Consider the following 57,671-nt stretch of genomic DNA (forward strand, 5'->3'; position numbering starts at 1 on the left):
GTATCTGGGCTAGGCTTTAATCGCTGCTTGTTGGGATGATTGCACTTGGCACCGATGTGGTGTATCCCGCGGGTGACGGCTATAATGTTCCTGTGATCGAAAAGATGAAAAAAGAAGACCGGTAATTGCCCAATGAACAAAATTGATGATATGATCTAAATGATATAGTCAGCGATAAAGGAGCGGATGATATGGAACAGGATAAAAAAATGGAATTCATGGCAATTGCAATGAAATATTTCCCCGAGGCAAAAGCTAAATTGGATGCTTCAGGCGTACCGTTCTCGATGGAGCTTGCAGAACCATTCATGGATCTATTCCAGAAAGTAATGTATGAAGCCTACGAGCTCGGGAAAAAAGATGCTCACGCGAACCAATAAAACAGGAAAAAGGCTGATTTAACATGATTTCCTGATAAATCAGCCTTTTCGCAGCTAACTTTTATTCTTTTTAATCAGTTTTGAAAGCATTGGATTGATTTTGGAAAGTCCAGGTTTGACTTGATTATAGGCATTCATCAGTTTATCGAAATTTCCCATCAACTGTTGATAATCAACGTTTGCTGCAATGCTTTTCCAGTCGGTTTTCTCCTCTTTAGGAGGAGGAGCTGCCTTTCTGCCAAACATGAATTGCGTAAAGTGATCTTCACTTTCTGTTTGCTTGTTCCCCTTGAAAATCCCCATGTACAACACCACCTCAAAGCTTTTAATTTTTTCCTTATTTATTATATGATTGTACAATCATTGGTGAATGGGCGCTTGTCCTTCCTATATTTCTGAAATACAGAAAACTTTCCTTTTTGGATTCATACCTATTGCAACATCATGAAGAATTCTATAGAATTAGTACCAGGTAATAATAATTGATGATAATTAATTAAAGAAAAATATAGATAAAGGGGTTGTCTCTATGAATGCAGGCATTTTAGGAATCGGCCGCTATTTACCCGAAAAAATTCTAACTAACTTCGATTTAGAGAAAATGGTCGATACTTCTGATGAATGGATCCGGACGAGAACGGGAATTGAAGAAAGAAGAATAGCTGCTGATGATATCAATTCTTCTGATATGGCTTATGAAGCGGCATTGCATGCAATCCAAGATTCAGGGGTTTCAGCAGAGGAAATTGACTTGATTTTAGTTGCAACCGTTACGCCTGATTATCCTTTTCCATCTGTTTCATGTATGATTCAGGAAAAGTTGGGTGCCAAAAAGGCTGCAGCGATGGATCTTAGTGCCGCGTGTGCCGGATATATGTACGCGATGGTAACGGCCGCACAATTTATCCAAACAGGTGCCTACAAGCATGTTCTAATCGTAGGAGTCGAAAAACTTTCTAAGATTACGAACTGGGAAGACCGTAATACTGCGGTGCTGTTTGGGGATGGTGCCGGAGCTGCAGTAATTGGCCCTGTTTCCGATGGACGTGGGATTCTCTCTTTCGAATTAGGGGCGGACGGAACAGGCGCGAAACATTTATATCAAGACGAGCACCTTATTATGAACGGCCGAGAAGTGTATAAATTTGCTGTTCGACAAATGGGTGAATCCTCTGTGAATGTCCTGGAAAAGGCTGGTCTTACAAAGGAAGATGTCGATCTGCTCATTCCTCACCAGGCTAACATTCGTATCATGGAAGCGGCGCGTGAAAGATTAAACCTTCCAATTGAAAAAATGACAAAAACAGTTCATAAATACGGGAACACCTCTTCATCCTCGATCCCGATCGCAATGGTCGAGGAATTTGAAGCAGGAAGGATTAAGGACGATGACATAATCGTTATGGTCGGATTTGGCGGCGGCCTCACATGGGGTGCGATCGCGCTGCGCTGGGGACGGTAATATAAATCACAAAGGACGAAGGGCAGCGACGTTCTTTCGTATAGAGGTTTAGAATTGGGAAAGTTATGTGAAGCAAAATGGTAATATCCTGAAAGGAGATGGATTATTAAATGAGTAGTAAACGCCGAGTAGTTGTTACAGGAATCGGAGCAGTAACACCAGTAGGAAATGACGCGGAAACGTCATGGACAAATATCCTCGCAGGAAAATCCGGTATTGGGCCTTTAACACGCTTGAATGCTGATGATTACCCTGCCAAGGTTGCGGCTGAGTTAAAGGATTTTAACATAGAAGAATATGTTGACCGTAAAGATGCCAGAAAGATGGACCGCTTTACCCATTATGCGATTGCGGCATCGATGATGGCGGTCAAGGATGCGAAGCTTGAAATCACGGAGGAAATCGCACCACGGGTAGGGGTGTGGATCGGTTCCGGAATTGGTGGAATGGAAACATTAGAAAACCAGCACGAAATATTTTTGAACAGAGGCTATAAGCGAGTCAGCCCTTTCTTTGTTCCGATGATGATCCCTGATATGGCGGCCGGCCAGGTTTCAATCATGCTTGGGGCAAGAGGTGTGAACTCCTGTACCGTAACAGCCTGTGCTTCCGGGACGAATTCCATTGGAGACGCGTTTAAGGTCATTCAACGTGGCGATGCAGATGTAATGGTAACCGGCGGCACCGAGGCTCCTATCACGAAAATGGCGGTAGCCGGGTTTTGCACCAACACCGCATTATCGACAAATGCCGATCCGCAAACAGCAAGCCGTCCATTCGATATTAGCAGGGATGGTTTTGTAATTGGTGAAGGAGCAGGCATCCTCGTGCTTGAGGACCTTGAATACGCGTTAAACCGCGGTGCAAATATTTATGCGGAAATCATCGGCTATGGAGCAACCGGTGATGCATACCACATCACTGCCCCTGCACCTGGCGGGGAAGGCGGGGCGCGTGCCATGAAAATGGCGATTAACGATGCCGGCCTGAAACCTGAGGATATTCAGTATGTGAACGCGCACGGAACCAGCACTCCTTATAATGACAAATATGAAACAATGGCTGTGAAAGAAGTATTCGGCGAGCATGCATATAAGCTTGCGATGAGTTCGACTAAATCGATGACAGGACATTTGCTTGGGGCAGCCGGAGGGATAGAAGCAGTCTTCACGATACAATCAATCCGCGATGGCATTATGCCGCCAACGATGAATTTGGAAACACCTGATCCGGACTGTGATTTGGATTATGTGGCGAATGAAGCACGCAAAGCTGAAATAAACGCTGCCATGAGCAATTCACTTGGCTTCGGCGGTCACAATGCAACGATTGTGTTTAAAAAATACGAATGAAATCAAATTAAACAACCACCTGCTAAAGCAGGTGGTTGTTTAATTAACAGCAAGTGTTTACAGAATGAAAATTCTATAATCCATTTTTCTTGATACATGATCGAATATAACATCAGGTTCATGCTCACCTCTTTTAGCCGTCTCGCACATGTTTTAGCTGCATACAATATGATAGCTGAAATAATTGGAGTGATTAGATGGCAGTTATCAATACAAAGGAATGGCTGGAGAACGATTTTGCCGAGCCGTTAAAAATAGTAGCGAAATGCAAAGAATTATTTTCCGAATCAAACCCTAAACCACTTTATAAGTATTTGCAGAGCCATGGTATGTACAGCCCGTCATCAAGGGCAAAAAAGGGCCTTGAAAACTTAATCGAAAGAGATATATGGGGAGCAACAGAGGGAATTTATCATAAATACAAAGAATTATGGGCTGGGTCTGAAATTCCGGTTTATATTTTTCCCTTTAGAGAATCGAACGGATTGTCCAGGACCAAGAGTAATAAATCTGGTCTGGCTTTTAAAGATAAATTGTTTCTTTTTGTTCATTCCAGTATAAGCGATAAGGAGCTTGAAGCCGTTTTTGTCCATGAATATCACCATGTTTGCCGCCTGAACAGGCTGAAAAAAAACCCGGAGCAATATACCTTGCTTGATTCAATGATCATGGAAGGCCTTGCTGAGTATGCTGTTTTGAAGCATGTAGGAAAGCAGTATCTGGCAAAGTGGACTTCTTTATACGATGAAAAGGAACTGCTTAAATACTATGATCGCTATCTAAAGACACAGCTTCAGACAAAACGCACAGAGGAGCTTCATGATGAGTTGCTGCTTGGAGCAAAACCTTTTCCATCAATGCTTGGCTATTGTACAGGTTATTATCTGGTAAGCAAGGCTGGGCTGGTTCCCGTTAAAAAGTCTTTTACCATTTTTTCAGAGGAAATTTTGAAAAAAGCGGATTTCAAGGAGTAAGCCTTATCGTTGAAACGATAAGGCTTGTTTTCAGGGTAGCTGAAATTCAATGCTTTACATATTTCGCAATAGCCGTCCATATATTGTAGTAAAAAAGATTAGGACAGGAGCTTTCCAGGATGTCTACCGAAAAAAAACCACCCACCTCATTAATAACTGATACGCTGTTTAGGTTCCTGGCATTGATAATCGGGTTTTCTTTGACTGTTTCGGGCGGTTTAAGCGTGATTGCCTATCTGAATCTTTTGGCAACAGGGCACAGTCTATTGGAGTATACTCTTTTCCTGCTGAAGAGAGTGGAATTTTATCTGCTCCCTATTGGGTTGCTAATGATATACGCAAGCCTTTATGTAAACCGTTCTAGACACAGATGAATTTATATACATTTTTATACCATTCATAGGAAAGACAGGAATAAATTTTCGCCGCTCTGCCTATACTGATGGACAAACAGTATTATGTTAGCGAGGGGTTAAATGATGCTATATCTTCACGATGTATGGGTAAATTGGTTTGAAGGGGAAGAAAACGGTTATAATATTTGCCAGTTCCATGAATGGAGAAAAGATGATGGCATTGAACTTCTGGACCAGGTGCCGCTGTTAAAAGTTTCGGCTCCGCTATTCAGCTACATAGAAAATGATTTATCTGAACTGCCTCAAGCCCTGCTCAATGACGTATATCAAAAAGCATTTTCAAGGAAAAACCATGAACGGGTCCAAATGGATTATTGCTTTGTCGTAACAGATGGTTCCGGGATCCTGGCAATTGATACGATCGGCTATCATATTCCTATCCGCAAAAGCAGGCTCATCCCGCGCCAGGAGACGATTGTATATGATATGTGTGAAAATCACCCGGTGATAGAATATACCTTTTCAGAAGGGGAGTCAACGGCAAAGGAACATCATATTTTATCGCCTGAACCATCTTTCATGAAAGGCTTGACAAGGAAGGAACGCCAGCTTAAACAGCTGCTGTTTATGGCTCTTGACCAGCTCTTTACAGCCGGCAACACGGCTGAAACCCGTTACTGGTACACCGAGTGGGCTCCGGAGAAATATGCATATATCCAGGATTTGAAATTCGAAGATGCCTGGCAAGAACTATATGAAGAAACACAGGAGGGCTGGTCGGACAAGCATTTCCTCCTATGCGAAAATTTAATTAAAGGGCAGCCATTTTTTGAAAAGCTATGGGAAATGGAAGTAGGCGACAGCCAGTCCATGTTATAAGAGAAAAGAAGAAGCGCCCTGTAAAGTGGAACAGGACGCTTCTTCTTTTTTATCGTTTTCTTCCCAGCCCAATGCTGTTATACATTTTGCGCAGCATTTTATTTGCGTCCGCATTCGCTTTTTCGGCTCCGCGGTCCAAGATGTCATCAAGCTCTTTTGATTCTAGTAACTCATAGTATCTTTCCTGGATCGGCTTGATTTCACCTAAGACAACTTCGGCCAAACCAGCTTTAAAATCCCCGTAGCCTTTTCCTTCGTACATCTCCTCGATTTCCTGAACGCTCTTGTTGCTGAAGATGGAATAGATGGATAGGAGGTTGGAGACCCCAGGCTTATTTTCTTTATCATATTTGACAATTCCCTCTGAATCGGTCACGGCGCTTTTGATTTTCTTTTCAATCTGCTTTGGTTCATCAAGCAGGGCGATCGTCGCTTTTTTGTTAGGATCCGATTTGCTCATCTTTTTCTCCGGCTCCTGCAGGGACATAATCCTTGCCCCGACCTTTGGAAGGCTGATTTCAGGGATCGTGAATAGGTCATTATATTTTTTATTGAAACGTTCTGCCAGGTCCCTTGTCAATTCGATATGCTGCTTTTGATCATCGCCGACCGGTACGACATCTGTTCCATAAAGAAGAATATCAGCAGCCATCAGTGGCGGGTATGTAAGAAGCCCTGATGATACTCCTTCTTTTCCTGCCGATTTATCTTTGAACTGGGTCATTCTTTCCAGCTCTCCGATATAAGCATTGCATTGCATGATCCATCCTGCCTGGGCATGGGCCGGGACTTCAGATTGAATGAAAATCGTATTCTTGTCTGGGTCAAGACCGATTGCCAGATACAGTGCGGCAAGGCTCCTGACATTCTTTCGCAGTTCCAGGCGATCCTGGGAAACAGTGATCGCATGCTGGTCGACGATGCAGAAGAAACAATCAAATTCATGCTGCAGGTCGATAAATTGTTTCATGGCCCCGAGATAATTTCCCAATGTAACGGAACCGGTAGGCTGAATGCCTGAAAAAATTCTTTTCACGTACAATGTCACTCCTCTATTAGCATCTTTTAAAAATAGATTCTTTCCATTATTGTAAGGATAAACATGGTGCTATTCCACTGTTTTAGACAAATTAACAAACCTTATAAGCATAAACACTTTTTCTGAAATTCATAAGTAGTAGAAAAATAAGGCAGCTAACATGATAAGCAGCAAAAAAAGGCCGACCATCAGGCAAGAGTTATACCTGAAGGAAATAAGCTCTGACAGCGGAGTTTTTTCCTCTTTTAATTGGCGATCTCTGCTTGACTCAAATACAGTCCGGAAGCTGAAGAAGATTGCGTCAAAAAACCCTTTCTGAATAACCATCGTCAACAAAGAAAGAGTTAACAGTCCTCCGGAAATATAAAATGAAATATCAATAAAATGAAGCAGCGATATCTCCCTGAAAAAAATCAATGAAAACAAAAAAACAAGAATGAGGACAACAGCCATCCAGATAAAGATTCTTTTCAATTAAAAAAACCTCACTCACTTTATTAATATTAGAAGTAGTATACCAAAAATATGAAGCAAAAGTATAATTAGAAAAACAAAGATATTATTTTAATATAATTATTTTTTCTCGACATGCATAATTATAGAAAATATGGCCATTTCAGTCATGATTCCGCAACGTATTTTATTCCTAACTTTCAGGTTTATTTTGCTGGTTTAAAGCGCTAAAATGTAGAAAGATAAAATTTAAACGGGCATTTTCTCTCATTTTCAAAAACTTTATTAAAACTTTGTAAACTTTTTTAAAAAAATATATATACAAAATTCTAAAAACTTGTATAATAATCCTTGTAAGAATTTTTCATAAAAAAAGGGGTGTCACAAATTTGAAAAAGTCAAAATTTTCGTTGCTTTTTATTCTTACACTTGTTTTCAGTTTAATCCTGGCTGCATGTAGCGGCGGTGGAGATGACGAAGCATCAAGTGATAATAATGAAGGCAAAGGCGAGTCTAAATCTGCCGCTAAGCAAGAATTGAAGATCCTGGATTCTTCTGAAATTCCAACAATGGATACTGCACTTGCTGAAGGTTCAACAAGCTTTGATTACATCAACAACGTAGGCGAAGGTCTGTATCGTCTTGACTTGGAAAATAAGCCGGTTCCGGCCATGGCTGAAGGTGAGCCAGAAATCAATGAAGACAAAACTGTCTTTACTTTCAAATTAAGAGACGCAAAGTGGTCTAATGGAGATCCTGTTACTGCCAACGATTTCGTTTTTGCTTGGCGGAGAGCGATCGACCCTAAGACTGCTTCTCCATACGGTCCGTACATGATGGGCGGAAAGATTAAAGGCGCTCAAGAGATTACGGATGCTGCAGCTGCTAAAAAGTCTTACAAACTTGAATCATTAGGCGTAGTAGCTAAAGATGACAAGACATTGGAAGTTACTTTAGATAAGCCTATCCCATATTGGGAAGACTTATTTGCATTTCCAACTTTCTATCCACAACAAGAGAAGTTTGTTACAGAAAAAGGGAAAGATTACGCAAGCAATAAAGACAACATGCTTTACAATGGGCCATTCGTAATGACAAAGTGGGACGGACCTACTGGTACTGAGTGGGTTCTTGAAAAGAACGAAAACTATTGGGATAAAGACAGCGTAAAACTAGATAAACTTACCTTTAACGTAGTTAAAGATTCTAATGCTCAGGCTACTGCTTTTGAAGCTGGTGAAGTAGACAGGACTTGGAAACTTTCTTCCGACCTAGTTCCTCAATATGAAGGCGACGATCGCTTAGTTAACGAGCTTGAGAAAACTACATTCTGGATGAAAATGAACCAACAAAATGAAGCTCTAAAGAATGTAAATATCCGCCGTGCTATTGCACAAGGGTTTAACAAAGAAGATTTTGCTGCTAGCATCCTAAATAACGGTTCCCTTCCTGCTAATGGACAAATGCCTGCAGAATTCGTAACTGATCCGGCATCTGGTAAAGACTGGCGTGAAGTTAACGGTGATTTGATTAAATTTGACGCTGAAGCTGCAAAAGCTTCATGGGAAAAAGGCTTAAAAGAGCTTGGAGAAACAAAACTTACTCTAAGATATCTTGGAGGAGATACTGAAACTGCCAAGAAATCTGCAGAGTACTTCAAAAACCAATTAGAAACCAACCTTCCTGGGTTAGAACTAAAGGTTGAAAGCGTACCGTTTGCCGTACGTTTGGAACGTGATAACAAGCAAGACTATGATTTACAAGAAGCTGGATGGGGCCCGGATTACCGTGACCCAATGTCTTTCTCTGACTTATTCGTGACTGGCGGAGGAAGCAACAGAATGGATTACTCTAACAAAGAATACGATGCATTAATTAAAAAGGCTCGTACTGAGCTTGGTGACAAACCAGAAGAATATTACAAGACTTTAATGGAAGCTGAAAAAATCCTAATTGAAGAAGATGTTGCGGTCGCTCCAATCTATCAACGTAATAGTGCAACCCTAACAGCAACCAAGATTAAGGATATTGCAGTGTATGATTACGGTCCAGACTATTCTTATAAATGGGCTTATGTAGCAGAAGAATAAAAAATATTGGTAGATTTTCTTTTCTAAATATATAATATTTTAGAAGTGAAAAGAGAGTATATTTAACAGATATACTCTCTTTTTCCCTGTAAGAGAATATTTAAACTAAAGGGAATATTTTGATTTATGCAATAGGAGGTGCGCAAAATGGCCAAGTATTTGGTTAAACGGGTTTTTTATATGGTTATTACACTATTTATTATTGCTTCGATGACATTTTTTCTGATGAAGCTTATTCCGGGATCACCATTTGCCAATGCTAATAAATTGGGCCCGGCTCAGTTGGAAATAATGAATGAGAAATACGGTCTAGATCAACCTGTACCAGTTCAATACGTAAAATATCTTGGGAATCTCGTGCAAGGAGATCTCGGTGTTGCCTTTCAATTTGGTAATACTCCGGTGAGTGATTTGCTGGTTAACAGACTTGGGCCATCCTTGCAGCTTGGATTACAAGCGATGATTTTCGGTTCTATTATTGGAATATTATTAGGAGTAATCGCTGCATTAAGGCAGAATACATGGATCGATTACGGATCTACATTTCTTGCTGTAATAGGTAAAGCAATTCCCAACTTTGTTTTTGCAGGTTTATTACAATTCTTTTTCGCTCTGAAATTAGGCTGGTTTCCGGTTCTTTTTTGGAAGGGACCCGAATATACCGTCCTTCCAACTATCGCCCTTTCCATGTTTCCGCTTGCCATAGCAGCCCGTTTTATGAGAACAGAAATGATTGAGATATTGAGTTCTGATTATATTACGTTGGCAAAAGCAAAAGGTGCAAACTTTTTTGAAGTTGCGTTTAAGCATGCTCTAAGAAATGCCTTGATTCCGGTTATAACCGTGCTAGGACCATTAACGGCATCCTTAATGACAGGATCGCTTGTTGTGGAGGAAATTTTTGGTATACCGGGAATCGGGGAACAATTTGTTAAGTCAATTGCGGTTAATGACTATAATGTCATTATGGGAACTAACCTGGTATATGCGGCTTTATTCGTCGTAATTATCTTAATTGTGGATATATTATACGGTGTCATAGATCCACGAATCAGGGTTGCAGGAGGTAAGAAGTAATGGCACAGAACAATGAAAAAATAGCTGCTGAAAAATTTGCTCCGGCCATTATTGATTCTGCAAAAAGCGAAGAAATTAACAAGCCCAGCTTAAGTTTTTGGCAAGATAGTTGGATGCGGGTCCGCAAAAATAAAGCTGCTGTAGCTAGCTTAGTAATAATGATGTTCATGATTATCTTAGCATTCCTTGGCCCTGTGATTAGCGGAAAGGATAGCGAAGCACAAAATGTTACCCAAAATAATCTCCCGCCTAAAGTACAAGGTTTGGAAAACGTCAGCTGGCTTCCTTTTGATGGTACGAAAACTTTGCCAAACGGTAAAGAAGTGGATTACTATAAACAGAAAAATGTTGATGAAGATGAATATTATTGGTTTGGTACAGATGCTCTCGGTCGTGATTTATTTACTCGTGTCTGGGAAGGTACCCAGGTATCGTTGTATATTGCTTTCCTGGCAGCATTAATAGATTTGGTTGTAGGTGTCACATATGGGGCTGTATCGGGTTACTACGGCGGACGTCTTGATAATACTATGCAGCGTATCGCCGAAGTGTTAATGGGAATACCGACCTTGGTGGTCGTAATTTTGATGATTCTCGTTCTTGAGCCAGGGATTGTATCGATTGCTGTTGCTATGAGTGTGACCGGATGGGTAGGAATGTCGCGTGTGATCAGGGCACAAGTACTAAAATTGAAGGAACAAGAATTTATACTGGCCTCCCGGACATTAGGGAATTCCAATACAAAAATTATTTCTAAACATTTATTACCCAACCTGGCAGGGGTTATAATCATAAATACAATGTTTTCAATTCCGAATGCAATCTTTTTTGAAGCATTTTTAAGCTTTATCGGTTTAGGACTTCAGCCGCCAGATGCTTCCCTTGGTACACTTATTGATGATGGGTTCAAAGTATTGCGCCTACATCCACACGAAATGATTATTCCAGCTATAGTTATAAGTATTATCATGGTATCGTTCAATATGCTTGCCGATGGATTAAGGGATGCCCTCGATCCGAAAATGCGAGATTAAGAGGTAGGTGAAGGTAATGGAAAATATATTGGAAGTGAAAGACTTAAATATCTCGTTTCATACTTTTGGCGGGGAGGTGAAAGCGATCCGCGGTGTTGATTTTGAACTAAAAAAAGGCGAAACGCTTGCAATTGTCGGTGAATCTGGTTCTGGCAAGTCAGTAACGACTAAGTCAATCATGAGACTTTTACCACCTGGAAACTCAGAGATTAAGAATGGACAAATATTATTTGGCGGAAAAGATCTGGCAAAGTTATCAGATCGGCAAATGCAAAAAATCCGTGGAAAAGATATTTCGATGATCTTTCAGGATCCGATGACATCCTTAAATCCGACTATTAAAGTTGGGAAACAAATCATGGAACCGATTATCAAGCATCAAGATGCAAGCAGGGCAACTGCAAAGAAAAGAGCTTTGGATTTGCTTCATTTAGTTGGGATTCCACAGCCTGAACAAAGGTTTGAGCAATATCCGCATCAGTTTTCCGGCGGGATGAGACAAAGGGTGGTCATAGCCATCGCACTTGCCTGCAACCCGAAAATTCTGATTGCTGATGAGCCTACGACAGCACTTGATGTAACGATTCAAGCCCAGATTTTGGAATTGATGAAAGAATTGCAGAAAAAGATTGATACATCGATCATCTTCATCACCCATGACCTAGGCGTGGTTGCTAATGTCGCTGATCGTGTCGCGGTTATGTATGGCGGGAAAATTGTTGAAGTCGGAACAGTCGACGAAATTTTCTACAATCCGAAACATCCATATACATGGGGATTAATCAGTTCTATGCCAAGCTTGGATTCCAGGGATGAAGAACTATATGCGATTCCCGGAACTCCTCCTGATCTCCTTAATCCGCCTAAAGGGGATGCGTTTGCACCACGAAATGCTTATGCGATGCAAATTGATTTAGAGGAGCAGCCTCCGATGTTTAAAGTTTCAGACACTCATTATGCAGCTACCTGGCTGTTGCACCCGGATGCTCCGAAGGTAGAGCCTCCCGAAGCTGTTAAGAGACGAATGAAACAGTTTTTTTCAGAGCAGGAGGGTAAATGATGGCACAACGTGAAAAATTGCTGGAAATAAAGAATTTAAAACAATATTTTAATGTTGGCAAGCCAAGCATGGTAAAAGCGGTCGACGATGTCTCTTTTGATATTTATAAAGGGGAAACTCTTGGGCTTGTTGGAGAATCCGGTTGCGGAAAGTCAACAACCGGACGTACAATCATTCGTCTTTACGATGCAACCGATGGCGAAGTCAATTTTAACGGAGTTAATGTACATGGAAAGAAATCCAAAAGTGAACTAAAAGCTTTTAATCGCAAGATGCAAATGATCTTCCAGGATCCTTCTGCCTCTTTAAATCAGCGCATGAAAGTATCTGATATCATCGCGGAAGGCATTGATATTCACGGACTGGCCAAGACGAGACAGGAACGCATGGAAATGGTGTATAACTTATTGGAGACAGTAGGTTTGAATCGTGAACATGCCAACCGTTATCCGCATGAATTTTCCGGCGGACAGCGCCAGCGTATCGGAATTGCGCGTGCCCTGGCCGTTCAGCCTGAATTCATTATTGCGGACGAACCGATTTCAGCATTGGATGTATCGATTCAAGCACAGGTTGTCAATTTGTTGAAAAAACTGCAAAAGGAAAAAGAACTGACCTATTTGTTTATCGCCCATGATCTGTCGATGGTTAAGTATATCAGTGACAGAATCGGTGTTATGTACTTTGGAAAGCTTGTGGAACTGACAACGAGCGATGAACTGTATGCCAATCCGCTGCACCCTTACACACAATCCCTGTTATCGGCGATTCCGCTACCGGATCCGGAAAGTGAAAGAACGAGAAAACGGAAGGTGTACAACCTGAACATTCATAACTATGCAGAAGGTGAAGAAGTGAAAATGCGTGAAGTGAAACCTGGACATTTTGTATATTGTTCAGAAAAGGAATTAAAACAATACCAAGCAGTACTTCCTAAGTAAACCAAAAACGACCTCCATCAGAGGTCGTTTTTCAATGTTAAGACAAACTAACCTTTCTTTTTTTTGAAAAAAACGACTAAAATCGTCGAATTGTGGTAAATGGTTCATGACTGCCTATTTTCCTTCACGTTCGATAAGATTATAATAGAAAATGAGATTCCAATTTGAGAGGAGCGGCAAGATGAATGCAATCAAGCGGATGGCACTTATCGGTATTGCTTTCGCCGGTGTCATATCAACATCCGGAGGTCCGGTACAAGCTGAAGAAACCCCCACTGTATTAAATCATCAAAAAAACCAGCTGGCCCTAACAGCAAAAAGTCTGCCAGATGGGATGGCACGTTTTGTTTATGATTCCGGGTTAACGTTTACTTATCCCGATGCTGTGCGCGGGATTTATGTAACAGGGCATTCTGCAGGAGGAAGCAACTTTAACAAGCTTGTCAATTTACTTGATAGGACTGAATTGAATGCCATGGTCATTGATATTAAGGATGACTGGGGGAATGTGACTTACCAGCCGGAAGATCCAAAATCCGCTTATGCGGGAATCGGTAAAAACTACATAAAAGAACCTGCTGAAATGCTTAAAGAGTTGGAAAAGAAAAAAATCTATCCGGTTGCCAGGATTGTCGTCTTTAAGGATTCAATTTTATCGAAACAAAAGCCGGAACTTTCCTATGTGGATGGCAAAGCAGTTTGGAAGAATGGTAGAGGGGAATCCTTTGTCAATCCTTTTTTGAAAGAAGTATGGGATTATAATGTTGGCATTGCGATTGAAGCAGCAAAGATGGGCTTCCAGGAAATCCAATTCGATTATGTCCGTTTTCCGGAAGGATTTGAAACAAGGGACAGCACGCTGAAATATGATATGGGAGAATATAAGGACCTTAAAATCGATAATAATCAAAAAAGAGTAAAAGCCGTTACCGATTTTGTTAGCTACGCACGGGAAAAATTAAAGCCATACGGCGTTAAAGTTTCTGTTGACATTTTCGGATATTCGGCAACCCTTCCAGAAGCACCTGGCATCGGTCAGAACTTTTCAAAGATATCGGAAAATGTGGATGTAATCTCTTCGATGATCTATCCAAGCCATTGGACATCGTATTTTGGCATCGCAAAACCAGATCTTGAGCCATACAAGTTAGTGCAAGAGTACGCCAAACTAGAAAATAAAAAGTTGGCTGAACTAGAAACTCCTCCAACTTCAAGACCATGGATCCAAGACTTCACTGCTTCTTACCTAGGTGCAGGGAACTATAAAAAATATGGGAAAGCAGAAGTGGAGGCTCAAATAAAGGCGTTGAAGGATAACGGAATCGATGAATACCTGCTCTGGAATGCTGGGAATCATTACACGCCAAATGTTGACTATGCACCATAACTAGCCTTAGAAATTAGTGTGCAAAAAGGATACCCTTTTAGAGTTCAGTGCTGAAACACACCTGACATCTATATTGGGGTATCCTACTTATCTAAAGATAAGCAATCCTTTTTGAAATCGAGAACAGTGCTAGCTTAAGCGGCGAAACAAGGCGTTTCTGGTCCTCTTTTGATTTGACATTTTCCCAAAATGATTTAATATGTAAACTGCAAAGTTTGTTATTTTTGCTTTTTCCCACCGACGTTTTTCCAGCCGGACTGAATTCCTGCTGAATGGTTCGAAATGTCGGAATGCCGTTTTCCGCCAAATATTTTCTCTCCGATACCATTCGTTAACACACCATTGATGGCCGTTATACCGATAATAAGCACAGCTACCACAATAAAATCAAATATATACCCAGCCATGATTAACCTCCTAAAAGATAAGCAGCACACGGCTGCAACCCAGATTTATATCCTTATCTTTATTTTAGTGGAAGCAAAGCCGCTTTAAAAGTAAAATAAATCTTTTTTGAAAAAAATAAAAAGCATATTGCTATTACAACGAGAGGAGCTATTTATTTATGAATTGGTATGAAAAGCTGAATCAATATTTTCCGATCGAAGAAATGAAATCCAAGGAGCATATGGAAACCCTGTTAGAGGAAAAGGGGGATATTTATCATAAAGATGAGGGCCGAAATCATGTATTGATGTATGTGGAAGACGATCGCTTTGTCTTTGTGGATTACTTATTTGTCTCTGGCAATTCAAGGGGACAGGGGCTTGGCAGAAAGCTTCTAGATAAACTGAAACAAAAGGGAAAGCCAATTTTATTGGAGGTAGAGCCAGCTACGGAACAGGATGTTGATACTGAAAAAAGGCTGCGTTTTTACAAACGCGAAGGTTTCAGACACGCGTCATCGATCAGCTACCGTCGTCGTTCCCTCGCGACAAATGAAATTAATGAAATGGAAATACTCTTCTGGGCGAATGATCACGCAGAAGATGAACAGATATATGAGTGTATGAAAAAGACTTATGAACAAATTCACATCTATAAAGACGAGACCCTATACGGGAAGAAATATCAGCTTGTAGAAGAAGTACTAAAGCTTAATGACTGTGAAGAAAAGCGTGATATTCTAAAGGTTGTCTAGCGAAGGTAATCTCTTTGCTCTTTTTTACGTCCTCTATAGTTTAAATCGATTAACCATGGGTAAACAATTAATAGGCGTAATTACATCTTTGCATTAACAATTTCAGTTATCATTGAAAAGGTAATATAACAGTTAATTGAGAAAATTACCCGGACAAAATTTATCGAAAGTGAATGAAACAGTACTCTTAATCCTTGGTTTCAGCTTAAACAGGGCGGGATCTACAAGGGAGATATAAGGATATACTACGAAATTCACATTTTTCGAAAAGGGTGTTCAAATCACTCGATCTGGTGTATAATAATTAATAGAAATTACTTATTTAAAGTTATTTCAAACTAGCGAAGAACATATGAAATTAATATAAGATTTCCCAGCATAGATCGTCGATTCTATATCCAGGGAGTGTGAATGTTTCATGGTTACATTGTATACATCACCAAGTTGTACTTCATGTCGAAAAGCAAAAGCGTGGCTGGAAGAGCATGATATTGAATATTCAGAAAGGAATATTTTCTCTGAGCCATTGTCAATCGATGAAATTAAAGAGATTCTTCGAATGACGGAAGATGGAACGGATGAGATTATTTCTACCAGATCAAAAACATTCCAAAAGCTTAATGTTAATTTAGAGGCATTGCCTCTCCAAGAATTATATAAATTAATTAAAGAAAATCCAGGTATGTTAAGACGGCCGATTATCCTTGATGAAAAGAGGCTGCAGGTAGGCTATAACGAGGATGAAATTCGTCGATTCCTTCCACGCAAAGTGCGAACATTCCAGCTTCGTGAAGCACAGAAAATGGTTAATTAATGAAGATGATTATGCCCTGGCAGGTCTCCTGCCAGGGCTGTTTGTTTTTTATACAATATTTTTAATGAGTTTGAATATAAATAAATAATGAGAATCCGCTGCCTGCAGATTAAAACGGCAAGCAGGTCAATTTCCGCAAGCTTTTTCCCGAGCTTTCAGAGTTGCAGATTTCTGATTTTTTTTGTAAAATGAATAAAATATTAGGCAAACAATTGTTTTTAAAATGGGACATGTTTTTATTTCCCTTATTGTCTGTTTTGTCATAAAATAAAAGAAAAATAGATTATTTTTACCGAGTGGCTGTGATTACAAATACGGCTTCATGGGTAAAGATATTGTAAAGAGCTTATAAAAGCTCGGGGGTTATTATCCCTTCAAAATGTGAACAGAAGGGAGAGGGACTATCATGGAAATAGAACGCATTAATGACGATACCGTAAAATTTTACATTTCTTATATAGATATTGAAGAACGCGGTTTTGACCGTGAAGAAATCTGGTACAGCCGGGAGCGAAGCGAAGAGCTTTTCTGGGAAATGATGGATGAGGTGCACCAGGAAGAAGAATTCATGATTGAAGGTCCTTTGTGGATTCAAGTACAGGCACTTGAGAAAGGCCTGGAGGTTCTCGTAACAAGGGCCCAATTAAGTAAAGACGGCCAAAAACTTGAACTTCCGATTTCCGATGAAAAGCTTAAGAATCTGCCTGTAGATGAAAAGATTGAGTCACTTTTGGATCAGCATTTCCAAGGAAAACAGCTTGACTCCAATATTCTCCAATTTGAGGACGGCATTCTCGAATTCATTACCGAGTTTGAGGATTTCGATGACTTAATTGCTCTTAGCAATCGCTGTGGCCTTGATGAGCTGGTTTCAAAGCTATTTGCGTACGGAAATAAATATTATCTGTGCATTGAGTTTTCTGAGGAAGAGATTGACGAAGAAGAAATCGATAACATACTAAGCCTTCTTTTAGAATACAGTGAGGAATCACCAATTACCGTACACATGCTTGAGGAATATGGAAAAGTAGTCATGGAAAGCGATGTTTTTGAAACAGTAAATAAATACTTTGCATGATGACAGGCCGATTTCATCAAGGAATCGGCTTTTTTATGAATAACAGTCAATCTTCCACTTCTCCACATGCTTAACATAAATATTTGTGTCAGGAGGATAGGATTTCGGATATTAAAGGTACATAATGGAATATATATTGAAGATGCTGGTACGGGCAGGTGGATTTTGTGAAGAATACAGTACGGGTTCTATTGTTGATCGTTCTTTTAGGAAGTCTGTGGTTTTTATTCAGGGATAACCTTAAAGGAGGAGGCTTCCTAGGTTATTTCAGTGTTTTGCTCTCATTTTCGCTTATTGTTATCGGAATTATCATTTTCCTTGAAAACAGGCATCCGGCCCAGACGATAACCTGGCTGGTTGTTTTTGGTGCGTTTCCATTGGTAGGTTTCATTTTTTATTTCCTGTTTGGCAGGAACTACCGGAAAGAGAGAGTGTTCCGTAAGAAATATTTTTTGGATAAGGAAGCGTTTTTAAAGGTCAGTGGCGAACCAGATGTCAGCAGAGAGAGGATTATGGAGATGGGGGGGCATCAGCAGAAGTTGTACAAGCTTGCACAACGGATTGGAAACAGCCCGATATCTTTTGGAACAGAAACACAAATATTGACAAATGGAAACGAAACGTTTTCCCATATCCTCGAAGAGCTTAAAAAGGCAAATCACCATATCCATATGGAATATTATATAGTTCGCCATGACAATATCGGGATGGACATTAAAAACATCTTGATTGACAAGGCAAAGCAGGGAGTAAAAATCCGCTTTTTATATGATTCCGTTGGATCATGGCAACTCTCTAGGCAGTATATTCAGGATTTGAAGAACGCCGGAGTTGAGATGGTCGAATTCGGCCCGGTAAGGCTCCCTTTTTTAAATAATAAATTTAACTTTCGGAATCACCGGAAAATTATCGTCATCGATGGGTCAGTTGCGTTCATGGGCGGTTTGAATATCGGCGATGAGTACTTAGGCCGCGACGAACATTTCGGGTTCTGGCGGGACACACATCTTATGCTGAAAGGGGAAGCGGTGCGTACGCTTCAGCTCATTTTTTTACAAGACTGGTATTACAGCACGGACCATAGTTTCCTGACTGATGAATACTTGTCACCTCTTCCGATTGTACATAATCATGGCGGTGTTCAAATGATAGCCGGCGGTCCAGATAATGAATTTACGGTTATCAAAAATATCTTCTTTTCAATGATTACATCGGCAAAAGAATCTGTTTGGATTGCATCACCGTATTTCATACCTGATGAAGATATATTCCAGGCACTGAAAATTGCTGCACTGAGCGGCCTTGATGTAAGGCTCCTTGTTCCGAAGAATCCCGATAAAAGGATTGTCTTTCATGCATCGCGCTCCTATTTTCCAGAATTGATGGAGGCGGGAGTCAGGATTTTTGAATATAAAAACGGATTCATGCACAGTAAAATTGTCATTGTAGACAACGAACTAGCTTCGATTGGAACTTCCAATATGGATATGCGCAGCTTTCACCTGAATTTTGAGGTAAATGCGTTTTTATATAAAACAGGAAGCACCCAAAAGCTTGTCAATGATTTCCTGCATGACATCCTGGAGTCCAGGGAATTGCATCTTGAAACATTTTCAAAACGAAATATCGGCTTGAAAATGATAGAATCAACATGCCGCCTGCTGTCGCCTCTTTTATAAGCAGCCGCAAAGGACCTGCGATCTATGGACGTTTCCCTCGCAGATCTCAGGTCCTTTTTTTTATTTTTTTGAAAAAGAAGGGATTCAAAGAGGAAATCTCGAATGTAAATAGGCAGAGAGGAGGAGATTCATGCTGACAGCAAAAAATAAACAAGGCTCCTACGTTAGCCTGTATAATATAATGACAAAAGAAAAGCTTCTCGAAATGAAAAAGGAAGAGACCTTTTATTGTCCTTGTTGTGAAACCGAAGTAACCATAAAAGCCGGAAACATAAAAATCCCGCACTTTGCCCACATCCGTAATTTCTCCTGCAATGCATCCTCTGAATCCGAGTCTGAATATCATCTGTTAGGGAAGACGAAACTTTACCAATGGCTGATCTATAAACAGTACCCTGCCTTTTTAGAAGCGTACATTCCGGAGATACGGCAAAGGGCTGATATCCTTTTAATTGCAGATTCCCAGAAATATGCCATTGAATTTCAAAGCTCAACCATTTCTGAGGAAGACTTTATCCGGAGAACCAATGCCTATCGCAGCCAAGGAATCATCCCGATCTGGATTCTTGCTGAACGAAACATCAATAAAATAGGGCAGAATATGTTTTCATTACGAAACTTTGATTGGATGTTTTTATCGGGCACCGAGGACTCACCGGCGATCATTGCCTTCTGCCCGTATAAAAGTCGAATAACAAAGCTTGAGAAAGTTTTCCCTTTTTCTCCGCGGACTGTGTTTGCCTATCAAAGCTTTGCAACCCTGCCTTCTATTCCCTTTGAGTCCTTGTTTCATCAGTCTTCCCATCGGCTTCCCTACCTCTCTTTATGGAGAGACAAAAGAAGATCCTGGTCTTTCCACAGTGCGAAAACCGCAAAGATAACACAACCCTTCTTCCGCTTTCTTTATGTGAATCGAATTTCTCCCGTTACCCTGCCTCCAGAAGTGGGGGTTCCCATTGCCGGAATGCATTTGGTAGAAACTGCATCGATCAAGTGGCAGGCCTATGTATTTATCGATACACTTTATCGAAAGGCTCAGGGCCAGACTCTGTCTATGAATGAATGTATCCATTCCTACAGCAGCAGAATAAAAAATGGTGATATCCGGTTAAGAAAGCTTTCTCTCCTTGATAAGAAAAATTACTTGTATCCGCTGATCAACTATGTGTGGTTTTTCAGAAAAACAGGGTATATAGAAGAGTATAATTCCGGATACTTTAAAGTAATGAAGAAAGTTGTGATTCCAAAAACATATGATCAATGGCTGGAGTTGGAAAAGGAATTTTACTATAGGCATCAAAAGCTGTTGCAGGAGGATAAATAAGGTAAAATAGTATTACGGATATTTCGGGCTTCGAATAACAGCAGGAATTTTTCCGGTAAAGGAGAAATAGTAATAGAAGAATTTTTGGAAATGGAGGATTCATTCATGGCACAGGATACAGGTGTAACAAAGCTGCCTTTAAGAGACGAAATTGCAGCGGAAGATACATGGAGATTGGAAGATATTTTTGCAACCGAAGAGGATTGGGAAAATGAATGGAAAGGTGTAAAGGAAGATCTGGCGAAGGCTGACTCCTTTAAGGGCACACTTGGGGATAGTGCTGAAAAATTGTATACCGCGCTTCAGTTTCAAGATGATGTTTTTGAGAGGCTGGGCAGGGTCTATACATATTCGCATATGCGTTATGATCAGGATACGACAAATTCCTTCTATCAGGGCATGGATGATCGTGCCAAAAGCTTATACTCCCAGGCGGCAAGTGCATTCGCCTTTGTCGTTCCTGAGTTGCTTGGCGTTGAGGAGAGCAGGATCCAACAGTTCCTTCAGGAAAAAGAGGAGCTGAAGCTTTACGAACATTCCTTGGAGGAAATCAACAAGCAAAGGCCTCACGTGCTTACAGCTGACCAAGAAGCGCTGCTTGCACAGGCATCTGAAGTGCTGGATGCGTCAAGCAATACATTCGGGATGTTAAATAATGCCGATCTTGTATTTCCGTCTATTAAGGATGAAAACGGCAATGAAGCGGAAATTACCCACGGCCGTTATATCCGTTTTCTTGAAAGTGAAAACCGCCGCGTTCGGGAGGAAGCATTTAAAGGGGTGTACGCCACTTACGGACAGTTCAAGAATACGTTCTCCAGCACCCTTTCCGGAGCGATTAAGAATCATAATTTTAATGCAAGTGTGCGTAAATATGAATCAGCCCGCCATGCTGCGTTGAGCAACAATAATATCCCCGAGAGCGTCTATGATAATTTAGTGAATACAGTGAATGAAAACCTTCATTTGCTTCATCGATACGTCGATTTGAGAAAGAAAGTGCTCGGGCTTGATGAACTCCATATGTACGACCTTTATACTCCATTGGTGAAGGAAGTCAAGATGGAGATACCCTATGATGAGGCAAAAGAGTATGTATTAAATGGTCTGACGCCACTGGGAGAAGATTATCTGAATGTGTTAAAGGAAGGCTTTGAAAACCGCTGGGTCGATGTCCAGGAAAACAAAGGCAAGCGAAGCGGCGCCTACTCCTCAGGTGCATATGGGACCAATCCGTACGTGTTAATGAACTGGCAGGACAACCTAAATAATTTATTCACGCTGGCGCATGAATTTGGCCACTCTGTGCATAGCTACTATACACGAAAAAACCAGCCGTTCCCATACGGCAACTATTCCATTTTTGTTGCAGAGGTTGCTTCCACCTGTAACGAGAACTTGCTGAATGATTATTTATTACAAACGATTGGTGATGAAAAGAAGCGAATTTATCTGTTGAACCATTACTTGGAAGGTTTCCGGGGAACGTTATTCCGCCAGACCATGTTTGCCGAATTCGAGCATTTGATTCATACAAAAGCACAGAATGGTGAAGCATTAACTGCTGATATGCTTACAAAAGAGTATTATGAATTGAATAAGAAATATTTCGGAAATAATATCGTCATTGATGAAGAAATTGGTCTGGAATGGTCCAGGATTCCGCATTTCTACTACAACTACTATGTATATCAATACGCAACCGGAATCTCCGCTGCTACGGCTTTAAGCAAACAAATCCTCGAAGAAGGGCAGCCTGCAGTGGAACGTTATATCGAATTTCTGAAATCAGGGAACTCCGACTATCCAATCGAGGTTCTCAAAAAAGCCGGAGTCGACATGACAGAGGCAGATCCGATCCGGGAAGCCCTTAAGGTATTTGAACAAAGACTAACAGAGATGGAATCTTTGTTAGGATAATCTGATACAAAAACAGCCTCTCAGGTGCGGAGGCTGTTTTTTGAATAACTATAGTATGTACTGGTATCTTGTTTTGCCGTGCAGGACGTGGTGAATTTTAGTCGACGCTCTTTAATACAAAGCCCTTCGCTTTTCTTAATCAGAAACCTTTAAATCGGTTACGCTGGTTAAAATGATAGAGAAAGAAGAATAAGGTGATAAATAAAAGAGGAGAGCTAATATAAACGGGAATGATTTTCATCAGTCCCAGCAACTGGAGAAATAACATGGCAATTAATAAGAACAGGTAAAAGACGATTTTTGCTTTCATTGGGCATGCCTCCCGGACCGGTCTATATTCCATGTATATGTATAAGGACAAACGCTATTCTAAAAATATGACAATATTGTGAAGAAAAGCACAAACTTCTTGAAATAAGTTTGGCTTGTCTGCTATAGTAAGATAGTAAAGTTGATCACAAGCAAACATACCCCCCTTTGTTTGGATGTGAAAATTCTTCCATCCCCTTTAGTACCTATAAATAGAAAAAGCCTTGCAAATCTGTGATTTGCAAGGCTTTTTCACTTTTAATGGGTCTCGATATACCTCCAGAATGTTCCGTACTTTGCAGGAATCATCTCGACAATTTGCTTGATGACAAGCTTTTTCATTTCCCGTTCCACTTCATTTTTGCTCATATTATAAACGACTTCAATTTCTTTCGTTGCCACTAGCTTGAAGGACTGGATAAAAGACTCGAGGGTAGGGGGACTTTTTGGTTTTGGGAGGCCTTGTAACATATCCTCAAGGATATGTACGTATATCTCATAAGGGTAGGAACCTAAAACTTTTATCCCTTCTTCTTCTATATTTTGATTGAAGAAGACAAGGGTGGGAAACTCATTGACATCCATCTCCGAGGTGATTTTCAAGTCGCATTGGAAACCTTTAGCAGCACTTGCAGAAGTGATGTCATTCATGAATTCGTCCACATCCAGGCCTACTTCGCGGGCGCATTCGATCAGGACTTTTATATCGGAAATGTCTCGCTTTTCAAGAAACAATAATTCCTGAAGCTTTCTCAAAAATAAAATCGCCGGCTTCCGCCCCTGCAATTCAGCCGCTTTTATCGCAATGGAGGCACTGTGAGGGGAAGCGATCGGATTTTCGAACCACAGGCTTCCATCACAGGACATTCCTGAACGGGAAGCGGTTCTTTCCCAAGTCTGGGCAATCGTATCGTAATTTTTATACTTCCCTCTGTTAAGAGATTCTAATTTACCGCTTAAGACGTGCTTTAAACTGAACAATTGGCTATATTCGATCTGCAATTTTTTTATTATTGGTTCCAAAGCCCAGCATTCAGGACATAAAGGATCCACAAATACATAAATTTCAATTGGCTTTTTTCCTGAACCAGGGCAGGCTTGAGAATTAATCCAATCAGTAATATTGAAAATCGGTTTTTGAGAACTCAATTGTCTTCTCCTTTCTCATCTTTTTCAGGTGTATTGATCATGTGCTGTGCTGTCAGATAAAGACGATGATAGAAAAACTCCCTAAATTCTCCTTTCAGGCCAACCTCGTCCATTGCCTCCCTCATGCACGATAGCCATGCTTCAGCACGGCTGGGAGTAACTTCAAAAGGAATATGGCGCGCCCGCAGCATCGGGTGGCCGTGTTCATTCGTATATAGTAAAGGACCACCGAGATATTGCGTCATAAATTGCTTTTGCTTTCTGGCAGTCTCAGTTAAATCGTCTGGAAAAATGGGTATGAGTTCCGGTTGCTTGCTTACCTTGGAGTAAAAGACATCAATTAGCCTGTGTAAAAGTTCCTCTCCAATTACCTCATAAGGTTTAGGGTTTCCTTCTGTCATGGTGATTACTCCTTTAAGATTAATGTATGATTATTTTAACAAGCGCCCTTCAATATCTCAAATTTCCAGCTTGCTGACAGGAGGAAGGAATGGGTTAAAGCTTTGAAAACACTGAATTCATTATTGTTGAAAGCGATTTCATTTTGATGAAAAAAAACTGGCTCGGAGTAGAGAAATTACTGGAATGCCACTTGCGAAAAGCGCTCGGCTTCAAAATCCAAATTCCCCTTCTCGAGACAGCCATATCACTTTAACTGTGATACGTATCCATGACTTTTTTTACATGGTTGCGGGTTTCTTTAAACGGAGGGATACCCCCGTATTTATCAACATTTCCAGGGCCCGCGTTATATGCCGCAAGCGCAAGCTCGATGTTTTCATTGTAGCGGTCAAGCATTTGGCGAAGATATTTGCTTCCTGCCATAACATTTTCATGCGGATCTAGTAAATTCTTTACACCGAGTCCTCTAGCAGTGGAAGGCATTAACTGCATTAATCCCGAAGCCCCGGCTCCACTCATCGCATCTGGGTTGAAATTGGACTCGTGCTGGATTACCGATTTAATGAGCTTTGCCGGTAAATGATACAGGCTGGCTGCTTTTTCAATGAGTTCTTTAAATTCCGCGGGAGTTTCTTTTCCCAAGGACAATGGCGCTGGCGGCAGGGCAGGGGATACGCTTAAGGGAGGCGGGCCAGCAGACGAACTTTCAAGCAAATTCCCGAGGATATTCTTGTCGGCCAGCATATCCACAAGCCCTCCAAGTTTCTGGGAAATGGCATTTCCCCCTTCCTGGCCGATAGCTGCATGGAGCATTTCCTGAAAAAGATTTCCGTCAGGTTGCCCGGCAGGATTTTGTGAATCGGTTAATCCTTGCAGTGACTGGAGATCCATCAACATTTTAACATCCTGTAATTTCAATTCTTTCACCTCAAGAAATTAATTTGGCAAGGCTGCCTTAATAGTTGAATTATTTATTGAATTTTGCCTGATAAAAGCGTCTAGTTTTATTTTCGGTTTTTCTTACAGGTATTTGAAGTTTTTGAAGCAAGTCTCCAAAAATTTCCTGTCCTTCGGTTTTATTTGATACCTCGTATTCTACCTCATAATCCTCCTTTGTTAAATAAGAACTATGATCAAACACTAGTAATCCGCCTTTATATGGAACTTCTGCCCTGCTTGTTTGCAGAGTGCCAAAATAACGAATGTCAGAGGAAGTGATCTTCAATGACTCTATTAACCTGGTAATTTCATTGTCCGGCAGGGATTTCCCGATTAATATATCATTTGCCAGTTCATTTGTCAGGGCTAGGTTCGTCTCAAGCAACCCATCTTCTGCAGGCTGTTTAAGTGTCAGTTCGGAATTTCCGTTTCTTTGGCGTATTCTTAATGCGGATCCTTTCTCCTTCAATTCGAAACTCGGTGTGTCGAAATAATGATTTTCCTGGGTTACAAAATCCAATTCGGCGACGTTGAAATATTCCTTAAGTTTATCGAATTCCTGTTTATTTACTAAGTTCTTGAATTCAATTTCGATGTGCTGATCCACTAGTATCATCTCTCCTATTGTTCTAATCGTGCTTATTTTAAGTAATATGGTATACGCACTCCTCATTTTCATTAACCTATGTGCTCAAGTTGGTCGAGCTGTTCTCTTACAACTATTATCCCTTTAATTTTTGTAACAGCAAACCGGAATTTTTAGGAATCATTGAGCGAATGTGATAAAATATAGTCGTGAAACTGGGAGGTTAAAATATGAGAGAGAAAATTACAATCAAGGAAATTGACATCGACAATCAACAACTGCTACTTAAAACAGAAGGTACCGTGGATTTGGCTGAACTGACACCAAAAGAACAGATGTTAGTGGATTCGGATGGTGCTGCTTTTATCTACATTACGGAAAATAACGATGATTATACATACATTTCACTGCCTGAAACCGTCTGGCCCCATCTTAAAGAGGCCGTGTCAAAAAAACTGCCAGTAGTCCTTATTTCAGATGATGAGAAGCTTGAATTGACAGGTATATCTGAAGAGCTCGCTTATTTAATAGATAATATTCAGGGAAACAGCAATTACGGGGAAGAACTTGTTTCAAGCGTAGAGCGGATTTTTTTGAAGTGATAGAGATAACTTTTGAACCTTGAAGGGTGTATAGCTCCAGCGGACAAGGATGGACTAGTGTGGACCAAGACATAAAGACGCGGCGATCTTAGTCGTTCTTTTTTTAACCACGGAGCTTGCGCTTTTCTTTTCTTAAATGACAGCTGAAAAGCGGAGTTGGGAACAGGTGGTGCAGCAAATGGAACATTGGGATGACTTTTTGGCCCCTTATAAACAGGCCATTGTTGAATTAAAGGTGAAATTAAAGGGTATGAGAACGGAATTTGAACGTGACCATGTCCATTCACCGATTGAGTTCGTCACGGGAAGGGTTAAGCCGATCATTAGTATTTTGGATAAGGCCGCCAAAAAGAATATCCCGCTGGACAAACTGGATACCGAAATGCAGGATATTGCAGGACTGCGGATGATGTGCCAGTTTGTGGACGATATCAAGAAAGTAGTCGAGCTGTTACGGATGAGGAATGATTTTGAAATAGTAGAAGAAAGGGATTATATCTCTCATAAGAAAGCGAGTGGTTATCGATCTTATCATGTGGTCATCCGCTATCCGGTCCAGACCATCCATGGTGAAAAGAAAATTCTTGTGGAGATTCAGATCCGGACGCTTGCGATGAACTTCTGGGCGACGGTCGAGCATTCCTTAAACTATAAATATAAAGGCGACTTTCCTGAAGACATCCAGGTTCGCCTGAAGAGGGCGGCAGAAGCGGCTTTTTCACTCGATGAAGAAATGTCGCAAATACGTCTGGAAATCCAGGAAGCACAGCGGATTTTTTCAAGAAAGAAAGAAACATTGGGAAAAGCGGAACGGGAGTAAAAAATCTATTAACTAGGATGAGATTTATGAAGTTTGCGGTAACCTCAAAAGGAGATGCTAAATCGAATGCGCTGATGCATAAAATGCGCACCTATCTTCAGGACTTTAACCTGGGATATGACGAAGACCAGCCGGATATCGTTGTGTCAATAGGAGGCGATGGTACACTATTGTATGCTTTTCACCGCTATAAAAACCGCCTGGATAAGACTGCCTTTGTCGGTGTACACACCGGCCACCTGGGTTTTTACGCCGATTGGACACCTGAAGAAATCGAAAAGCTTGTCATTGCTCTGGCTAAAACGCCATTTCAGGTCGTGGAATACCCGCTCCTGGAAGTGATCGTCCGTTATCAGCACGGCGGCAGGGAGTCTAGATTCCTTGCTTTGAATGAGTCAACGGTAAAAAGTGTGGAGGGAACCCTCGTTATGGATGTCGAGATAAGCGGACAGCATTTTGAAACATTCCGCGGTGACGGACTTTGCCTGTCAACTCCTTCCGGAAGCACGGCGTATAATAAAGCGCTAGGCGGGGCGATTATCCACCCTTCCTTTGATGCCATCCAGCTTGCTGAAATGGCTTCGATCAACAATCGGGTCTTCCGTACGGTTGGTTCGCCATTATTACTGCCGGCGCACCATACCTGCATGCTGAGACCGGTCAACAATGTAAACTTTCAAATTACGATTGATCATTTGTCCTTGCTTCATGAAGATGTTAAATTGATGCAATTTCGGGTAGCGGATGAGAAAATCCGTTTTGCCAGATTCCGTCGATTTCCTTTTTGGAAAAGGGTTCATGATTCTTTCATCGCAGAGTAAGGAGCTAATGCAAATACATGCCAAACAAAGAATTTCGAAACCCGTTCCGGCTTAAATGGGTGGCTGGCGAAAGCGATGCCGGCAAGTTGTTGAGAGAATTCTTGAGCAAACAACACATTTCCAAACGGACATTGACAGCGATCAAATTCGACGGTGGAAAACTAATCGTAAACGATAGAGAAGTGACAGTTCGATATATGCTGCAAAACGGCGATAAAATCGAGGTTATTTTTCCCCCGGAAGAGACGAGCGAGGGGCTTATTGCTGAAAATATCCCGATCCAGATTAAATATGAAGATGAGTTTGTCCTTGTTGCCGTAAAACCGGCTTACATGAATACAATCCCATCAAGGGAACATCCAACCGGCAGCCTTGCCAACGCTTTGGCAGGCTACTACAGAAAAAAAGGACTAGCATCCACCATCCATATTGTTACGAGGCTCGACCGCGATACTTCAGGGCTTGTGTTGATTGCAAAGCACCGGCATGTGCATCACTTGCTCGGCGAACAGCAGCAACAAGGTTTGGTGAAGCGGAAATACCTAGCGGTTGTTGAAGGCATCATCAAAGAAGAAAAGGGCAATATTGAAGAACCGATTGGCCGAAAACCAACAAGCATCATTGAACGGGAAGTAAGAGCCGATGGCCAATATGCCTGCACGCTTTTTGAGGTAATGGCCCGGTTAAGCGGATACACTTATATTGGACTTCAGCTTTTGACGGGACGAACCCACCAGATTCGTGTCCATTTATCACACTATGGCTTCCCGCTTGCGGGTGATGATTTATATGGAGGACACAGGAATGATATTTCCAGACAAGCCCTGCATTGCTGCAGCGTGATGTTTTTCCATCCATTGATCAAGAAGACCCTTACGTTTGAGGAACCGCTTCCAGCTGATATGCTTCGGCTCATTAATCAATCGCGGTAATCTCTTCGGCTGCATACAATATCAGTACTCGGAAAGGGCTTGATTCCCTGAAAATAGAGGGTATCGATCCCTTTAATTATTGGATAACATGGATGAGAGGCAATGAATCCTTTTCAAATTTATTGGTTACGGTCCAGACAATGCGGAACTAAAATTTAGACTGGTGAGCACCTTAAGAGCGATTTTTCAGACTTATGAGCTATTACTCGGATTTAAGAGCGATTCTTCAGATTTAAGAGCCATTATCCAAATTTATGAGTGCCCCCTCATATTCTTTTTAATCAAACACAGTACGAAACTTTTCAGCAATATACGGCATGGTTGAAGGAACATCAACCAGTTCCATCTCCGGATATCGAAGGCCGCTTAATTTCCCCCCGAACACACAGCCAGTATCAATGTTATATGTGTGGTTTACTTTGCGCGCTTCCGGAACCGGTGTATGTCCGTAGACAATCCATAGCTCACCGGTATAGCTCTTAGCCCAATCAAGCCTTTCCGGAGTGCCGTCAGGGTGTTTCGCACCGGTAATATCCCCATAGAGCACGAAAGTTTTTACCCTATCATTAAATTTCCCAATGTAGTCACCGCGAATGCCGGCGTGGGCGATGATTAACTTTCCATCATCGGTAGTTTGGTAAAGCGGTGCCTGCTCATAGAGGTCAATAAACTTTTTTCTCACTTTCTTTTGCTCGCGGGCCGGCAGGGCTTCATATTCTGCAACAGTTGTCTCCAGTCCGTGCTTGATTTGCACTTTATTTCCTTGAAAATAACGGTATAGTTTGTTACAGTGGTTGCCCGGTGAATATAAGGCTTTTTGTTTCAAAACGAGTTCATATACAGCTTCAATGACTTTTAACGAAGCCGGTCCCCTGTCAGTCAGGTCTCCTACAAATGCGAGGATCCTGTTAGAAGGATGTACAGGTATTCCGCTATCCCAGGAGTAACCGAGTTGTTTTGTCAGCTTTCTGAATTCTTCAAAGCAGCCGTGAATATCGCCAATGATATCTATCTTCATTCTTTTTCACCCTTTAAATATTTTCTTTGTAATATAAGCTAATAGTATATTACCCCAGAGGGAAAATTAAATCATCGTCTTTGTCAACTTTGAAAAGCTTTTTTTTACAGGGGGAGGTGCCATGAAATGCCGGATTCCGTGGAAAACGAAAAGAACTATGTAAATGCCAGTCTGTTAATTGAAGCTTTAATGCTTGAGGATATCGATTCTTTTCGTAAAGAATTTGTTGAACTGCATCCGTACGATCAGGCACAGTTTTACACTGGTTTAGAGGCTGACATTCGTCCTAAGGTATATCTTTACCTTTCACCGGAGGAAATGGCCGGCCTCTTTGAAAATATCGAGATTGAAGAAGAAGAATATGAAAACTTGCTTGCTGAAATGGCCCCTGCATATGTGGCAGAGATGCTCTCGCATATGTATGCCGATGATGCAGCAGATGTTTTAAACGAGCTGGATAAAGAACAGGCCGTCAGCTACTTGACGATCATGGATGATGAAGCAGCCAAGGAAATCAAAGTACTGTTAAGCTATGAAGAATATACGGCCGGAAGCATCATGACTACGGAGTATATCGCCATTTCGGCCAACCAGACCGTGCGTTCAGCGATGTACATTCTGAAAAAGGAAGCACCCCAGGCTGAAACGATTTATTATGTATACGTGGTGGGTGATGACCGCAAGCTTGTAGGGGTTATCTCGCTTCGTAATTTAATTATTGCCGATGATGAGACGATGATCTCGGAAGTCATGTTTGACCGTGTGGTTGCTGTATCTGTTTCCGAGGACCAGGAAGAAGTCGCACGAAAGATGAGGGACTATAATTTCCTTGCTGTGCCGGTAGTCGATTTTCAGGAACATCTAATCGGGATCATAACGGTTGATGATATCCTCGATGTTATCGATGAAGAGGCATCTGACGACTACTCAAAACTCGCTGGTGTTTCTGACTTGGACCGGGTTGATAAAAACCCGTTTGCCGCGGCTAAAAAAAGGCTGCCCTGGCTAGTCATTCTTTTGTTTTTAGGGATGATGACAGCAAGCCTGATCGGCAGATTCGAAGAAACATTGAGCCAAAAGGCCATTTTGGCAGTGTTTATTCCGCTTATTGCCGGCATGGCAGGAAATACGGGGACTCAGGCACTTGCAGTTGCCGTACGGGGGATTGCCACCGGTGATTTGGAAGAAGAAAGCATGTGGAAGCTCATTATCAGGGAAGCTGGAACCGGCCTGATCACCGGAGCCACCTGCGGGATATTGGTGACCTTTATCGTATTTATCTGGCAGCATGACCTGGTGCTTGGGCTCCTTGTCGGCGTTTCCATTTTCGCGACACTAATCGTAGCAACCCTTGCCGGTTCCCTGGTTCCGCTGTTCATGCATAAAATGAAAATCGACCCTGCCGTGGCATCCGGCCCATTCATTACGACGATCAATGATATTATCAGTATTTTAATCTATTTTGGAATGGCGACCTTGTTCATGAGCTATCTTTCATAGCAAAACATAAGGACAGCCAGAAATACTGGCAAGAACCTTCAGGTATATGATGCTGGGGGTTCTCTTTCGTTCCTAAGGCAATATCAACCATTTAATTCATTAAGCTAACGTAAATGCTAATTAGTCCACTATTCTAAGGCAGACTAATCGTTTACGAAAAACATTTTGATTCCATAACAATATTTGCTATACTCTAATTAGTACTAGGTGCTAATAACTTGTATTCAATAGGAGGCCATCAAGCCATGACTCTATCATTAGATGGGAAAACATACGTAGTAATGGGTGTTGCCAACAAACGGAGTATCGCCTGGGGAATTGCACGTTCCCTGCATGCGGCAGGTGCAAAGTTAATTTTTACATATGCAGGCGATCGTCTTGAAAAAAATGTGAAAGAGCTGGCAGAATCCCTGGGTGCATCATCACCGGTGCTGCCATGTGATGTGACAAATGATGCCGATATCGAAAAATGCTTTACGGCAATCAAGGAAGAAGCAGGAACGATCCATGGTTTCGCCCATTGCATCGCTTTTGCCAATAAGGAAGAGCTTGAAGGCGATTACCTGAATACGACACGCGATGGTTTCCTGCTTGCCCATAACATCAGCTCCTATTCCCTGACTGCAGTCGCCAAGGCAGCAAAGGAGCTAATGACTGAGGGTGGCAGCATCGTGACATTGACATACCTTGGCGGCGAGCGCGTTCTGCCAAATTATAATGTCATGGGTGTAGCAAAAGCCTCATTGGATGCAAGTGTAAGGTATTTAGCGAGCGACCTTGGCAAACAAGGAATCCGGGTAAATTCGATTTCTGCCGGACCAATTCGTACATTGTCAGCAAAAGGAATCAGCGACTTTAACTCGATTTTGCGAAAAATTGAAGAGGAAGCCCCACTCCGCCGTACTACCACTCCTGAAGAAATAGGGGATACAGCTGTTTTCTTATTCAGCGACATGGCCCGCGGCATTACTGGGGAAAACATTCACGTTGATTCCGGTTATCATGTGATTGGTTAATCTCATCTGGACATTTGTGCAAAAATATCAAAAAAGTTAACAAAGCTTGTCCGTTTCGGACAGGCTTTTTTTCATGGATCAGGGTTTTGTAAAGACTGAGATTGATATTTTTAATAAAAAACAGATTTGACAGATAATGAACCACGCCAAATTGAAGAGGAACTTTTTAGTAAAAAAAATGCTAAGAAAAAATTGACAGTCCATATTTTGGGTGATATTATACACTTATGTTCTTTATAACGAATGGTTTGAATGACGTTTAATTCAAGATTCTTTTTATTTGCAGCAGCAATTCGATTACAGAAGATTTACTTTAGATGTTCTTTATTAAGAAAATTCCTTAAGAAAGGCGGTGAAAATATGAAAAAGGCATGGAATAAACCGGTGATAGAGATTCTCGACGTTAGTATGACGATGAAGTTTTTTCCTCCGGGACATGGTCATCCCGGAGAACCTCCCCCTCCCATAGATCCTTTAGACAGTTAATTTATGATCAGGAAATACAATATCATCGTTGCCCTTATACTGGAAAAGAAGTATAGGGGCTTTGAGAATCCTGCGATGGTAAGGAAATGAATGGATCTGAAGTAACAGTATAGGGCGGTTATGAAGCATGTATGAAATCGTTAAAACATATCGACAACAAAAAAAGTTTGAAAATACCTGGGAATATTTTTGTGAAAAATATGGGTGGTACAACGATCCATATGCCAAAAATGGGGTAAGATACAATCTACTATTACCCATGGGAAATTCCATTAGACAAAAAGAGGTAATTGGAACCATTGAGTTCATCCCGTATGATCCAAGAAATCCAAACAGCACGGTAGAAGGGCCATCAAGGTTTGAGTTTTCGAAATATGATGAAATCAGGCTGCATCAAAATCGAATCTGGGAGATTGATAAGCTTTGCATTCATAAAGAGTACCAGCGTCAGGGGTATTTCCAACATTTTATGCACGTATTCTATGACCATGCAAATAGAAATAATCCCAAATATTATTTGGCACTTATTGAGAAAAAGTTATTTCGGATGCTGCGAATATCATTTGGTTTTCGTGTGGAACAAAAAGGGGAAGCATACGTCGGACCGAATACGGTTCTTATACCAGTCGTGTTTGATATAGAGAAAATGATGCAGGATGAAGAAACAGTAAAAACAATATTAGCCACTACACAATCCTTCCAGGAATATAATGTAAGGAAATCCCACTCTAAAATGTCCGTCATCCATCAGGACCAGAGCAACAAGATTAGCTTCTTTAAAAAGCTATTTGGCCGCTAGTACATATAAAGAGGTAACCTTTGGTTTTTATTCAAACCATTTCGCAACGGTAAATGGAACCATAAATACTTTTTACAAGAGAGATGAATTTATTGTTGACATGTTCTTTATAAAGAACTAGTATGAATAAGAGGTCACCGTTTAAAAAAACAAATGCCATTCCATACACAGTTCAAATGAAAGTAAACAAAAGTAAGGTATTAACAAGATTTTTTTTGGTAGTATTGTTCGATATATAGAATAAGAATAAAATAGACATTCAACAAAATTTATTAAAGCAAAGGTGGTTCTAATGGGCGGGGAAAAACAGCAGAACTCCATCGAGAATACGAAGGGAAAAGAAATTAATTTAAAGGAATATTACGAGGTAATAAAGAAACGTCTCTGGATTATTATCCTTGTTACAATCCTGACAACATCAGCAGGGATTTTCTATAATAACCTCAATAATGTCCCACTCTATCAGACGTCTACAAGAATTATTATTGAATCAGACTCTGAGAATATGAAGACTCTAATGGTCATGATCAAAGATCCCATTATTATGGAAAAAGTAAAAGATGAGTTACAACTATCGGGATCTTCTGAAGGAATAGCTGGGCAAATAGTGGTTGAAAGAGTTGATGAATCGAAAGTGGTTAGAATTTCTGCAACTGATGCAGACCCAGAGATGGCGGCTAACATTGTGAATACAACAGCAAAAGTATTTAAAAATGAAATTGTGAATATTTTAGATTTCAAAGGAGTGCGGTTATTATCTGAGGCAAAGGTAAACCCCAACCCTATCAACGAAGCTCAAAATCGCACCATCATCATCGCATTAGTGTTTGGAATCATCGCGGGAATTGGTTTGGTATTCTTGTTGGATTCCTTGGATGGGACCATCAAAAGGGAAAGTGAGGTTGAGGATGTGCTAGGGGTACCAGTTATCGGGGTCATTGCCAATCTGAATAAGAAAAAACTATTTGCTAAAAAAATTAAACAGGCAGAGTTGAAATTAAGGGGTGAGACACTTGATATTCAATAAGAAACATCAAGCATCTGTCTTGAAAAAAAGAAATCTAGTCACTTTTTCCAATCCATATTCCATCATATCTGATCAATTTCGGACGATAAGAACAAACATTCAATTTTTATCAGAGGAGAGAAAGAAACGTACATTCCTAATAACCTCAACTGGAAAGAGTGAAGGGAAATCAACGATAATAGCAAATTTAGCCGTCTCGATGTCCCAACAAAAAGAAAAGGTACTTCTGATTGACGCTAATTTAAGGGAACCGATCATTCATAAGATCTTTAAAATCCCGAATGAAGTTGGATTAACAAATGTGCTGACGAATCGAATCATTTTCGAGGACGCGATTCAACGTCCAGGGATTGGCAAAATGAAGATACTATCGAGTGGGTCAATTACTGCTAATCCTGCAGAGTTACTGGGTTACGAACAGATGACGGATTTATTAAGGATGGCATCGAATTCATATGATATCGTACTAATCGATTCTCCTTCTGTATTAGAATTTACGGAAACGAGAGTATTAGCAAATCAATGTGATGGAGTCGTTTTAGTCTTAAATCGAGGAAAAACTGAGCTGGAAAAGGCAGCAGAAGCCAGAAGAGTATTAGAGCTTGCCCATGCAAAACTAATCGGGGCGATTATCAACGAAAAATAGAACGTTGAAATTTTTTTAGACTACTTGTTCTTTTTTAAGAACGAAATATTCGTTATCCAACTAAAACAATAAAATAATTTGGTGATGCCTACTTTCCATTATCAATGAAGGCACTCGATCATGCTGTGGGTTGAAAGAAACCTTAGACGCAAGTCGTCGAAAGTGTGGTGTGAGGAAGGGTTAGATGCCCATTTTGTTTTTACAAGATAAATATTAGAACTGGTGTCTAGTTCCGACATCGCCACAGAACGTAGCGGTTGTTAGTCGATGTCCCTCTCTGCAATGCGCTTGCGCTTTGCTGATGTAAAGTTCTTATGTATGAGGTTTCGTAAAGACCTTATACATAAGAACTTTACTTTATTTTAAGGAGTCGTTGGGTAAATGGAGATCCTTGATAGCCACCCGAAATCAATCAAAAAAGCGATCAGATACATCAAACAAGATGCTTCGAAAGAGCAGCTTATCGAAATCAAGAAGCTGCTGGATTATGCAATTAAAACTAGAATACGGAATCTTGAAGTAGACAACCACGAAATAATTAGTTAAAGGAAGGAGCCAGGATATGACGTACGGACAGAGGTTGTCCTTATTTATCATGATTGATTCGTGTATTGTATTGAGTGCCATTTTTATTAGTTCGTTTCTCGTAAATGCGAACATCTATGTGTTTACCTTTCCATTAATTATGAGTTCTCTTGCTATCTTGTTTAGTCACCACTTTTTTTCCGTACAGTTCAAGCTTTATAAGAAGGCGTGGGAATATGCAAGTATTGGGGAATTGTTAATAATTATTAAAGTCGTATCTTACTCGATTCTTTTTGCCGTTATCGTCCAGCAAGCCTTGATTCAGGAAATACATTTTAGGCTGCTAGCTGTGACATGGCTGCTTCATATGTTGTTAATAGGGGGATCGAGATTTGTCTGGAGATTTTATCGAGATTCAATCATCAATAAGCAAGAAAACAAGAAAAGGACGTTAATAGTCGGTGCAGGATCGGCAGGGACTATGGTAGCAAGACAGCTGTTTAAGAATAAGGAGGTCGACCTTTTACCGGTTGCGTTCATAGATGATAATATCAAAAAACATCATCTTGATATTTTGGGAATCCCTGTCATTGGCGGGGTTGGAAAAATCGAGAGCGTGGTAAAGGAACTCGACATTGAAAATATCATCATTTCGATTCCCTCACTTAGCAAAAAAGAATTAAACATTATCTTTCAAGAGTGTGCAAAAACAAAGGCGAAAACCAAAATTCTTCCGATGCTGGAGGATTTAGTAACGGGAAAAGTTTCTGTGAATCAATTTCGTGATGTTCAGGTGGAAGATCTCCTGGGAAGGGATCCAGTGGAAATGGACATCGACAGTATATCTGATTACATCACAAACAAAGTGGTGTTAGTCACTGGAGCAGGGGGGTCAATTGGCTCTGAAATATCGCGGCAAATTTCCAAATTCAATCCAAGAAAGTTAATTTTGCTCGGTCACGGTGAAAACAGTATTTATTCAATTGAAATGGAGTTAAAAGTCAATTTTAGAGATACTGAGATTGAATTTATCACAGAAATTGCAGACTTACAGGATGCTAAGAAAATGATGTCGGTTATGAGTACATATAACCCCGATGTTGTTTACCATGCTGCCGCTCATAAACATGTACCGTTAATGGAGAGAAATCCGGAAGAAGCTGTTAAAAATAATGTAATTGGAACAATGAATATTGCTAAAGCGGCAAGCTGGCACAATGTCGAAACGTTTGTAATGATTTCGACTGATAAAGCGGTCAACCCGACAAGTGTAATGGGGGCAACGAAAAAACTTGCAGAAATGATCATTCAGGATATGGATAAACAAAGCAATACCAAGTTTGTTGCTGTCAGATTCGGGAACGTATTAGGAAGCCGCGGAAGTGTGATCCCGCTATTTAAAAAGCAAATCGAAAAGGGAGGTCCGGTGACGGTAACTCATCCGGATATGGTCCGCTATTTTATGACAATCCCGGAAGCATCAAGGCTTGTCATTCAGGCTGGTGCACTGGCAAAAGGCGGCGAAATCTTCGTATTAGATATGGGGGAACCGGTAAAAATAGTCGACCTGGCAAAAAATCTAATCAAGTTATCAGGGAATTCAATTGAAGAAATCGGCTTAGAATTCACAGGAATGAGGCCGGGGGAGAAGCTTTTTGAAGAATTGTTGAAAGCAGATGAAATCCATGATCAGCAAGTGTATCCAAAGATTTATATCGGAAAAACGGCAGAGCTTTTTGTGGAAGAGATTGAGGAAATCATCTCCATCTATTCAAACTTGGATAAAGAAACACTGAGGGAGAAACTAGTAAACCTTGCAAATAATAAGATCCTCTCTCAACCAAGACAAATTATGTCCATATCGGGGTAAAAGGAGGCAATGAAGTGAAAGTTAGGATGCGATAGCTGAACTCAATAAGCATGAAGCGGTTTATGCATACGACTTTGAAGGAACACGCTATGATGTTGGGGAGAAGATGGGATTTATTAAGACAACGATTGAATTTGCTCTACAGCGCGAGGATTTAAGAAAGAATTTACTAGACTATCTTTCATCAATTGTTGAAAAAGAGCTGATTAGATAGTTGAAAAAAATGATTATAAGACAGATGGGTGATATACATGGACAACAAAATACTGTTTTGTGCAACAGTTGATTATCATTTTAAGGCCTTTCATGTACCATATATGAAATGGTTCAAGGAACAGGGATGGGATGTTCATGTAGCGGCGAGTGGGAATATCGCGCTTCCTTATGTCGATCAAAAATATGACATTCCTATTCAACGATCTCCCTTCAATACCAAAAACATCAAGGCTTATAAAGAACTAAAAACGATAATCGATCAAAACCAGTACCAAATGATCCATTGCCATACCCCTATGGGAGGGGTGCTGGCCCGTCTGGCCGCGAGAAATGCAAGAAAAATGGGAACGAAGGTCATTTATACGGCCCACGGTTTCCATTTTTGCAAGGGCGCTCCCTTTTTGAACTGGCTTATCTATTATCCTATCGAAAAAAAAATGGCCCATCACACAGATTGCCTGATAACGATTAATCAAGAAGACTATGAAATAGCGACCCGGCGTTTTAAAGCACAACGTATTGAACATGTCCATGGAGTAGGGATCAACGCAGAGAATTTTAAGCCCGTACATGAGTATAAAAAAATCGAATTGAAAAAGTCATTTGGCTATAAACCAGATGACTTTTTATTATTTTACGCTGCGGAATTTAACAAAAATAAAAATCAGCAATATCTTCTGCAATCATTAGCCTTAATCAAGGATGAAATTCCTAACGCAAGACTTTTGCTTGCCGGGGAAGGACCTTTGCTAGAAGGTTGCCGAGAAAAAGCGAAAAGTCTCGGAATCAGTCATATGGTTGATTTTCTGGGCTATCGAAATGATATCCAACAAATTGTTCCGATGTGTGATATGGCTGTAGCTTCAAGTCTTCGGGAAGGATTGCCAGTAAATATTATGGAAGCAATGGCTTGCGGATTGCCGGTGGTAGCGATTGAGAACAGGGGACATCGAGAGCTCGTTCACAATAACAGAAATGGCTGGATGATCGGCAATAATAATCCTATTGAGTTTTCGAACAAGATTAAGGCCCTCGCAGAAATTGAAGGTATTGGACAAAGGCTTGGAAGAAACGGAAGAAGTATCATTTTAAAGCAATATAGCGTAGATAAAGTGTTATCTGAAAAAAGCAGGATTTATAAATCATATATGTCCGAAATGGAGGATGCTAAGTGGGCAATCCATTAAGAATATTACATGTTGTAGTCAATATGAACCGGGGCGGCGCTGAAACACTCATTATGAATCTATATCGAAATATAGATCGTTCAAAGGTCCAATTTGACTTTTTGACTTGCAAGGAAGGAGTTTTTGATCAAGAAATCATTTCAATGGGCGGAAAGATTCATAGAATTCCATATGTGACTGAAGTAGGGCACACTGGTTATATAAAAAAATTAGATCAATTCTTTCAAACGAACGCTGATTATAAAATCATTCATTCCCACATGGATAAAATGAGTGGATTTATCCTCAGGGCAGCAAAAAAAGTCGGAATTCCAGTCAGGATAGCACATAGTCATAGTACTAAAAGTGAAGGAGGAGCAGTATCAAACCTCTATAAGTGGTTTGCAGGCAATAATATCAAGCACTATGCAACTCATTTATATGCTTGTTCGAATGCTGCAGCTAAATGGCTATTTAAAGATAAAGAGGATAAGGCATTTATCTTAAAAAATGGAATTGAGTGTAATAAATTTCAATTTTCTTTAGATGTACGCAACCAGGTCAGAAATGAACTAAAGCTGGATGAAGAATCAATGCTTATCGGCCATGTTGGAAGGTTTAGCCACCCCAAGAACCATTTATTTTTGCTCGAGGTGTTTGCTCAACTAATTGAAGTTCAGCCAAATGCAACCCTTATTTTGGTCGGGGAGGGAGCGTTAAAGGAAAAAATTGAAGAAAAAATCAAGGGACTGCATTTGGAAGAGAATGTGAAGCTCCTGGGAATCAGAGAAGACATCCATCTCCTTCTCCAGGCGTTTGATGTTTTTGTTTTTCCGTCCTTGTATGAAGGGCTTCCGGTAACTTTAATTGAAGCTCAAGGGGCAGGGCTGCCTTGTCTTATTTCCGATACGATTACTGAAGAAGCTGATATGGGCATTGGATTGGTGAAATCTCTTCCTTTGACCGACAAAATGTTATGGGCAGAAAACATTAGTAACATAGCAATGAGAAATCAGTCTAGAACTATATCAGAAAGTGATTTAAATCAAAAAGGATATAACATCCGAAGAACAGCTGAACTAACACAACAATCATATATATCGTTAGGGGGAGAGGTCGGTTGAAAACGTTAACGGTTTTTACCCCAACCTATAACAGGGTATATTGCATCGATAAATGTTACGAAAGCCTAAAACGGCAAACGTGCAAGGATTTTATTTGGTTAGTCATTGATGATGGTTCAACGGATGGGACCAAAGAGATGATTGAAAGATGGATGAAAGAAAATATTATCCAAATCCAATATCATTGGCAACAGAATCAAGGCATGCATGGGGCCCATAATACAGCCTATGAACTGATGGATACTAAGTTAAATGTTTGTATTGATTCTGATGATTACATGCCAGATGATGCTGTGGAAAAAGTCCTCACTTATTGGAATAAATACGGAAGTGATAAAGTGAGCGGGATGATTGGCCTTGATTCTTACAGTGATAATAGAATAATCGGAACGAAATTACCGGATCATCTGAACCGTTCGACATTGTTTGATCTTTATAACAAACACGGTACAACCGGTGATAAAAAGCTTGTTTATCGAACTGAATTAACTAAACAATACCCTTATCCCCTATTTAAAGATGAGAAATATGTAGGATTAGCGTACAAATACTACATGATCGATAAACAATATGAATTGCTGTTAATGAATGAGGTATTATGCTGTGTGGAATATCTCCCGGATGGATCATCACGTAATATGTTCAAGCAGTACAGTAAAAACCCAAATGGGTTTGCTTTTTACCGAAAAGAATTAATGAAATTGCCATTTGTCAGTCTCCCTTTCAAATTCAGACAGGCGATTCATTACGTATCGAGCAGTTTAATGAGCAAAAATTGGCGGTTTTTAAAAGACACACCCAGTAAAGGTTTGACAATTCTGGCTATGCCTTTAGGGATAACGTTATATTTTTATATAACAACAAAAACGAGGGTTGCTTAACATTTTAGCAATCTCTTTTTTTGTTGGGAAGGATTTATGATATGACTCTTCTTTGGATCAATCTTGCCTTAGTATTTATCTTCGCGTTTTTTGCAAGATACTCGGCAAGTACAGGCATTACAATCATTGCTACAGCCCCTGTGGCCTCCATTAAACCTAATAAAATGCTGATGTTTGCTGCATTACTAACCTTAACTTTAGTGTCGGGTCTTAGATCAAATATTGGGGATACGTTCAACTATAAAAACATATATGTGGATAATGATTTTACCTGGGATTACATTCTTGGCCATAAAGACATCGGATTTGGCATTCTTCAAATGCTATTAAAAAAGTTATCAGCGGATCCGCAACTGATGATTTTTACTGCTGCTTTGATTACGAATGTTCTTATTGTTTTCATCCTATACAAATATTCAAGGCAATTTGAGTTAAGTCTGTATGTCTATATTACAGGCGGATTGTTTTTGGTCTCGATGAATGGGATTAGACAAGTTCTTGCGGCAGCCATAACGTTTACTGCGATAAAATTCTTAATCAATGGGAACTGGAAAAGATACGTATTAGTTGTTCTTCTGGCATCTTTATTTCACCAAAGCGCTCTCATATTAATTCCGATGTATTTCATCGTTAGATTTAAAGCATGGTCTAAGGCTACAATTGCACTTGTCTTATTATCCATTGTCGGTGTTATAGGGTATGATCAATTATCTTCGATTTTCTTTTCCGCAATCGAGGATACACAGTATGGGGATTACAAAGACTTTAATGAAGGAGGGGCAAGCAGCATCAGAGTTTTGGTAAGCGCGGTGCCTCTGCTGATTGCCTACTTAGGAAGAGGTAAATTAAGAAAAATATTTCCTGATAGTGATGTTATCGTCAATATGACGCTACTGGGTTTTGTCTTTATGGTGATTTCCACACAAAGCTGGATTTTTGCAAGAGTATCGATCTACTTTGGACTTTATCAATTAATCCTTATCTCCTGGATTGTAAAGCTATTCAGAGGAAAAGACGAGAAGTTTGTTTACTATGGGATTTTAGTTTTGTACTTTGCTTATTATTATTATGAAAATGTGATTAGTTTGGAAATATTGTATAAAAGTAATTACTTAGTATGGTAGCAAAAGCGGTCATAAAAATAACTTATTTAGAAAAACGGGGGAATATGTAAATGGCGATTCTTGTTACAGGAGGTGCTGGATACATCGGCAGCCACACCTGTGTCGAATTACTAAACGAAGGATTTGAAATCATTATTGTTGACAATTTTTCGAACAGTAAGCCTGAATCATTAAAACGGGTATCGGAAATCACAGGAAAATGGTTCAAGACCTATAACATCGATTTACTGAATGCAGAAGGACTTGAACAGGTGTTTTCTGAAAATGAGATTGAAGCAGTTATTCACTTTGCCGGCCTCAAGGCGGTGGGTGAGTCAGTAATGGTTCCTCTCACTTATTATCAAAACAACCTTATCGGTACGGTCATCCTTTGTGAAACGATGAAGAAATATGGGGTCAAGAACCTTGTATTTAGCTCTTCAGCAACCGTATACGGTTCAACAGCCGAGGTTCCTATTCCCGAAGAAACACCGCTGGAGGCAGTCAATCCATACGGCCGTTCGAAGCAAATGATTGAAGAAATTCTGCAAGATTTATATTTTTCAGACCAGTCCTGGAGTATCAGCCTGTTAAGATATTTTAATCCGATTGGTGCCCACGCGAGCGGCCGGATTGGTGAAGATCCGAATGGGATTCCAAATAATCTGCTGCCTTATATTTCACAAGTCGCGGTTGGCAAGCTGCAGCTGCTGAATATATTTGGAAACGATTATCAAACGAAAGACGGAACCGGAATAAGAGATTATATCCATGTTGTCGACCTGGCAATCGGCCATCTGAGAGCTTTGGAGAAGGTGCAGTCCACACAGGGTGTAGAGGCCTATAATCTTGGAACAGGCAGAGGCTATAGTGTATTAGAGATGGTTCAAGCATTTGAAAGTGCTTCCGGGGAAAGCATTCCTTATACCGTAATCGGTCGCCGGCCAGGTGATGCGGCCGTGTGCTTTGCGGACGTTTCGAAAGCAAGAGACCAGCTCGGTTGGATCGCAGCCAAAGGAATTGATGAAATGTGTAAAGATACATGGAAATGGCAGCAAAGTAATCCCAATGGTTACCGGAAAGAGACTGAAGTTTTAAATGAAAGCAATTCCCCGGTGCGTAAAGAGGCAGCGGGCTTTTTAGTGTCTAATAAGTGAGGGATTATCATGAACAATGACAATAATCTATCTCAAGAACAGTTCCAGGAACTCTTGATAAGCGTGTATACAAAAACGAACGATTCAAATGAAATCAGTGCCATCGATATTGTAAATGAAATTAAGCAAAAACTATTAACCATCTATTCCCCCAACTCACATGCGCAAATTGGGGATAAAGCCAAATGAAGCGAGTTTTGGATGTAGTCATTTCACTGACTCTATTGGTATTGTTTTCTCCAATGATGTGTATCGTTGCGATTATTGTAAGAGCAAAAATGGGTACCCCGATTTTGTTTAAACAGAAACGCCCTGGATTACACGGCAAGCCATTTTACCTGTACAAATTTCGTACGATGACCCATTCACTGGATAACAACGGTCATTTATTGCCAGATCAGTCGCGCTTAACTAATACCGGTAAATTTCTTAGGAAATATAGTCTGGATGAATTACCACAACTCCTTAATTTAATAAAAGGTGAAATGAGCCTTGTTGGGCCGAGACCATTGTTAATGGAATATTTACCATTTTACACGAAAGAACAGGCAAGCAGGCACAATGTAAAACCAGGGATTACCGGCTGGGCTCAGGTGAATGGGAGAAATGCGCTTACATGGGAGGAGAAATTCATACTGGATACCTGGTACGTAAAAAATCATACTATTATTCTGGATTTTAAAATCCTCAGATTAACGCTTAGTAAGGTCGTAAAAAAAGAAGGGATTAACCATCAAGACGATGTACCAATGGAAAAATTCACAGGATCAAAAGAAGTGATCTAGCATGAAAGTAATCATATTAGGAAATGGCGGACACAGCAAAGTCATTCAAGAAATGGTTTTATCGCTAAAGGATCATGAAATTATCGCTGTATTAGATGATAAGTACGTAGATGAACATCAAAAAAAAGGAACGATTTATGCCCCTTTTTCTTCTTTAAAGAAGATGCTTGTACCTGGCACAAGGGTTGTGATTGCTATTGGCAATAACCGAACAAGAAAGAGAATAGCTCGATCATTAGCCCTGAGACAGGATCAATTATTAACAGTCATTCATCCTTCGGCGATTGTCAGCCCCTCCGCTGTTATTGGATATGGAACAGTCGTGATGCCACAAGCTGTCATTAACGCAGAAGCTCAAATTGGAGAGCATTGCATCATTAATACCGCAGCGATTGTGGAACATGAAAATATGATTGGGAATTACACACATCTATCACCGAACGCCACATTAACAGGTGAAGTTTCAGTGGGTGAAGGTGTACATATAGGTGCCTCGGCCACAATTATTCCCGGGATGCACATTGGAAGCTGGTCGATTATTGGTGCAGGTTCAACCGTCATTCATGATATTCCAGCTGCGTGCACAGCGGCAGGTTGCCCCGCGAGAATTCTTAAAAGCGAAAAAGAGCAATAAAGGAAGAAAGGAGGTCTTGAATAATGCAACCTAAAATTTTTCTTTCTCCGCCGCACATGAGCGGAAACGAACACCAATATATAATGGAAGCATTTGAAACAAATTGGATTGCCCCTTTAGGACCAAATGTAGATGCATTTGAAAAAGAGATTGTCTCCTATACAGGAGCCAGGGAAGCGATTGCTGTCAGTTCGGGAACAGCAGCGATTCATTTGGCTCTTTCTTTATTAGGCGTTACAAAAGGAGACAGAGTATTTTGCTCAAGTCTGACGTTTGTCGCAAGTGCAAATCCGATTGTCTATCAGGGGGCTGAGCCAGTATTTATTGACTCAGAGCCGGAGACCTGGAATATGTCCCCGAAGGCACTAGTCAGAGGGTTGAAGGAAGCGGTTATGGCAGGACGACTGCCTAAAGCGGTTATCGTTGTAAATCTGTATGGACAGAGTGCGAAAATGGATGAACTTCTTTCCGTTTGTAATCAGTATGATGTTCCAATGATCGAGGATGCAGCTGAATCTCTTGGTTCCTCATATAAGGGAAAGGCAAGTGGTTCTTTTGGCAAGTTTGGTATCTTCTCCTTTAATGGGAATAAAATCATAACCACATCCGGCGGCGGAATGCTTGTATCGAATGATATAGAAGCGATCCAAAGGGCCCGTTTTCTGGCAACCCAGGCCCGCGATCCGGCACCCCACTATCAGCATAGCATTCTCGGCTACAATTATCGGATGAGTAATATTTTAGCCGGGATTGGCAGGGCACAATTGCAAGTGTTAGAGGACAGGGTTGAAGCCAGAAGACGAATATATAACCATTACTACCGGGAACTAAGCCAGATACCTGGTGTACACTTCATGCCAGAATTAGAAAACACGAGGACAAATCGTTGGCTCACAGCGTTAACCATTAAGGTAGATGAAGCGAATATATTCGTGAAGCAACTGTTAGCATCCCTGAACGAAAACAATATCGAAGCACGTCCTGTATGGAAGCCGCTTCATTTACAACCGCTTTTTCAGGGAGTCAAGTATTACCCTCACGATGAAAATGAGCATGTAGCTGAACGTTTATTCCAAACAGGAATATGTCTTCCTTCAGGTTCGAACATGACGGAAGATGAACAAAACAGAGTCATCGATATTTTTAAAGAGGTATGTGAGGAAGCCCTTACTATCGAAGGAATCGTATGATTTCAATAAATAAGAGGTATAAATGATGATTGGGAAAAACATTCAAAGAATCCGAAAAAAAAAAGGACTTACGCTATCTGAGCTTGCCGAACGAGCAAGCATGTCCAAGTCCTACCTAAGCAATATTGAACGCAACATAAATCAAAATCCCTCGATACAAGTAATGGAAAAAATATCATTGGTTTTGGATGTGGAATTGAACAGTTTACTCGAAATGCCCCCTGAACCACCGGTGCCGTCAGAAAACGATTGGCTCGAATTAGTAACAGAGTTAAAAGAGTCGGGAATGGAGAAAGAACAACTCGAAGAATTTAAAACATTGATTCAATTTATAAAATGGAAGAATAGGGATGCGGAAGAAAAAGAGTAAGACCATAGGATATCTTTTGAATGTATTTACAAAACAAATGGGAGATATAAATGGATAATATAAAGCCAATAAAGATTCTTCATGTTGTTGGGGCGATGAATCGTGCAGGAACTGAAACAATGTTAATGAATCTATACAGAAACATGAATCGTGAAAAAGTTCAGTTTGACTTTATTTCGTATAGTCAAGAAGATGCTGAGTATGATCTTGAAATTAGAAAGCTTGGCGGAAGAGTCATCAAGCTCTCGAAAACACTTTCAATTAAAGAAATTTATGATGCTATAAAGCAATATGGTCCTTATGAAGCAGTGCATTCGCATACATTGTTCCATTGCGGGATTGCCAATATGGCGGCACGGTTAGCTGGTGTAAAAATAAGAGTGGCACATGCACATACAACTTTAGACAAAAGTGATCGTTTTACAAGAAAATTATACATTCGATTAATGCGTTATACGATCAACACCTTTTCAACAAATTTATTAGCGTGCAGTAATGAAGCGGGACGATATTTATTTGGAGAAAAAAGACTAACCAACATTAAATACTCATATTTTCCTAATGTAATCGATTATTCATTATTTTTAAAAGACCGAAGCAAAGATGTGAGAAAATTTAAAGTTGAAGAAGGTCTCGGTAATAGTCTAGTTATCGGGCATATTGGAAGGTTCATAGAAGCGAAAAATCATCCGTTTTTATTACAAATACTGAAGAGTGCTATAAAAAGTGATCCTACAATTAAGTTGATGTTAGTTGGAGATGGAGACGTAAGGGAACAAATTGAAGAAGCGGCTAAAAAAGAAGGTATTTATGCCAATATTCGATTTGTTGGCATAAGAACTGATATACCAATTATGCTGCGCAGTATGGATATATTTGTTTTTCCATCCTTATATGAAGGTTTGGGTTTGGTGTTACTAGAAGCACAGGCGAGTGGAGTGCCATGTGTAGTATCTGAAGCTATCCAGCCTGAGGCGGACTTGGAAATAGGCTTAGTTTCTAAGCTTTCGTTAGCAGATAGTCCTGAGGTTTGGGCTGATAAAATATTGGAACTGGCAAATAAAAAGGAAAAAAACACAAATAAGATTATCGATAGCTTTGAGAGAAGCGGGTATTCCTTACCATTAGGAATTTCAAAATTAATGAAAATATATAAACTACACGATGGAGGAGTATATGAAAAATATATTGATCGCCTCCTTTGATATGGAAGTTGGAGGAGTCGAAAGAAGTCTTATCAGTATGCTGAGTAACTTTGATTATAAAAGTCACCATATCGATCTGATGTTATATAGCCATACAGGCGACTTTATGAATCTGCTCCCTAGTCAACCAAATTTACTGGAAGAATCAAAAACCTATAAAACCTTCAGAATGTCGATAGGGGAAATTTTTAAAACTGGAAAATTACCATTAGGACTGGCAAGGCTGCTGGCAAAGTATAGAGCAAGCTTGAATCAAACTTCTGAAACTGGATATAAGCAGATGCAATATATGTGGAAATATTCCTTACCTTTTTTACCGAGGCATGAGAAAAAATACGATATCGCAATAAGTTATTTATGGCCCCATTATTTTGTTGCAGATAAGGTCGAAGCTAAAACGAAAATAGCCTGGATACATACTGACTTTTCTACAGTAGAAACTGATACAAAATTAGATATTGAAATGTGGAATAAATTCGACTCTATTGTAGCTGTATCAGAAGAATGCAGAAATACATTTATTCAAAAATATCCTACACTAATAAACAAGGTCATTGTTCTTGAAAATATTACATCTCCCGAATTGGTTAAGGCTTTAGCTAATGAAAAAGTCGAAAATCCACTTACCAATGATCTAAGATTTAAAATTATAACAGTGGCGAGATTATCCCATGCAAAGGGAATCGATAAGGCTGTTAAAGCGTTAAAACGATTAAAGGATAGAGGTTATAACGATATAGCATGGTATGTAGTCGGCTATGGAGGAGAAGAAATAAAGATTAAAGAATTAATTACTCAAAACGGTTTAGAAAACCAGTTCATTCTGTTAGGAAAAAAAACGAACCCCTACCCCTATATGAAGGCAGCAAATTTATATGTTCAACCATCTCGGTATGAAGGAAAAGCAGTAACAGTAAGTGAGGCCCAAATCCTTTCTAAATCGGTTCTGATTACTAACTATCCGACTGCGCAAAGTCAAGTCCGTAATGGATTTGATGGGTTAATATGTGAGTTGTCAACTGATGGAATTGCGGATGGGATTGAAAGATTATATAAAGATTTTGATTTAAGAAAACACCTCGAGAATAACTGTAAAAGCACAGACTACAGCAACAATATGGAACTTGAAAAATTGTACAGTTTGGTTTAGGGGGGACAATACATGTTACAAGAGGGAAAAGTTAGCGTTGTTGTCCCTATTTTTAAAGTGGAAAAATATCTTCATAGATGTGTAGACAGCATTATTGATCAATCATACAAGAATATAGAGATTATCTTAGTAGATGATGGATCTCCGGATAACTGTGGAAGTATTGCAGATCAATATGGGGAAACTGAATCGAGAATAAAGGTTATACACAAAAGAAATGGAGGATTGTCTGATGCTAGAAATCATGGGCTGAAACATGTGACAGGAGAATTTACTGTTTTTGTGGATAGTGATGATTGGCTGGAAATGAGCATGATTGAGAACCTGGTGAAAAATAGCTGGAAATATAAAGCTGATGTTGTCCAATCGGGTTTTTTTTATGCCTATGAAGAAAAGTTACTTTTCGATAATAGATATCATTCAAAAAATGGTGAACCTGAACTTTTAACTAAGGAAACATTGATGTATGAGTTGGTTAGTAATGAAAAGGTTAAAAACTTCGCTTGGGGTAAGTTATATAAAACAAAAATTATCAGGGACATACCCTTTGAAAAAGGAGTTTTATTTGAAGATGTATTCTGGGCTCATAAAGTTATGCATCAGGTTAATACCTTCCTTATTTTACATCAACCATTGTACAACTATTACCAACGAAGTGACAGCATCGTCGCGACTTATACTCCAAGAAACCTCGATATAATCAGGGGATTAAAAGAAAGACATGGGTTTATTGAGGAATTTTATAAAGAATTAACGGATGAATCATATAAGGCTATTTTAAAAATGAGTTTGATCCACTATAACCTATTGTTAAGGAACAGAAAAATAGATCATGGCGGTCTATACCGGAAAGAAATCCAATCGTACATTTCAACTAACTATAGCAAGTTAAAAAAAGCTGTTAAAAACGAAAAGCAGTTAACACAGCAATTGCATTTATTCTCATTACATCCTTACCTCAATGTTCTTTATCTGGGATTAGGAAAAGGGCTAAAGACATTGAAAATTCTACCACAACCAGATGGATTGGAGCTGGTAAAGATTAAACAGTGAAAGGAGCAATTAAATGGAATGATATTTATGGCCAGCGTTAAGAAGAGTATAACCTTAGCCATTATTTATATTTTTAACTGCTTTCCTATTAAGAAAAATAAAATTTTTATGTTCAGTTATTATGGCAGCCAATATGGATGCAATCCAAAATATATTTCAGATTATATTTCACAAAATTCTCCCAAAAACAAATTTGATGTGGTATGGGCTTTCAATGATCCGGAATCAAGGATAAATATGACTAGCTTTAGAAAAGTAAAGATAATGTCTTTAAGGTATTTTTATGAATTATCCACTTCAAAGATTGTCATTACGAATTTTAGAACAACCGATTTGTATGTAAAGAGAAGAAATCAATTTTACATACAAACTTGGCATAGTTCTTTACGTTTAAAACAAATAGAAAAGGATGCAGAAAGCTTATTACCCTCCGATTATGTTCAAATGGCTAAAAATGATTCGTTGAAATGTGATTTATTACTATCTGGATGTAAATATAGTACCGAAATTTTCAAAAGAGCTTTTTGGTATGATGGTGAAATTTTCGAGCATGGTACACCTCGTAATGATGTGCTTTTTCAAAATAACTTAAGTAGGAAAGGTGAAATTTTTGAGAAACTTAACGTGCCTTATAGCAGTAAGGTTATTTTATATGCTCCAACATTTAGAAAGGATAATAACCTGGAAGTTTATAATCTAGACTTCTCAAAGATATCCAAAAAGTTAAAAGGTAAATTTGGAGGGGAGTGGATCGTTTTAGTTAAGTTACATCCACACTTAATCTCCAAATCCAGTCAATTAATTTATGAGGAAAATGTTCTAGATGTAACTGATTATGATGACATACAAGAATTGCTGACTATTTCTGACGTGTTAATTACTGATTATTCATCGCTTATGTTTGACTATTCATTAACCAGGCGCCCGTGCTTTCTATATGTACCTGATGTTAAGGAATACATAAGTCAAGATAGAAATTTATATTTTGATTTGATGGAGCTTCCTTTTATCAGTGCTACAAGTAATAGGGACTTAATAAATAAAATAGAAAATTTTCATTATGAAGAATATAAGAATGGTTTAAATGAATTCTCTAAACGTATTGGTTCTTTCGAGGATGGAAGGGCCTGTGAATATTTATTAAGACGGATAGATAAAATTTGTTTTAGTGAAAAAAGGAGTGAGCATTATGAAGCAGTATAAAGTGGGATATACAACAGGTGTGTTTGATTTATTTCATGTGGGACATCTGAACATTTTAAAAAAGGCAAAGGAACAATGTGAATTTCTTATTGTTGGTGTTAGTACAGATGATTTAGTGATGGCATACAAAAATAAACCACCCATCATTTCACATATGGATAGAACGGCTATAGTGAAAGGGATTAAATATGTCGATCAAGTTATTCCCCAAACTAATAGAAATAAAATCTTAGCGTGGGAGCGATTGAACTTTGACGTTATGTTTGTTGGTGACGATTGGAAAGGAAATGCTCTTTTTATGGAAGTTGAAATTAAATTCAACAAGATAGGCGTAGATATAGTTTATTTTCCATACACACAAGATATATCCTCAACAATTGTCAAAGAGAAAATAAAATTATAATAGAACGGAATAATGAACGTATGAAAACTAGCAATAAGTATTATTGTTCCTCTACTATCAAGCTTTTTTTAATAAAGCTGAAAGTTATCCTGTTATCCTTTGAAGAATGTCGAACAGGAGAGAAACTAAGATTTTAAATTTATAAAAGGTGAAGTGAGATTATATTATGAAAAAAAGTCTCTTATTTGTTATAGACTCATTAGACGTTGCAGGAGCAGAAAAGAGTTTAGTTACACTGCTTTCATTGATAGACTTCTCTAAATATAAAGTAGACCTTATGTTGTTTTCACATGGAAAGTTGCTTGAAGAACTGGTACCAATCGAAGTAAATACTTTACCTCCATTAAATTACACTAGGTTTTCGAATATCGATTTAAAGAAAGCTTTGATAAGATCCGTAGCACAAGGGAATATTAAGATGCTCTATTCAAGAATAAAATATTCAGTAAATATACGCCGGAGAAAATATAGTAACCCAGAAAAGGCAAGGATATTCTGGGAAAGTGTCTCAAATGTCATTGAAAGTAACCCTAAAACTTATGACATCGCGATTAGTTATGCACAAGGTATTCCTACTTTTTATGTAGCGGAAAAAGTTAAAGCAAAGAAAAAGTTTGCCTGGGTGAATGTAAGTTATAGATTGAACAAAAAAAATAAAGAGTTTCAAAGAAAATTCTATGATAATTATAATAAAGTAGTTGCTGTATCCGATTCTACGAAAGAAGTATTCCTAGAAACATTTCCCATTTATTCAGACAAAGTTGAAGTTATATATGATATAAATAATCCTGATTTCATTTCCAAAATGGCTGACATAGGTCCTTCATTTAAAGACCAGTTTGATGGAATCAGGATTTTAACCATTGGGAGGTTGGCCTATCAAAAAGGATATGATATTGCAGTAGATGCCTGTAAAAAGCTTAAAGAAAAAGGCATAAAGTTTAGGTGGTACTCATTAGGAAAAGGTCCCTTGGCGAAGGAAATTGAAGAGATAATAATTGAAAATGGTTTACAAGAGAATTTTGTGCTCTTAGGTGTTAAAGCGAATCCATATCCCTATATAAAAAACTCCGATATATATGTTCAAACATCTAGGTTTGAAGGTTTCGGGCTGGCTATTGCAGAAGCCAGAATGCTTAACGTACCAGTGGTTACTACACGTTTCGATGCGGTATATAACCAAATGATCGAAGAGAAAAACGGTCTGGTTGTTGATATGCATGCAGATGCTGTTTGTGATGGTATTATAAGAGTAATAAAGGACGAAGAACTGAGAGGAAATATTGTTAAATACCTACATGCTGAGAAAAAAGGTAACATGGAAGAAATAGAAAAATTTTATCAACTAATAGGATGAAAGTGAGCAATACTCATGAAGAAAAAAATAGTATTCATGGTTATAAATATGAACGTAGGAGGAACTGAAAAGGCTTTACTCAATATGATTTCGGAGATGCATAAAGATGAATATGATATTACCATTTTGATGTTAGAAAAGTATGGTGGATTTTTAGATTCTATACCAAGCGGAGTTCATGTAGAGTATCTAGAAGGATACGAAAAGATAAAAGGGATTTTGAACAAGCCGCCCAAACAAACGGCTCTAAACTTTCTTAGAAACGGCAAAATAACAAAAGGTTTAAATATTATCTTTTTTCACGTGCTATCCAAGCTTTTTAATGACAAAACTATTTTCTTTAAGTATCTCATGAGACACGTTCCGGATATTAAAAATGAATATGATATCGCTGTAGCTTATGCAGGTCCGATGGACTTCATAAGCTATTTTGTTGCAAAGAAAATAAAAGCTAAAAAGAAAATTCAATGGATTCATTTTGATATTACGAAGATAGGTTTTGATCAAAACTTTGCATCAAAGGTGTACAGAAAATTTGATAAGATCTTTATTGTATCCGAGGAAGCTAGAAAAAAGCTGGTTAAAGCAGTACCCATAATAAAAGAGAAATTAGAAGTTTTTTACAATATAGTGTCTCCGGAAATAATCCTTAGCCAATCAGGACAGGGCAAGGGGTTTAGTGATGATTTTGATGGTATTAGGATTTTAACGGTTGGCAGGTTAACAACTGAAAAAGGCATTGATCTGGCGATACATGCATTGGCACTTTTGATAAAAGACGGATACAAAGTTAAGTGGTATTGCTTAGGGGAAGGAAGTTCCAGAAGAAAATATGAAACCTTAATTAAAGAGAATAATCTTCAAGATAAATTTATTTTATTAGGTTCAGACCCTAATCCGTATCCCTACATGGATCAATGTGATATATATGTTCAACCTTCTAGGCACGAATGATATTGCATTACACTAGCAGAAGCCAGATGTTTAAAGAAACCAATAGTAACCACTAATTTCACAGGTGCAAAAGAACAAATTATAGATAGGAAAAATGGACTTATTGTTAATATTAATGAGATAGAAATATATAAGGCTATAAAAAGGTTAATAGATAATAATGAGTTATGCAATGTATTTTCAGAAAATTTAGCTGTGGGAAAATTCGATTCTAGCATGGAAATGAATAAAATATATGAACTATTAGCATAAATAAATATGAAGCATAGAGTTATTTTAAATAGGGAGGTATAGATTGAGAAATCAACTCAAAGCAGGTGCGGTATTATCATATATAGCTTTGTTTATTAGTAGTGTAATATCAATAATTTATACTCCGGTGATGTTAAATATACTTGGACAATCAGAATTTGGTTTATTTAGTTTAGCTACCTCTACAGCAGCCTTCGTTGGAGTATTAAATTTTGGATTAGGCAATGCAGTAATTAGGTACACTGCTAAATATAAAGCTTTAAAAGATGAAGAAGGATGCTATAATTTATACGGAATGTTTTTTATCATGTATGGTATTTTAGGAATAGTTGCACTTATAGCTGGCATTGTACTATCATTTAACTCACACATCTTATTTTCAAACTCTTTAACTGGAGATGAGATACATACACTTAAAAGTTTAATGAGGATCCTTGTTGTAAATACTTCTGTCGGAATAGGATTAGGGCTTTTCAGTGTCCTTATGTTAGCACATGAAAAATTTATTTTTTCAAAAGTGGTAGGTATATTAAGTTCTATTATTAATCCGCTTGTCATGTTACCATTTCTCGTTATGGGATATGGATCTATAGGCATGGTGGTTATTACTACCATCATTAATCTTACAACGATATTAATTAACATGATCTATTGTTTTAAAATCCTAAAAATTAAAATTCGGTTCAAAGCCTTACAAAGAGGTTTATTCAAAGAAGTAATTATTTTTTCATCGTTAATATTTCTAAATATGATTATTGGACAGATATATTGGTCAACAGATCAAATTATTTTAGGTATGTACAGTGGAACAGTAGCAATTGCTGTTTATTCAATTGGGGTGTCTTTTTCAGGATATTTTTCCGGGTTTTCTGCAGGAATTTCTAATGTGTTCCTAAGCAGAGTGACGACAATGGTGACAAACAAAGCAAATGATAGTGAGATTTCAGAGTTGTTTATTAGAATTGGAAGAGTTCAATTTGTAATAATATCGCTTGCTTTAAGTGGTTTCATCGTTTTTGGTCAGGAATTTATTAATTTATGGGTTGGAAGGAAGTACCATGATTCTTTTCTAATAGCCATGCTAATACTGACTCCTATGGTAATTCCTCTAATACAAGGTATGGGTGGAGTTATCCTTCAAGCAAAAAATATGCATAAATTTAAAACAATAGTGAATTTTGCTTTAGCATTAGCGAATGTGATTCTAAGCATCATTTTTGTCCAATGGTGGGGAGCAATTGGTTGTGCCCTAGCGACTGCCATTTCATTTACGATAGGAAATATTATTATTACTAATATATATTATTGGAAAAAAATAAATATAGATATCCCTAAATTCTGGTTTAATATTTTTTGTATGAGTGCTCCTTTTTTCACAAGTGTTTTATTAGGTACAATAACAAATAAATTATTTATTGCCGATAATTGGCTTTTATTCTTCATAAAGATCTTAATGTTCATTGGTGCATATTCTATCCTAATGTGGACCACAGGGATGAATAGATATGAAAAGGACCTAGTTATCGTACCATTGAAAAGTATTATTGATAAATTCAGAAAACAAAAATTACATAAAGTGAGTTAATAACAAGATAATATGTGGAGGTTATAGCTTTGAGACTTGCATTTATATCTGATATTCATGGTAATGCTATTGCTTTGGATGCCGTTCTAAAGGATATAAAAGAAAAAGATGTTAACAAAATTTTCGTCCTTGGTGATTTGTGTTTTAGGGGGCCAGAACCCAAACGTGCACTTGAGTTAGTTAGATCCTTAAATACAGAAGTTATAAAAGGGAATGCAGACGAGTGGGTTCTTAGGGGAATTGAAGAAGGCGAGGTAACCAGCAAAGCTATCGAAATGATGACCAAAGAAAGGGAATGGACTTTATCACAACTCGATGCTGAAGATATTAACTATCTTGGGAACTTGCCTACAGAAATTAACTTTGAGTATAAAGATATACAAATACATGCTTTTCATGCAACACAGAATAATTTATTTCAAGTAGTTCAACCTTTTGAAGATGATTCAGAGATCAAACAGAAATTGATGGTCAATGATGCTGCGGATATATACATATATGGACATATCCATAAATCTTATATAAGATATGTGGATGGGAAATGTATAATAAATACTGGGAGTGTTGGTTTGCCCTTCGACGGTCTAAACCAACCTTCATACGCTATTATTGACATCTGTGAAGACGGTATCGGTATTCAAACCTCAATTATAAGAGTTGATTATAACGCAAGTAATGCTATCAAACAGTTTAAAGATTCTGATTACCCTGATAAGGAATTAATGATAGGGATTTTGAAGAATGCAAAAATATAATTATGAAAAAAATCATTGAATTTCAGTATAATATTGCTCCCTAAAAAGCCCCAATGATTTGTGTATCTCATTATTAAATTGAGATGCACTTTTTTATTTTCAAATTTCAAAGAACTATGACTGGAGGAGATCATGGAGTTTTCAAAAAAAGAAATGAAAGCACTCCAAGGGGTAGCGATTTTGTTTATGCTAGCTCTTCATTTATTTGCAAGAAAAGAGGTCAACGGTCTGTATGAAACTTTTCCAATATTTAATGGAGTACCTCTTGTTTACTATATTGGATTATTTGGAGATGCATGTGTCCCGATCTATTTGTTTGCAGGCGGTTATGGTCTTTTTATAAGTCTGGGCGGAGAAAAAAATTCGAAATTAAAGAAAAATTTAATCCGTATTTTAAAACTACTAATAAATGCCTGGATTATATTATTGCTTTTTATCGGCATTGCCTTTTTTGTGGGAAGACAAGAAGCTTTTTCAGGTGGTACTGTGGAGTTCTTTCTCAACTGCTTTTTGTTATCAAACTCATATAATGGAGCTTGGTGGTATTTGCAAACCTATACTATTCTTGTCCTTTTAGCACCAACACTGATCAGGTTAGTCAAGCGATATAATTCTTTTAATCTATTGATCATTTCCGGAATAATATATTTAGTTTCTTATGTTCAGCGTATAAAACATGTCATCGACCTTGGTGATAACACAGCCCTCATTTTGCTTGTAAATGCAACAGTACTGATTGGCACTTCACAGCTCTCTTTTATTGTAGGGTTTATTTTTGCAAAAGAGAAGGTCTATTCAAAGCTTTATAACAAGTTTCATAATATAAGATTTAAGAATTTGCTTTGTGGACTCGGCATACTCATGCTAGTTATTTTACATGCTTTATACGAATCTATGGTAATAGCTCCTCTAACTGCCATTACGTTTATATGTTTCTTTAAGCTGATGGATAAAAGGGATTGGATACAAAACATTCTTACCTTTTTGGGTAATCACTCAACAAATATTTGGTTAACACATATGTTTTTTTATATTTCAATTTTCCCAGAATTGATCTTTGCACCTAAATATCCAATCTTGATATTTGTATGGCTACTTACAGTATGTCTCATTTCTTCATTTGTAATTAATGCTATTCATCATCCAATCATAAAGATAATTGATCGTAAGAATCATTCATCCAACAAAAGATACAATACCGCTGATGTTCATGGCGGCACGATAAGTGGGAATTCGATTTA

Annotated in this window: 59 protein-coding genes and 2 pseudogenes (1 of these 61 running past the window's edge); 51 read left to right on the plus strand and 10 right to left on the minus strand. The window is 39.1% G+C overall.

Annotation, left to right across the window (positions count from 1 at the left end; translation table 11 throughout):
* Window positions 1-191 precede the first annotated feature (191 nt).
* Window positions 192-380 (plus strand): ComZ family protein, encoded by a 189-nt coding sequence (locus ELQ35_RS06645; RefSeq protein WP_126864049.1) that lies wholly within the window; start codon window positions 192-194, stop codon window positions 378-380.
* 54 nt (window positions 381-434) lie between these two features.
* On the opposite strand, the gene ELQ35_RS06650 is transcribed toward ELQ35_RS06645, so the two are convergent.
* On the minus strand, window positions 435-683 hold the full coding sequence (locus ELQ35_RS06650; RefSeq protein WP_126864050.1) for a hypothetical protein: 249 nt from the start codon (window positions 681-683) through the stop codon (window positions 435-437).
* Window positions 684-909: 226 nt separating this feature from the next.
* Here ELQ35_RS06650 and ELQ35_RS06655 point away from each other — a divergent pair, with 226 nt between their 5' ends.
* From ELQ35_RS06655 to ELQ35_RS06675, 5 genes are all read left to right on the plus strand, one after another.
* On the plus strand, window positions 910-1,842 hold the full coding sequence (locus tag ELQ35_RS06655; protein WP_126864051.1) for a beta-ketoacyl-ACP synthase III: 933 nt from the start codon (window positions 910-912) through the stop codon (window positions 1,840-1,842).
* Window positions 1,843-1,952: 110 nt separating this feature from the next.
* Entirely contained in the window at window positions 1,953-3,194 is a 1,242-nt protein-coding gene (gene fabF / locus ELQ35_RS06660) for a beta-ketoacyl-ACP synthase II (RefSeq protein ID WP_126864052.1), read from the plus strand.
* A 197-nt stretch (window positions 3,195-3,391) separates the two neighbouring features.
* Window positions 3,392-4,168, plus strand: coding sequence for a DUF2268 domain-containing putative Zn-dependent protease (locus ELQ35_RS06665; RefSeq protein ID WP_126864053.1), 777 nt, complete (start codon window positions 3,392-3,394; stop codon window positions 4,166-4,168).
* A 119-nt stretch (window positions 4,169-4,287) separates the two neighbouring features.
* On the plus strand, window positions 4,288-4,542 hold the full coding sequence (locus ELQ35_RS06670) for a YuzI family membrane protein (RefSeq protein ID WP_246026008.1): 255 nt from the start codon (window positions 4,288-4,290) through the stop codon (window positions 4,540-4,542).
* Window positions 4,543-4,647: 105 nt separating this feature from the next.
* Window positions 4,648-5,403, plus strand: a complete 756-nt coding sequence (locus ELQ35_RS06675) for a YjbA family protein (RefSeq protein WP_126864054.1) — start codon at window positions 4,648-4,650, stop codon at window positions 5,401-5,403.
* Between the two features lie 49 nt (window positions 5,404-5,452).
* Here ELQ35_RS06675 and trpS read toward each other — a convergent pair whose 3' ends face one another.
* On the minus strand, window positions 5,453-6,439 hold the full coding sequence (gene trpS, locus ELQ35_RS06680; RefSeq protein WP_126864055.1) for a tryptophan--tRNA ligase: 987 nt from the start codon (window positions 6,437-6,439) through the stop codon (window positions 5,453-5,455).
* A gap of 132 nt (window positions 6,440-6,571) precedes the next feature.
* Complete coding sequence (locus ELQ35_RS06685; RefSeq protein WP_126864056.1) at window positions 6,572-6,916, minus strand: DUF3899 domain-containing protein; 345 nt, start codon at window positions 6,914-6,916, stop codon at window positions 6,572-6,574.
* A gap of 368 nt (window positions 6,917-7,284) precedes the next feature.
* Between ELQ35_RS06685 and ELQ35_RS06690 the strand changes: the two genes are divergently transcribed.
* From ELQ35_RS06690 to ELQ35_RS06715, 6 genes are all read left to right on the plus strand, one after another.
* The gene (locus tag ELQ35_RS06690) at window positions 7,285-8,985 is read left to right on the plus strand and encodes a peptide ABC transporter substrate-binding protein (RefSeq protein ID WP_126864057.1); all 1,701 of its coding nucleotides are present in this window, start codon (window positions 7,285-7,287) and stop codon (window positions 8,983-8,985) included.
* A 147-nt stretch (window positions 8,986-9,132) separates the two neighbouring features.
* On the plus strand, window positions 9,133-10,062 hold the full coding sequence (gene opp3b / locus ELQ35_RS06695) for an oligopeptide ABC transporter permease (protein ID WP_126864058.1): 930 nt from the start codon (window positions 9,133-9,135) through the stop codon (window positions 10,060-10,062).
* Window positions 10,062-11,096 (plus strand): oligopeptide ABC transporter permease, encoded by a 1,035-nt coding sequence (gene opp3C, locus ELQ35_RS06700; RefSeq protein WP_126864059.1) that lies wholly within the window; start codon window positions 10,062-10,064, stop codon window positions 11,094-11,096. Before opp3b ends, opp3C begins: the two co-directional genes overlap by 1 nt.
* A 16-nt stretch (window positions 11,097-11,112) precedes the next feature.
* On the plus strand, window positions 11,113-12,156 hold the full coding sequence (locus ELQ35_RS06705; RefSeq protein WP_126864060.1) for an ABC transporter ATP-binding protein: 1,044 nt from the start codon (window positions 11,113-11,115) through the stop codon (window positions 12,154-12,156).
* Entirely contained in the window at window positions 12,156-13,097 is a 942-nt protein-coding gene (locus tag ELQ35_RS06710) for an ABC transporter ATP-binding protein (protein WP_126864061.1), read from the plus strand. Before ELQ35_RS06705 ends, ELQ35_RS06710 begins: the two co-directional genes overlap by 1 nt.
* A gap of 181 nt (window positions 13,098-13,278) precedes the next feature.
* A complete protein-coding gene (locus tag ELQ35_RS06715) occupies window positions 13,279-14,484 on the plus strand; it encodes a putative glycoside hydrolase (RefSeq protein ID WP_126864062.1) in 1,206 nt (401 codons plus the stop codon).
* Window positions 14,485-14,702: 218 nt separating this feature from the next.
* On the opposite strand, the gene ELQ35_RS06720 is transcribed toward ELQ35_RS06715, so the two are convergent.
* Complete coding sequence (locus ELQ35_RS06720; protein ID WP_126864063.1) at window positions 14,703-14,891, minus strand: hypothetical protein; 189 nt, start codon at window positions 14,889-14,891, stop codon at window positions 14,703-14,705.
* Between the two features lie 158 nt (window positions 14,892-15,049).
* Here ELQ35_RS06720 and ELQ35_RS06725 point away from each other — a divergent pair, with 158 nt between their 5' ends.
* The 6 genes from ELQ35_RS06725 (at window position 15,050) to pepF (ending at window position 22,440) form a co-directional block, all read left to right on the plus strand.
* A complete protein-coding gene (locus ELQ35_RS06725) occupies window positions 15,050-15,625 on the plus strand; it encodes a GNAT family N-acetyltransferase (RefSeq protein WP_126864064.1) in 576 nt (191 codons plus the stop codon).
* 418 nt (window positions 15,626-16,043) lie between these two features.
* Window positions 16,044-16,439: a transcriptional regulator SpxA gene (gene spxA, locus ELQ35_RS06730; RefSeq protein ID WP_126864065.1), complete on the plus strand. Its 396-nt coding sequence runs from the start codon at window positions 16,044-16,046 to the stop codon at window positions 16,437-16,439.
* Between the two features lie 406 nt (window positions 16,440-16,845).
* The gene (gene mecA / locus ELQ35_RS06735; RefSeq protein WP_126864066.1) at window positions 16,846-17,517 is read left to right on the plus strand and encodes an adaptor protein MecA; all 672 of its coding nucleotides are present in this window, start codon (window positions 16,846-16,848) and stop codon (window positions 17,515-17,517) included.
* 167 nt (window positions 17,518-17,684) lie between these two features.
* A complete protein-coding gene (gene cls, locus ELQ35_RS06740) occupies window positions 17,685-19,196 on the plus strand; it encodes a cardiolipin synthase (RefSeq protein WP_126864067.1) in 1,512 nt (503 codons plus the stop codon).
* Between the two features lie 130 nt (window positions 19,197-19,326).
* A complete protein-coding gene (locus tag ELQ35_RS06745; protein WP_126864068.1) occupies window positions 19,327-20,520 on the plus strand; it encodes a competence protein CoiA in 1,194 nt (397 codons plus the stop codon).
* A 105-nt stretch (window positions 20,521-20,625) separates the two neighbouring features.
* On the plus strand, window positions 20,626-22,440 hold the full coding sequence (gene pepF, locus ELQ35_RS06750) for an oligoendopeptidase F (protein ID WP_126864069.1): 1,815 nt from the start codon (window positions 20,626-20,628) through the stop codon (window positions 22,438-22,440).
* Between the two features lie 139 nt (window positions 22,441-22,579).
* Here the strand turns inward: pepF and ELQ35_RS22535 are convergent, their stop codons facing one another.
* The 5 genes from ELQ35_RS22535 to ELQ35_RS06770 all read right to left on the minus strand — a co-directional run bounded on the left by ELQ35_RS22535 (window position 22,580) and on the right by ELQ35_RS06770 (window position 25,846).
* Complete coding sequence (locus ELQ35_RS22535; RefSeq protein ID WP_185861686.1) at window positions 22,580-22,750, minus strand: hypothetical protein; 171 nt, start codon at window positions 22,748-22,750, stop codon at window positions 22,580-22,582.
* A gap of 257 nt (window positions 22,751-23,007) precedes the next feature.
* Window positions 23,008-23,898: a ClpXP adapter SpxH family protein gene (locus ELQ35_RS06755; protein ID WP_126864070.1), complete on the minus strand. Its 891-nt coding sequence runs from the start codon at window positions 23,896-23,898 to the stop codon at window positions 23,008-23,010.
* Window positions 23,895-24,299, minus strand: a complete 405-nt coding sequence (locus tag ELQ35_RS06760) for a globin domain-containing protein (RefSeq protein WP_126864071.1) — start codon at window positions 24,297-24,299, stop codon at window positions 23,895-23,897. The genes ELQ35_RS06755 and ELQ35_RS06760 overlap by 4 nt, the downstream gene beginning before the upstream one ends.
* A 250-nt stretch (window positions 24,300-24,549) precedes the next feature.
* The gene (locus ELQ35_RS06765) at window positions 24,550-25,218 is read right to left on the minus strand and encodes a lytic transglycosylase domain-containing protein (RefSeq protein WP_370873373.1); all 669 of its coding nucleotides are present in this window, start codon (window positions 25,216-25,218) and stop codon (window positions 24,550-24,552) included.
* A 49-nt stretch (window positions 25,219-25,267) separates the two neighbouring features.
* Entirely contained in the window at window positions 25,268-25,846 is a 579-nt protein-coding gene (locus tag ELQ35_RS06770; RefSeq protein WP_126864072.1) for a CYTH domain-containing protein, read from the minus strand.
* 209 nt (window positions 25,847-26,055) lie between these two features.
* Here ELQ35_RS06770 and ELQ35_RS06775 point away from each other — a divergent pair, with 209 nt between their 5' ends.
* The 4 genes from ELQ35_RS06775 to ELQ35_RS06790 all read left to right on the plus strand — a co-directional run bounded on the left by ELQ35_RS06775 (window position 26,056) and on the right by ELQ35_RS06790 (window position 29,000).
* Window positions 26,056-26,427, plus strand: a complete 372-nt coding sequence (locus tag ELQ35_RS06775) for a UPF0738 family protein (protein ID WP_126864073.1) — start codon at window positions 26,056-26,058, stop codon at window positions 26,425-26,427.
* Between the two features lie 178 nt (window positions 26,428-26,605).
* Window positions 26,606-27,247, plus strand: a complete 642-nt coding sequence (gene yjbM, locus ELQ35_RS06780) for a GTP diphosphokinase (protein WP_126864074.1) — start codon at window positions 26,606-26,608, stop codon at window positions 27,245-27,247.
* 26 nt (window positions 27,248-27,273) lie between these two features.
* Window positions 27,274-28,068, plus strand: coding sequence for an NAD kinase (locus tag ELQ35_RS06785; protein ID WP_126864075.1), 795 nt, complete (start codon window positions 27,274-27,276; stop codon window positions 28,066-28,068).
* A 17-nt stretch (window positions 28,069-28,085) separates the two neighbouring features.
* The gene (locus tag ELQ35_RS06790; protein ID WP_126864076.1) at window positions 28,086-29,000 is read left to right on the plus strand and encodes an RluA family pseudouridine synthase; all 915 of its coding nucleotides are present in this window, start codon (window positions 28,086-28,088) and stop codon (window positions 28,998-29,000) included.
* Window positions 29,001-29,277: 277 nt separating this feature from the next.
* On the opposite strand, the gene prpE is transcribed toward ELQ35_RS06790, so the two are convergent.
* Window positions 29,278-30,018 (minus strand): bis(5'-nucleosyl)-tetraphosphatase PrpE, encoded by a 741-nt coding sequence (gene prpE, locus ELQ35_RS06795; RefSeq protein ID WP_126864077.1) that lies wholly within the window; start codon window positions 30,016-30,018, stop codon window positions 29,278-29,280.
* 126 nt (window positions 30,019-30,144) lie between these two features.
* Here prpE and mgtE point away from each other — a divergent pair, with 126 nt between their 5' ends.
* The 29 genes and pseudogenes from mgtE to ELQ35_RS06935 all read left to right on the plus strand — a co-directional run.
* Entirely contained in the window at window positions 30,145-31,518 is a 1,374-nt protein-coding gene (mgtE, locus tag ELQ35_RS06800) for a magnesium transporter (protein WP_126864078.1), read from the plus strand.
* Between the two features lie 245 nt (window positions 31,519-31,763).
* Window positions 31,764-32,534: an enoyl-ACP reductase FabI gene (gene fabI, locus ELQ35_RS06805; RefSeq protein ID WP_126864079.1), complete on the plus strand. Its 771-nt coding sequence runs from the start codon at window positions 31,764-31,766 to the stop codon at window positions 32,532-32,534.
* A gap of 360 nt (window positions 32,535-32,894) precedes the next feature.
* Window positions 32,895-33,020: a paeninodin family lasso peptide gene (locus tag ELQ35_RS23705; protein WP_185861687.1), complete on the plus strand. Its 126-nt coding sequence runs from the start codon at window positions 32,895-32,897 to the stop codon at window positions 33,018-33,020.
* A gap of 127 nt (window positions 33,021-33,147) precedes the next feature.
* Window positions 33,148-33,819: a hypothetical protein gene (locus tag ELQ35_RS06815; RefSeq protein WP_126864081.1), complete on the plus strand. Its 672-nt coding sequence runs from the start codon at window positions 33,148-33,150 to the stop codon at window positions 33,817-33,819.
* Window positions 33,820-34,111: 292 nt separating this feature from the next.
* On the plus strand, window positions 34,112-34,846 hold the full coding sequence (locus tag ELQ35_RS06820) for a YveK family protein (protein WP_126864082.1): 735 nt from the start codon (window positions 34,112-34,114) through the stop codon (window positions 34,844-34,846).
* Window positions 34,833-35,492: a CpsD/CapB family tyrosine-protein kinase gene (locus ELQ35_RS06825; protein WP_126864083.1), complete on the plus strand. Its 660-nt coding sequence runs from the start codon at window positions 34,833-34,835 to the stop codon at window positions 35,490-35,492. The genes ELQ35_RS06820 and ELQ35_RS06825 overlap by 14 nt, the downstream gene beginning before the upstream one ends.
* 381 nt (window positions 35,493-35,873) lie before the next feature.
* Window positions 35,874-36,038 carry a hypothetical protein gene (locus ELQ35_RS22545; protein WP_185861688.1) on the plus strand — a complete coding sequence of 55 codons (165 nt, stop codon included), beginning with the start codon at window positions 35,874-35,876 and terminating at the stop codon, window positions 36,036-36,038.
* A 16-nt stretch (window positions 36,039-36,054) separates the two neighbouring features.
* On the plus strand, window positions 36,055-37,887 hold the full coding sequence (locus tag ELQ35_RS06830; protein ID WP_126864084.1) for a polysaccharide biosynthesis protein: 1,833 nt from the start codon (window positions 36,055-36,057) through the stop codon (window positions 37,885-37,887).
* Between the two features lie 25 nt (window positions 37,888-37,912).
* A pseudogene (locus ELQ35_RS23050) lies at window positions 37,913-38,101 on the plus strand (UTP--glucose-1-phosphate uridylyltransferase); the annotation flags it as partial.
* A gap of 37 nt (window positions 38,102-38,138) precedes the next feature.
* Window positions 38,139-39,290 (plus strand): glycosyltransferase family 4 protein, encoded by a 1,152-nt coding sequence (locus ELQ35_RS06840; RefSeq protein WP_126864085.1) that lies wholly within the window; start codon window positions 38,139-38,141, stop codon window positions 39,288-39,290.
* Entirely contained in the window at window positions 39,275-40,393 is a 1,119-nt protein-coding gene (locus ELQ35_RS06845) for a glycosyltransferase family 1 protein (RefSeq protein WP_126864086.1), read from the plus strand. The genes ELQ35_RS06840 and ELQ35_RS06845 overlap by 16 nt, the downstream gene beginning before the upstream one ends.
* Window positions 40,390-41,274 carry a glycosyltransferase family 2 protein gene (locus ELQ35_RS06850; protein WP_126864087.1) on the plus strand — a complete coding sequence of 295 codons (885 nt, stop codon included), beginning with the start codon at window positions 40,390-40,392 and terminating at the stop codon, window positions 41,272-41,274. The genes ELQ35_RS06845 and ELQ35_RS06850 overlap by 4 nt, the downstream gene beginning before the upstream one ends.
* 41 nt (window positions 41,275-41,315) lie before the next feature.
* Window positions 41,316-42,398 carry an EpsG family protein gene (locus ELQ35_RS06855; RefSeq protein ID WP_126864088.1) on the plus strand — a complete coding sequence of 361 codons (1,083 nt, stop codon included), beginning with the start codon at window positions 41,316-41,318 and terminating at the stop codon, window positions 42,396-42,398.
* Between the two features lie 50 nt (window positions 42,399-42,448).
* Window positions 42,449-43,534, plus strand: coding sequence for a UDP-glucose 4-epimerase GalE (galE, locus tag ELQ35_RS06860; protein ID WP_126864089.1), 1,086 nt, complete (start codon window positions 42,449-42,451; stop codon window positions 43,532-43,534).
* Between the two features lie 9 nt (window positions 43,535-43,543).
* On the plus strand, window positions 43,544-43,723 hold the full coding sequence (locus ELQ35_RS06865) for a YwzD family small protein (protein ID WP_126864090.1): 180 nt from the start codon (window positions 43,544-43,546) through the stop codon (window positions 43,721-43,723).
* Complete coding sequence (locus ELQ35_RS06870) at window positions 43,720-44,319, plus strand: sugar transferase (RefSeq protein ID WP_126864091.1); 600 nt, start codon at window positions 43,720-43,722, stop codon at window positions 44,317-44,319. The genes ELQ35_RS06865 and ELQ35_RS06870 overlap by 4 nt, the downstream gene beginning before the upstream one ends.
* A gap of 1 nt (window position 44,320) precedes the next feature.
* Window positions 44,321-44,953 (plus strand): acetyltransferase, encoded by a 633-nt coding sequence (locus ELQ35_RS06875; protein WP_126864092.1) that lies wholly within the window; start codon window positions 44,321-44,323, stop codon window positions 44,951-44,953.
* A 23-nt stretch (window positions 44,954-44,976) separates the two neighbouring features.
* On the plus strand, window positions 44,977-46,143 hold the full coding sequence (locus ELQ35_RS06880) for an aminotransferase class I/II-fold pyridoxal phosphate-dependent enzyme (RefSeq protein ID WP_126864093.1): 1,167 nt from the start codon (window positions 44,977-44,979) through the stop codon (window positions 46,141-46,143).
* 22 nt (window positions 46,144-46,165) lie between these two features.
* Entirely contained in the window at window positions 46,166-46,513 is a 348-nt protein-coding gene (locus tag ELQ35_RS06885) for a helix-turn-helix domain-containing protein (RefSeq protein WP_307363906.1), read from the plus strand.
* Between the two features lie 50 nt (window positions 46,514-46,563).
* Window positions 46,564-47,718 carry a glycosyltransferase family 1 protein gene (locus ELQ35_RS06890; RefSeq protein WP_126864094.1) on the plus strand — a complete coding sequence of 385 codons (1,155 nt, stop codon included), beginning with the start codon at window positions 46,564-46,566 and terminating at the stop codon, window positions 47,716-47,718.
* Window positions 47,690-48,868 (plus strand): glycosyltransferase, encoded by a 1,179-nt coding sequence (locus tag ELQ35_RS06895; RefSeq protein WP_126864095.1) that lies wholly within the window; start codon window positions 47,690-47,692, stop codon window positions 48,866-48,868. The genes ELQ35_RS06890 and ELQ35_RS06895 overlap by 29 nt, the downstream gene beginning before the upstream one ends.
* A gap of 12 nt (window positions 48,869-48,880) precedes the next feature.
* Window positions 48,881-49,921, plus strand: coding sequence for a glycosyltransferase family 2 protein (locus ELQ35_RS06900; RefSeq protein WP_126864096.1), 1,041 nt, complete (start codon window positions 48,881-48,883; stop codon window positions 49,919-49,921).
* Window positions 49,922-49,948: 27 nt separating this feature from the next.
* Window positions 49,949-51,124 (plus strand): CDP-glycerol glycerophosphotransferase family protein, encoded by a 1,176-nt coding sequence (locus tag ELQ35_RS06905; protein WP_126864097.1) that lies wholly within the window; start codon window positions 49,949-49,951, stop codon window positions 51,122-51,124.
* Window positions 51,111-51,527, plus strand: coding sequence for an FAD synthase family protein (locus ELQ35_RS06910; protein ID WP_126864098.1), 417 nt, complete (start codon window positions 51,111-51,113; stop codon window positions 51,525-51,527). Before ELQ35_RS06905 ends, ELQ35_RS06910 begins: the two co-directional genes overlap by 14 nt.
* Window positions 51,528-51,693: 166 nt before the next feature.
* Entirely contained in the window at window positions 51,694-52,884 is a 1,191-nt protein-coding gene (locus ELQ35_RS06915) for a glycosyltransferase (RefSeq protein WP_126864099.1), read from the plus strand.
* 351 nt (window positions 52,885-53,235) lie between these two features.
* Window positions 53,236-54,090 (plus strand): annotated as a pseudogene (locus ELQ35_RS06920) (glycosyltransferase).
* Window positions 54,091-54,133: 43 nt separating this feature from the next.
* Window positions 54,134-55,675 (plus strand): oligosaccharide flippase family protein, encoded by a 1,542-nt coding sequence (locus tag ELQ35_RS06925; protein ID WP_126864100.1) that lies wholly within the window; start codon window positions 54,134-54,136, stop codon window positions 55,673-55,675.
* A 29-nt stretch (window positions 55,676-55,704) separates the two neighbouring features.
* Entirely contained in the window at window positions 55,705-56,430 is a 726-nt protein-coding gene (locus ELQ35_RS06930) for a metallophosphoesterase family protein (protein WP_126864101.1), read from the plus strand.
* Between the two features lie 132 nt (window positions 56,431-56,562).
* Window positions 56,563-57,671: the 5' portion of an acyltransferase family protein gene (locus tag ELQ35_RS06935; protein ID WP_126864102.1), read on the plus strand. 148 nt of this gene lie beyond the right edge of the window; the window shows 1,109 of its 1,257 coding nt (coding positions 1-1,109); its start codon is at window positions 56,563-56,565; its stop codon lies off the right edge, out of view.

Source organism: Peribacillus cavernae, assembly GCF_003989135.1.
GTDB lineage: Bacteria > Bacillota > Bacilli > Bacillales > DSM-1321 > Peribacillus > Peribacillus cavernae.

Bases quoted from the DNA above. Each gene is read 5' to 3' on its own strand.
- ELQ35_RS06665 (WP_126864053.1), top strand. From the start codon at position 3,392: ATGGCAGTTATCAATACAAAGGAATGGCTGGAGAACGATTTTGCCGAG.
- ELQ35_RS06725 (WP_126864064.1), top strand. From the start codon at position 15,050: ATGAATTGGTATGAAAAGCTGAATCAATATTTTCCGATCGAAGAAATG.
- ELQ35_RS06710 (WP_126864061.1), top strand. From the start codon at position 12,156: ATGGCACAACGTGAAAAATTGCTGGAAATAAAGAATTTAAAACAATAT.
- ELQ35_RS06840 (WP_126864085.1), top strand. From the start codon at position 38,139: ATGGACAACAAAATACTGTTTTGTGCAACAGTTGATTATCATTTTAAG.
- opp3b (WP_126864058.1), top strand. From the start codon at position 9,133: ATGGCCAAGTATTTGGTTAAACGGGTTTTTTATATGGTTATTACACTA.
- ELQ35_RS06675 (WP_126864054.1), top strand. From the start codon at position 4,648: ATGCTATATCTTCACGATGTATGGGTAAATTGGTTTGAAGGGGAAGAA.
- ELQ35_RS06720 (WP_126864063.1), bottom strand. From the start codon at position 14,891: ATGGCTGGGTATATATTTGATTTTATTGTGGTAGCTGTGCTTATTATC.
- ELQ35_RS06820 (WP_126864082.1), top strand. From the start codon at position 34,112: ATGGGCGGGGAAAAACAGCAGAACTCCATCGAGAATACGAAGGGAAAA.
- ELQ35_RS06885 (WP_307363906.1), top strand. From the start codon at position 46,166: ATGATGATTGGGAAAAACATTCAAAGAATCCGAAAAAAAAAAGGACTT.
- ELQ35_RS06760 (WP_126864071.1), bottom strand. From the start codon at position 24,299: ATGACAGAAGGAAACCCTAAACCTTATGAGGTAATTGGAGAGGAACTT.
- ELQ35_RS06745 (WP_126864068.1), top strand. From the start codon at position 19,327: ATGCTGACAGCAAAAAATAAACAAGGCTCCTACGTTAGCCTGTATAAT.
- ELQ35_RS06855 (WP_126864088.1), top strand. From the start codon at position 41,316: ATGACTCTTCTTTGGATCAATCTTGCCTTAGTATTTATCTTCGCGTTT.
- ELQ35_RS06900 (WP_126864096.1), top strand. From the start codon at position 48,881: ATGTTACAAGAGGGAAAAGTTAGCGTTGTTGTCCCTATTTTTAAAGTG.
- ELQ35_RS06865 (WP_126864090.1), top strand. From the start codon at position 43,544: ATGAACAATGACAATAATCTATCTCAAGAACAGTTCCAGGAACTCTTG.
- ELQ35_RS06645 (WP_126864049.1), top strand. From the start codon at position 192: ATGGAACAGGATAAAAAAATGGAATTCATGGCAATTGCAATGAAATAT.
- ELQ35_RS06905 (WP_126864097.1), top strand. From the start codon at position 49,949: ATGGCCAGCGTTAAGAAGAGTATAACCTTAGCCATTATTTATATTTTT.
- ELQ35_RS06775 (WP_126864073.1), top strand. From the start codon at position 26,056: ATGAGAGAGAAAATTACAATCAAGGAAATTGACATCGACAATCAACAA.
- ELQ35_RS06870 (WP_126864091.1), top strand. From the start codon at position 43,720: ATGAAGCGAGTTTTGGATGTAGTCATTTCACTGACTCTATTGGTATTG.
- ELQ35_RS06890 (WP_126864094.1), top strand. From the start codon at position 46,564: ATGGATAATATAAAGCCAATAAAGATTCTTCATGTTGTTGGGGCGATG.
- prpE (WP_126864077.1), bottom strand. From the start codon at position 30,018: ATGAAGATAGATATCATTGGCGATATTCACGGCTGCTTTGAAGAATTC.
- ELQ35_RS06815 (WP_126864081.1), top strand. From the start codon at position 33,148: ATGTATGAAATCGTTAAAACATATCGACAACAAAAAAAGTTTGAAAAT.
- fabF (WP_126864052.1), top strand. From the start codon at position 1,953: ATGAGTAGTAAACGCCGAGTAGTTGTTACAGGAATCGGAGCAGTAACA.
- ELQ35_RS06655 (WP_126864051.1), top strand. From the start codon at position 910: ATGAATGCAGGCATTTTAGGAATCGGCCGCTATTTACCCGAAAAAATT.
- yjbM (WP_126864074.1), top strand. From the start codon at position 26,606: ATGGAACATTGGGATGACTTTTTGGCCCCTTATAAACAGGCCATTGTT.
- ELQ35_RS06790 (WP_126864076.1), top strand. From the start codon at position 28,086: ATGCCAAACAAAGAATTTCGAAACCCGTTCCGGCTTAAATGGGTGGCT.
- ELQ35_RS06895 (WP_126864095.1), top strand. From the start codon at position 47,690: ATGAAAAATATATTGATCGCCTCCTTTGATATGGAAGTTGGAGGAGTC.
- ELQ35_RS06915 (WP_126864099.1), top strand. From the start codon at position 51,694: ATGAAAAAAAGTCTCTTATTTGTTATAGACTCATTAGACGTTGCAGGA.
- ELQ35_RS06875 (WP_126864092.1), top strand. From the start codon at position 44,321: ATGAAAGTAATCATATTAGGAAATGGCGGACACAGCAAAGTCATTCAA.
- ELQ35_RS22545 (WP_185861688.1), top strand. From the start codon at position 35,874: ATGGAGATCCTTGATAGCCACCCGAAATCAATCAAAAAAGCGATCAGA.
- ELQ35_RS06910 (WP_126864098.1), top strand. From the start codon at position 51,111: ATGAAGCAGTATAAAGTGGGATATACAACAGGTGTGTTTGATTTATTT.
- ELQ35_RS23705 (WP_185861687.1), top strand. From the start codon at position 32,895: ATGAAAAAGGCATGGAATAAACCGGTGATAGAGATTCTCGACGTTAGT.
- ELQ35_RS06785 (WP_126864075.1), top strand. From the start codon at position 27,274: ATGAAGTTTGCGGTAACCTCAAAAGGAGATGCTAAATCGAATGCGCTG.
- pepF (WP_126864069.1), top strand. From the start codon at position 20,626: ATGGCACAGGATACAGGTGTAACAAAGCTGCCTTTAAGAGACGAAATT.
- mecA (WP_126864066.1), top strand. From the start codon at position 16,846: ATGGAAATAGAACGCATTAATGACGATACCGTAAAATTTTACATTTCT.
- galE (WP_126864089.1), top strand. From the start codon at position 42,449: ATGGCGATTCTTGTTACAGGAGGTGCTGGATACATCGGCAGCCACACC.
- ELQ35_RS06670 (WP_246026008.1), top strand. From the start codon at position 4,288: ATGTCTACCGAAAAAAAACCACCCACCTCATTAATAACTGATACGCTG.
- ELQ35_RS22535 (WP_185861686.1), bottom strand. From the start codon at position 22,750: ATGAAAGCAAAAATCGTCTTTTACCTGTTCTTATTAATTGCCATGTTA.
- opp3C (WP_126864059.1), top strand. From the start codon at position 10,062: ATGGCACAGAACAATGAAAAAATAGCTGCTGAAAAATTTGCTCCGGCC.
- ELQ35_RS06715 (WP_126864062.1), top strand. From the start codon at position 13,279: ATGAATGCAATCAAGCGGATGGCACTTATCGGTATTGCTTTCGCCGGT.
- ELQ35_RS06880 (WP_126864093.1), top strand. From the start codon at position 44,977: ATGCAACCTAAAATTTTTCTTTCTCCGCCGCACATGAGCGGAAACGAA.
- ELQ35_RS06705 (WP_126864060.1), top strand. From the start codon at position 11,113: ATGGAAAATATATTGGAAGTGAAAGACTTAAATATCTCGTTTCATACT.
- mgtE (WP_126864078.1), top strand. From the start codon at position 30,145: ATGCCGGATTCCGTGGAAAACGAAAAGAACTATGTAAATGCCAGTCTG.
- fabI (WP_126864079.1), top strand. From the start codon at position 31,764: ATGACTCTATCATTAGATGGGAAAACATACGTAGTAATGGGTGTTGCC.
- ELQ35_RS06830 (WP_126864084.1), top strand. From the start codon at position 36,055: ATGACGTACGGACAGAGGTTGTCCTTATTTATCATGATTGATTCGTGT.
- ELQ35_RS06650 (WP_126864050.1), bottom strand. From the start codon at position 683: ATGGGGATTTTCAAGGGGAACAAGCAAACAGAAAGTGAAGATCACTTT.
- spxA (WP_126864065.1), top strand. From the start codon at position 16,044: ATGGTTACATTGTATACATCACCAAGTTGTACTTCATGTCGAAAAGCA.